General features: G+C 63.9%; 37 protein-coding genes, 1 pseudogene and 1 riboswitch. Of the genes and pseudogenes, 30 read left to right on the forward strand and 8 right to left on the reverse strand.

All coding sequences use genetic code 11. The features are described from left to right. The 6 genes from Q0K23_RS08200 to Q0K23_RS08225 all read left to right on the forward strand — a co-directional run. The coding region (locus tag Q0K23_RS08200) for an adenosylhomocysteinase (protein WP_294520522.1) at positions 1-727 on the forward strand (727 nt) is incomplete at its 5' end. A gap of 121 nt (positions 728-848) precedes the next feature. Continuing rightward, complete coding sequence (locus tag Q0K23_RS08205; protein WP_294520525.1) at positions 849-1,220, forward strand: PadR family transcriptional regulator; 372 nt, start codon at positions 849-851, stop codon at positions 1,218-1,220. Continuing rightward, positions 1,177-2,517, forward strand: a complete 1,341-nt coding sequence (locus Q0K23_RS08210; RefSeq protein WP_294520528.1) for a DUF2812 domain-containing protein — start codon at positions 1,177-1,179, stop codon at positions 2,515-2,517. The genes Q0K23_RS08205 and Q0K23_RS08210 overlap by 44 nt, the downstream gene beginning before the upstream one ends. Before the next feature lie 80 nt (positions 2,518-2,597). Beyond that, a riboswitch (SAM riboswitch) is annotated at positions 2,598-2,695 on the forward strand. A gap of 89 nt (positions 2,696-2,784) precedes the next feature. Beyond that, positions 2,785-3,966 (forward strand): methionine adenosyltransferase, encoded by a 1,182-nt coding sequence (gene metK, locus Q0K23_RS08215; protein WP_294520530.1) that lies wholly within the window; start codon positions 2,785-2,787, stop codon positions 3,964-3,966. Positions 3,967-4,080: 114 nt separating this feature from the next. Then, on the forward strand, positions 4,081-5,184 hold the full coding sequence (locus tag Q0K23_RS08220; protein WP_294520533.1) for a glycosyltransferase family 4 protein: 1,104 nt from the start codon (positions 4,081-4,083) through the stop codon (positions 5,182-5,184). Between the two features lie 47 nt (positions 5,185-5,231). Continuing rightward, complete coding sequence (locus tag Q0K23_RS08225; protein ID WP_294520536.1) at positions 5,232-6,806, forward strand: O-antigen ligase; 1,575 nt, start codon at positions 5,232-5,234, stop codon at positions 6,804-6,806. 121 nt (positions 6,807-6,927) lie between these two features. Here the strand turns inward: Q0K23_RS08225 and Q0K23_RS08230 are convergent, their stop codons facing one another. The 3 genes from Q0K23_RS08230 to Q0K23_RS08240 all read right to left on the reverse strand — a co-directional run bounded on the left by Q0K23_RS08230 (position 6,928) and on the right by Q0K23_RS08240 (position 11,263). Then, entirely contained in the window at positions 6,928-9,474 is a 2,547-nt protein-coding gene (locus Q0K23_RS08230; protein ID WP_294520538.1) for a heavy metal translocating P-type ATPase, read from the reverse strand. 48 nt (positions 9,475-9,522) lie between these two features. Then, positions 9,523-9,786: a metal-sensing transcriptional repressor gene (locus tag Q0K23_RS08235; protein ID WP_294520625.1), complete on the reverse strand. Its 264-nt coding sequence runs from the start codon at positions 9,784-9,786 to the stop codon at positions 9,523-9,525. A gap of 193 nt (positions 9,787-9,979) precedes the next feature. Then, positions 9,980-11,263 carry a glycosyltransferase family 2 protein gene (locus tag Q0K23_RS08240; RefSeq protein WP_294520542.1) on the reverse strand — a complete coding sequence of 428 codons (1,284 nt, stop codon included), beginning with the start codon at positions 11,261-11,263 and terminating at the stop codon, positions 9,980-9,982. Positions 11,264-11,665: 402 nt separating this feature from the next. Here Q0K23_RS08240 and Q0K23_RS08245 point away from each other — a divergent pair, with 402 nt between their 5' ends. The 11 genes from Q0K23_RS08245 to Q0K23_RS08295 all read left to right on the forward strand — a co-directional run bounded on the left by Q0K23_RS08245 (position 11,666) and on the right by Q0K23_RS08295 (position 21,762). Continuing rightward, complete coding sequence (locus Q0K23_RS08245) at positions 11,666-12,316, forward strand: MerR family transcriptional regulator (protein WP_294520545.1); 651 nt, start codon at positions 11,666-11,668, stop codon at positions 12,314-12,316. Further along, positions 12,297-12,608 carry a YbjQ family protein gene (locus Q0K23_RS08250; protein ID WP_294520548.1) on the forward strand — a complete coding sequence of 104 codons (312 nt, stop codon included), beginning with the start codon at positions 12,297-12,299 and terminating at the stop codon, positions 12,606-12,608. The genes Q0K23_RS08245 and Q0K23_RS08250 overlap by 20 nt, the downstream gene beginning before the upstream one ends. Before the next feature lie 21 nt (positions 12,609-12,629). Continuing rightward, positions 12,630-13,352 carry an ABC transporter ATP-binding protein gene (locus Q0K23_RS08255; protein ID WP_294520550.1) on the forward strand — a complete coding sequence of 241 codons (723 nt, stop codon included), beginning with the start codon at positions 12,630-12,632 and terminating at the stop codon, positions 13,350-13,352. Beyond that, positions 13,345-14,943, forward strand: coding sequence for a hypothetical protein (locus Q0K23_RS08260; protein WP_294520552.1), 1,599 nt, complete (start codon positions 13,345-13,347; stop codon positions 14,941-14,943). The genes Q0K23_RS08255 and Q0K23_RS08260 overlap by 8 nt, the downstream gene beginning before the upstream one ends. Before the next feature lie 84 nt (positions 14,944-15,027). Next, positions 15,028-16,128, forward strand: a complete 1,101-nt coding sequence (locus Q0K23_RS08265; RefSeq protein ID WP_294520555.1) for a stalk domain-containing protein — start codon at positions 15,028-15,030, stop codon at positions 16,126-16,128. Between the two features lie 142 nt (positions 16,129-16,270). Beyond that, positions 16,271-18,184, forward strand: a complete 1,914-nt coding sequence (locus Q0K23_RS08270) for a S41 family peptidase (RefSeq protein WP_294520558.1) — start codon at positions 16,271-16,273, stop codon at positions 18,182-18,184. Between the two features lie 72 nt (positions 18,185-18,256). Next, on the forward strand, positions 18,257-18,916 hold the full coding sequence (locus Q0K23_RS08275) for a DUF1638 domain-containing protein (RefSeq protein WP_294520561.1): 660 nt from the start codon (positions 18,257-18,259) through the stop codon (positions 18,914-18,916). A gap of 271 nt (positions 18,917-19,187) precedes the next feature. Next, a complete protein-coding gene (locus tag Q0K23_RS08280) occupies positions 19,188-19,910 on the forward strand; it encodes a WecB/TagA/CpsF family glycosyltransferase (RefSeq protein WP_294520564.1) in 723 nt (240 codons plus the stop codon). Between the two features lie 11 nt (positions 19,911-19,921). Then, complete coding sequence (locus Q0K23_RS08285; protein ID WP_294520567.1) at positions 19,922-20,596, forward strand: thymidylate kinase; 675 nt, start codon at positions 19,922-19,924, stop codon at positions 20,594-20,596. Positions 20,597-20,660: 64 nt separating this feature from the next. Beyond that, positions 20,661-21,209, forward strand: coding sequence for a DJ-1 family glyoxalase III (locus Q0K23_RS08290; protein ID WP_294520570.1), 549 nt, complete (start codon positions 20,661-20,663; stop codon positions 21,207-21,209). Then, complete coding sequence (locus tag Q0K23_RS08295; RefSeq protein ID WP_294520573.1) at positions 21,187-21,762, forward strand: 5-formyltetrahydrofolate cyclo-ligase; 576 nt, start codon at positions 21,187-21,189, stop codon at positions 21,760-21,762. Before Q0K23_RS08290 ends, Q0K23_RS08295 begins: the two co-directional genes overlap by 23 nt. A 60-nt stretch (positions 21,763-21,822) precedes the next feature. Here Q0K23_RS08295 and Q0K23_RS08300 read toward each other — a convergent pair whose 3' ends face one another. Next, positions 21,823-21,990 (reverse strand): hypothetical protein, encoded by a 168-nt coding sequence (locus Q0K23_RS08300; protein WP_294520576.1) that lies wholly within the window; start codon positions 21,988-21,990, stop codon positions 21,823-21,825. Between the two features lie 142 nt (positions 21,991-22,132). Here Q0K23_RS08300 and mltG point away from each other — a divergent pair, with 142 nt between their 5' ends. The 4 genes from mltG to Q0K23_RS08320 are packed head-to-tail and all read left to right on the forward strand — an operon-like array spanning position 22,133 to position 26,010. Then, complete coding sequence (gene mltG / locus Q0K23_RS08305) at positions 22,133-23,353, forward strand: endolytic transglycosylase MltG (RefSeq protein WP_294520579.1); 1,221 nt, start codon at positions 22,133-22,135, stop codon at positions 23,351-23,353. Beyond that, complete coding sequence (locus tag Q0K23_RS08310) at positions 23,346-24,563, forward strand: U32 family peptidase (protein WP_294520581.1); 1,218 nt, start codon at positions 23,346-23,348, stop codon at positions 24,561-24,563. The genes mltG and Q0K23_RS08310 overlap by 8 nt, the downstream gene beginning before the upstream one ends. 12 nt (positions 24,564-24,575) lie before the next feature. Further along, the gene (locus tag Q0K23_RS08315) at positions 24,576-24,827 is read left to right on the forward strand and encodes a kinase to dihydroxyacetone kinase (protein ID WP_294520584.1); all 252 of its coding nucleotides are present in this window, start codon (positions 24,576-24,578) and stop codon (positions 24,825-24,827) included. Positions 24,828-24,858: 31 nt separating this feature from the next. Continuing rightward, the gene (locus Q0K23_RS08320) at positions 24,859-26,010 is read left to right on the forward strand and encodes an acyltransferase (RefSeq protein WP_294520586.1); all 1,152 of its coding nucleotides are present in this window, start codon (positions 24,859-24,861) and stop codon (positions 26,008-26,010) included. 46 nt (positions 26,011-26,056) lie between these two features. Here the strand turns inward: Q0K23_RS08320 and Q0K23_RS08325 are convergent, their stop codons facing one another. From Q0K23_RS08325 to Q0K23_RS08340, 4 genes are all read right to left on the reverse strand, one after another. After that, positions 26,057-27,085 carry a LacI family DNA-binding transcriptional regulator gene (locus tag Q0K23_RS08325; protein ID WP_294520589.1) on the reverse strand — a complete coding sequence of 343 codons (1,029 nt, stop codon included), beginning with the start codon at positions 27,083-27,085 and terminating at the stop codon, positions 26,057-26,059. 25 nt (positions 27,086-27,110) lie between these two features. Continuing rightward, positions 27,111-27,689, reverse strand: a complete 579-nt coding sequence (locus tag Q0K23_RS08330; protein WP_294520592.1) for a hypothetical protein — start codon at positions 27,687-27,689, stop codon at positions 27,111-27,113. 1 nt (position 27,690) lies between these two features. After that, entirely contained in the window at positions 27,691-30,141 is a 2,451-nt protein-coding gene (locus Q0K23_RS08335) for a glycoside hydrolase family 3 C-terminal domain-containing protein (RefSeq protein ID WP_294520595.1), read from the reverse strand. Between the two features lie 224 nt (positions 30,142-30,365). Continuing rightward, complete coding sequence (locus Q0K23_RS08340) at positions 30,366-33,833, reverse strand: glycoside hydrolase family 3 protein (RefSeq protein WP_294520598.1); 3,468 nt, start codon at positions 33,831-33,833, stop codon at positions 30,366-30,368. A 212-nt stretch (positions 33,834-34,045) separates the two neighbouring features. Here Q0K23_RS08340 and Q0K23_RS08345 point away from each other — a divergent pair, with 212 nt between their 5' ends. From Q0K23_RS08345 to Q0K23_RS08385, 9 genes and pseudogenes are all read left to right on the forward strand, one after another. Continuing rightward, positions 34,046-34,645, forward strand: a complete 600-nt coding sequence (locus Q0K23_RS08345) for a TetR/AcrR family transcriptional regulator (RefSeq protein ID WP_294520601.1) — start codon at positions 34,046-34,048, stop codon at positions 34,643-34,645. Positions 34,646-34,702: 57 nt separating this feature from the next. Further along, a complete protein-coding gene (locus Q0K23_RS08350) occupies positions 34,703-35,041 on the forward strand; it encodes a histidine triad nucleotide-binding protein (protein ID WP_294520605.1) in 339 nt (112 codons plus the stop codon). A gap of 121 nt (positions 35,042-35,162) precedes the next feature. Then, positions 35,163-35,240: pseudogene (locus tag Q0K23_RS08355) on the forward strand (HIT domain-containing protein); the annotation flags it as partial. A gap of 181 nt (positions 35,241-35,421) precedes the next feature. Beyond that, positions 35,422-35,637, forward strand: a complete 216-nt coding sequence (locus Q0K23_RS08360; protein ID WP_148316972.1) for a helix-turn-helix domain-containing protein — start codon at positions 35,422-35,424, stop codon at positions 35,635-35,637. Further along, positions 35,630-37,936 carry a DNA internalization-related competence protein ComEC/Rec2 gene (locus tag Q0K23_RS08365; RefSeq protein WP_294520610.1) on the forward strand — a complete coding sequence of 769 codons (2,307 nt, stop codon included), beginning with the start codon at positions 35,630-35,632 and terminating at the stop codon, positions 37,934-37,936. The genes Q0K23_RS08360 and Q0K23_RS08365 overlap by 8 nt, the downstream gene beginning before the upstream one ends. Positions 37,937-37,961: 25 nt before the next feature. Continuing rightward, positions 37,962-39,005, forward strand: coding sequence for a DNA polymerase III subunit delta (gene holA / locus Q0K23_RS08370; RefSeq protein ID WP_294520613.1), 1,044 nt, complete (start codon positions 37,962-37,964; stop codon positions 39,003-39,005). A gap of 27 nt (positions 39,006-39,032) precedes the next feature. Continuing rightward, entirely contained in the window at positions 39,033-39,644 is a 612-nt protein-coding gene (locus Q0K23_RS08375; protein WP_294520616.1) for a toprim domain-containing protein, read from the forward strand. Between the two features lie 122 nt (positions 39,645-39,766). Next, complete coding sequence (locus Q0K23_RS08380; protein ID WP_294520619.1) at positions 39,767-40,171, forward strand: Fur family transcriptional regulator; 405 nt, start codon at positions 39,767-39,769, stop codon at positions 40,169-40,171. A 37-nt stretch (positions 40,172-40,208) separates the two neighbouring features. Then, on the forward strand, positions 40,209-40,537 hold a 329-nt coding region (locus Q0K23_RS08385), incomplete at its 3' end, for a rubredoxin-like domain-containing protein (protein WP_294520622.1).

Genomic DNA, 40,537 nt, shown 5'->3' on the forward strand with positions numbered 1-40,537 from the left:
CGACGCCAAGGCCAAGCACTACTATGACAACAAGTACGGCACCGGCCAGTCCGTGTGGGACGCCATCATGCACACCACCAACCTGATCGTGGCGGGCAAGACCGTGGTGGTGGCCGGGTACGGCTGGTGCGGTAAGGGCGTGGCCATGCGGGCCAAGGGCATGGGTGCCGACGTGGTGGTCTGCGAGGTGGACCCCTTCAAGGCCCTGGACGCCACCATGCAGGGCTTCCGGGTGATGAAGATGGACGAGGCCGCCAGGATCGGCGACGTGTTCGTCACCGTCACCGGCTGCAAGGATGTGATCACCCCCGCCCACTTCGCCGTGATGAAGAACAACGCCCTGCTCACCAACGCCGGCCACTTTGACTGCGAGGTGGACGTGGCGGGGCTGGCCAAGATGGCGGTGAAGCGTGAGCTGCGCCGGGAGAACATCGAGGGCTTCACCCTGCCCGACGGCCGGGTGCTCAATGTCATCGGCGAGGGCCGCCTGGTGAACCTGGCCGCCGGAAACGGCCACCCCGCCGAGATCATGGACATGTCCTTTGCCGTCCAGGCCCTGGCGCTGGAGTGGCTGGCCAAGCATCGGGACAACCTGGAGAAGAAGGTCTACAACGTGCCCGACGAGATCGACGACCAGATTGGCCGGGTGAAGCTGGCCGCCCTGGGGCTGTCCATCGACACCCTGACCCCCGAGCAGGTGGAGTACCTCAACGGCTGGAAGGCCTGAACATTTTGTCTCCCCGCCGCCGGTTTTCCGGCGGCGGGGATTTTCTACTTGACAATATCGAACATCGATAATACAATGAGAGCGGGAATAATAACGATATTCGGTATAAGGAGGTGAGACCATGGCACGGGAAAAATTCCGCACCCTGACAGAGCAGATGTTCTATATTCTCCTCAGCCTCCAGACCGAGTGCTGCGGCATGGATGTGATGGAGCGGGTGGCGGACATGACCCAGGGCCGGGTGGCGGTAGGGCCGGGCACCCTGTACAACCTGCTGGAGGAGTTCGCCAAGGCGGGCATGATTCGGGAGACCAAGGTGGAGGGACGCAGGCGGAGCTACCTGATCACCCCGGCGGGCCGGGCGGCGCTGGCGGCGGAATATGCGCGGCTGGAGCGCCAGGCGGCGGACTACCGGCAGTACCGGCTGAACGAGGGAGAGGAGGACGGCCATGGCGAGACGGAGATACTGGCCGGAGCAGTTCCTGTACTATGACGGCGAGGGCATTGCCCGGCATCTGGAGAAGATGGCGGCCAGGGGCTGGCGGCTGGAGAAGATCGGCGCTCTGTCCTGGCGCTATGGCCGGGCGGAGCCTGCCAAGGTGCACTGCGCCGTGACCTATTTCCCTGAAGCGTCGGAGTACAACCCCTATCCCACGGACAGCCAGGAGGAGTTTTACGACTACTGCCGGGAGGCGGGCTGGGAACTGGTGACCGAGTGGGACCAGATGCAGATTTTTTCCACCGAGCGGGTCCATCCCGTCCCCATCGAGACCGACGAGGCGGCCCGGGTACGGGTCATTCACAGGGCCATGCTGCGCAGGTTCCTGCCCGCCAACCTGCTGCTGTTTGCGCTGCTCGTGATTCAGTTGGGGATTTTCATCACAGGTGTTCTCCAAAATCCCGCCGCGAATCTGTCCAAACCATCCGTTCTGCTGATCACCCTGGCCCTGGCGCTGATGGGGCTGAGCGTGTTTCTGACTCTGACAGGCTACCTGGCGTGGTACCTTCGGGCCAGGAAGGCGGCCGAAACAGGGAAACGTCTGGCAGGTACGGAGCAGAGGTTCCGCACACTGACCGTGGCGGTGGCGGCTCTGGGCGTGCTGTCCGTCGTATTTGCGGCGTTGAGCACAGCGGGCTCCAGGGGCGGCCCGTGGTATGCCCTTCTGGTGACCGGGGAGGCGGCCGCCTTCGTCGCGCTGGTGGCCGGTGTGAGAGCGTATATGAGGCGGCGGGGCGTGGAGCGCAAACAAAACCGGAATATCACCCTGGCTGTGGCCGCTGCGCTGAGCCTGCTGATGATCAACGTCATTCCAGGGGCGGTCATCGGGCCCCGGGCTGCGGAGCTGCACATCGTTGACCGGACCGTCCTTCCTCTGGCGCTGGAGGACCTGGGCATCCCGGAGGAGGGGCTGGTCAGCACCTGGGAGAGCAGAAGCTCTCCGCTGGTGGCGTTCAGGGCGGGAGAACAGAGCGGCCCATATGACAGCGGTCTGCCCTGGCTGCGATATGAGGTATCCGACGTGAAGCTGCCCATGCTTTTCGATCTGTGCCTGGACGGCTATCTGGACCGCTACGACAATGAGTACGGCCGCCTTACAGGGGGCCGTTTCCGCCCCCTCAACGACCCGGCCTGGGACGCCGAGGTGTGGCAGGTGTGGGATGACGAGGGCCCCTGGCCCTACTATCTGGCGTGTAAAGACGGCCGGATTGTGTGGCTCATGACGGACGACTTCCTGACGCCGGAGCAGACAAAAACCGCCTCGGAAAAGCTCTTTGGTAGGACAATTTAGGGAAAGTGTGAATTTGGAGGCAAAAAAGCCGTTGACAAACGGGGGAAATCTGCTACAATACATTTCGCAAAAGTGAATACGCCTTATCAAGAGCGGTGGAGGGAACGGCCCGATGAAGCCCGGCAACCTGCGCATGTCGCAAGGTGCCAAATCCGGCGAGAGAATCGAAAGATGAGGATGGACTGACTCCATGCGCTCCGCCGGACAGCGGAGCGCTTTTTTGTCCCCGCCATCCCCGCGGCAAACACAGAAAGGAAGAATGTTACTATGGCACACCGTCTTTTCACCTCCGAGTCTGTTACGGAGGGGCATCCCGATAAGATCTGCGACCAGATCTCCGATGCGGTTCTGGACGCTATCCTGGAGAAGGACCCCCAGGCCCGCGTGGCCTGTGAGACCACCGTCACCACCGGCATGGTCCACGTGATGGGCGAGATCTCCACCCACTGCTATGTGGACATCCCTCACATTGCCCGCCAGGTCATCCGGGAGATCGGCTATGACCGGGCCAAGTACGGCTTTGACTGCGACACCTGCGCGGTCCTCACCTCCATCGACGAGCAGTCCCCCGACATCGCCATGGGCGTTGACAAGTCCCTGGAGGCCAAAGAGGGCGGCGCCGACGCCGAGCTGGAGAACGGCGCCGGCGACCAGGGCATGATGTTCGGCTACGCCTGCGACGAGACCCCCGAGCTGATGCCTCTGGCCATCTCTCTGGCCCACAAGCTGGCCTACCGCCTGGCTCAGGTCCGCAAGCAGGGCCTGGTGAACTACCTGCGGCCCGACGGCAAGAGCCAGGTCACCGTGGAGTACGACGAGAACGGCGTGCCCGTCCGGGTTGACACCGTGGTCATCTCCACCCAGCACAGCGCCGACGCCACCCTGGAGCAGATCCGCAAGGACATGGTGGAGCTGGTCATCAAGCCCACCATTCCCGCCAATCTGCTGGACGAGAACACCAAGTACTTCGTCAACCCCACCGGCCGCTTCGTGGTGGGCGGTCCCCAGGGTGACTCCGGCCTGACCGGCCGTAAGATCATCGTGGACACCTACGGCGGCAGCGCCCCCCACGGCGGCGGCGCCTTCTCCGGCAAGGACCCCACCAAGGTGGACCGCTCCGCCGCCTACATGGCCCGCTACGTGGCCAAGAACATCGTGGCCGCCGGCCTGGCCAAGAAGTGCCAGATCGAGCTGGCCTACGCCATCGGCGTGGCGCACCCGGTGTCCGTCCTCATCGACACCTTCGGCACTGGCACCGTCTCCGACGAGGCCCTGTCTGCCGCTGTCAGCAAGGTCTTTGACCTGCGGCCCACCGCCATCATCCGCAAGCTGGACCTGCGCCGGCCCATCTACCGCCAGACCGCGGCCTACGGCCACTTCGGCCGCACCGACGTGGATCTGCCCTGGGAGCGCACCGACATGACCGAGGCCCTGAAGGCCGCGCTGTAAAACCCCCGGAACGGGAAGAAAAGCGTAGACAAAGGCAGAACTTTACGGTAAACTATAGGGGCAGACGCCATGCGTCTGCCCCTATCTCATGCTGAAAACAGGAGGCCGATTGACGTGCTGAATGTCCTCTATCTCCTCAACTTCGCCGGCAAGGCCGGGACGGAGCGGTACGTGGAGACCCTGGTGAAGTACCTCAACCACAAGCATATCCGGGCCTTTTTCGCCTATAATCAGGGGGGATTGCTGGTGGAGCGGATGGAGGAGGCGGGCGTCCCCATCCGGCAGATCGACATGAACAGCCGCTTTGACTTCAAGGCGGCCAAGCGCCTGGCCAGCCTGTGCCAGGAGTGGAACATCGACGTGATCCACTGCCACTACCTGCGGGAGCACTATATTGCCCTGCTGGCCAAGCGGTACAACAAGCACATCCGGGTGGTGTACACCAACCACTTTGTCCTGGCCAATAACGCTATTACCCGTCTGTCCAACAAGTGGATGGACAGGCGGCAGGACCAGATGATCGCCGTGTGCAACCTGGGCAAGCAGCAGCTCATCCGCAACGGCTGGAGCGGTGACCGGATTTCCGTCATCTTCAACGCCGTGGACCCCGCCGCCTGGGCGGGAGACCGGAGCGAGTCCACCCTGCGGCAGGAGCTGGGCATCCCGGAGGACCGGTTTGTCATGCTGTGCGCCTCCCGGTTTGCCGACGACAAGGGCCACCACTACCTGCTGGAGTCGGTGAAGCGGCTCAAGGAGATCTCCGACGTGCCCTTCACCCTGGTTCTGGCGGGAGACGGCCCCCTGCTGGAGGAGCGGAAGGCCCAGGCCAGGGAGCTGGGGCTGGAGGACTGCGTCAAGTTCATCGGCTTCCGCAAGGACATCAAGAACCTGTACAAGGCCAGCGACCTGTATGTCAACTCCTCCCGGCACGAGGCCCTGTCCTTCCTCATCATCGAGGCCATGGCCGCCGGACTGCCCGTTGTGGTCACCGACATTGCCGGCAACCCGGACATCGTAAACGACCAGACCAACTGCGGCTTGCTGGCGGAGTACGACAACCCCGACTCCATGGCCGGCGCCCTCAAGCGGATGATGGAGGAGCCGGAGTTGCTGGCGCGCTGCCGTGCCAACGCCCTCAAGGCGGTGGACGACCGCTTTGAGGTCCACAAGATGGCGGAGGCCACCTTCCGCATCTACGAGAAGGCGGCCAAGGGGTAATCCCGCCGCCCTGTCACAACTTTTCCACAAGATTGGAGCCTATGTCTATGTCTGTCGCACAAAACAGTGCCCTGGTCCGCTTTTTTGCCGCCCTGTGGGCCGTCCTCAGTGACGGCTGGGCGGACAGCGTGCCGGGGAAGATCCTCCGGCGGATCGAGATTGCCGTCCGCCATGGCGTGGAGGGCAGCGCCCTGTGCCAGTTCGTCTGGCGGGACGGCCGCATCCCCGGCGGCTGGCCGGAGAGCCTGACCTGCCGCATCGTTACCTTTATTATCAACATCCCCTGCATGATCCTCCAGTGGCTGTACAAGATCTGGAAGAACGTGTGGGACGGCAGCATTGCCTTCCGCATCGCCTCCGCCCTGGGCGGGGCCACCTTCGTGTTCCTGGGGCTGTCCATGCTGCTCATGCTGGTGGTGGACCACGACAACTGGAACAACGCCTACACCCTGCTTTGCATGTACGGCGTGATGATGCTCTTCCTGGCCGGTTGCATGGCCCGGCCCAAGCACCGGCTGGACCTGAACAAGATCGGTCCCTACTACACCCTGTTCATGGCCTTCGTGTGCTACGCCTTCCTCACCAGCCTGGGCACCGACTTCTCCTCCGGCCTGGTCAGCGGCGTTACCGGCAGCCTGTCCTGGCGCTTCTTCGTCTTCCACGCCATCGCCTTCCTCATCACCGTTCTGACCGTGAGCTCGGTCCAGAAGGTGGAGCAGCTCCAGCTGGTGCTGGTGGTGTCCCTCTTCGGCCTGACCGTTGCCTCGATTTACGGCTGCTATCAGGGCTATATCGGCGTGGAGGTGGTGGCCTCCCAGCAGGACCTGATCCTCAACGCGGGCATGCCCGGCCGGGTCTACTCCTTCTTCGACAATCCCAATAACTACGCGGAAATTCTGGTCATGCTCATGCCCTTCCTGCTGGCCCTGTTCCTCAATGCCAGGGGCTGGCGGGGGAGAGTGCTGGCCGTGGTGGCGCTGGCCATCTGTGCGGCGGCCATCGGTCTGACCTACTCCCGCTCCGGCTGGATCGGTCTGGTCCTGGCTGTGGCGGTGTTCCTGGTGCTCCTGAACTGGCGCTTCCTGCCCCTCTTCATCGTGCTGGGCCTGCTGGCCCTGCCCTTCCTGCCCGAGAGCATCATGAACCGCATCCTCACCATCGGCAACATGAAGGACAGCTCCACCCGCTACCGCTTTGCCATCTATCAGGATGCGGCCTACCTCATTGAGGACTACGGCCTGCGGGGCGTGGGCCTGGGCACCGACGTGATGCGGCAGGTGTTCAAGGTGTACCCCACCATGTACGACGGCAACTACCCCATCCACACCCACAACAACTACCTCCAGATGTGGGGCGAGCTGGGCTTCTTCGGCGCCCTGACCTATGTGGCCATGGTGCTCCACCAGCTGAAGGTGGGCGTCAAGACCTACTACACCTGCACCGACCGCCGGATCAAGAACATCCTCTCCGCCGCTGTGGGCGCCTTCTTCGGCATCTCGGTCATCAGCGTGGCCGAGTACACCTGGTTCTATCCCCGCAATATGTTCGTCTACTTCTTCCTCTTCGGCGTCATCGCGGCCTGTGTCAAGCTCGCCCGCGCCAGACAGAGCGCCGAGGCATAAGGCATCATGACAAAACAAGCGCCCGGACGGCATCGTCCGGGCGCTTGTTTTGTCTCGGGACCGGCGGTCCATGGACAGAAAAATCCCCCGGGGACCCCGGGGGATTTTTTGCGGGCAGCGTTCAGGACACGGAGGTGACCTGGTAGCCGGCCTCTTCCACGGCCTTCTTCAGCGCCTCGTCGGCCACGTCGTGGGACAGGGTGACCACGGCGCACTTGTTCTCCACGTCGGCCACGGCGGAGGTGACTCCGTCCAGGGCGGAGAGGGCCTTCTCCACGTGGGCCTTGCAGTGGGCGCACATCATGCCTTCAATTCCGAGCTTCTTTTCCATGGTGATCGTTCCTTTCTCAATGGTTTCTTTGGGCTGCGTATGCTGAGGGACAGCGGTGTCCCGGGGGGTGGGCTTGAAGAACTTGAGCCGCAGGGCGTTGGTCACCACGCACACCGAGCTGAGGCTCATGGCTGCCGCGGCGAACATGGGGCTGAGCTGGAGGTGGAACAGGGGATAGAAGGCCCCGGCGGCCAGGGGGATGCAGATGATGTTGTAGAAGAAGGCCCAGAACAGGTTCTCTTTGATGTTGCGGATGGTGGCCTTGGACAGCCGCACCGCGTCCACCGCATCCATCAGGTCGCTCTTCATCAGCACGATGTCCGCCGACTCGATGGCCACGTCGGTGCCCGCGCCGATGGCCAGGCCCACATCCGCCCGGGCCAGGGCGGGGGCGTCGTTGATGCCGTCGCCCACCATGGCCACCTTCCGGCCCTGGGCCTGGAGGGCGGACACGGTCTTCTCCTTGTCCTGGGGCAGCACCTCGGCCACGATCTCGTCCACGCCCAGGGCCTGCCCCACCGCCTGAGCGGTGCGGCGGTTGTCGCCGGTAAGCATGACCACCCGGATGCCCAGGGCCTTGAAGCCCGCAACAGCGGCGGCGCTGGTGGGTTTGGCGGTGTCGGCCACGGCCACCACGCCCAGGAGCTTGCCGTTTTCCGCGAAGTAGAGGGGGGTCTTGCCCTGCTCGGCCAGGGCTCCGGCGGAGGCCTCAAAGCCGGACAGGTCCACGCCCGCCTCCTCCATCATGGCCCGGTTGCCCGTCAGCACGGGGGCGCCGTGGAGCAGGGCGGTGACGCCCCGGCCGTGGACGGCCTGGAAGCCCTCCACAGCCACCAGGGGGATGTTCCGGTCCCCGGCCTCGGCCACGATGGCCTGAGCCAGAGGGTGCTCCGAGGGCTGCTCCAGGGAGGCGGCCACGCACAGCAGCTCTTCCTCGGTGACGTCGTCAGCGGTGAGGCAGTCGGTGACCACCGGCTTGCCGCTGGTAAGGGTGCCTGTCTTGTCCAGCACCACCGTGTCGATGGTGTGGAGGGTCTCCAGGGCCTCGGCGGACTTGATGAGGATGCCGTTCTCCGCGCCCTTGCCGGTGCCCACCATGATGGCCACCGGAGTGGCCAGGCCCAGGGCGCAGGGGCAGGAGATGACCAGCACGGCCACACCGGCGGTGAGGGCGGAGGTGATGTTGCCGCCGGTGGCGATGAGCCAGATGACAGCGGTCACCAGGGCAATGGTGATGACAGCAGGCACAAAGACGCCCGCCACCTTGTCGGCCAGCTTGGCGATGGGGGCCTTGGAGGAGGATGCCTCGTCCACCAGGCGGATCATCTGGGCCAGGGTGGTGTCCTCGCCCACTCGGAGGGCCTTGAAGGTGAAGGAGCCGGACTTGTTGATGGACGCGGCGGCCACCTTGTCCCCGGGGCCCTTGTCCACCGGCAGGCTCTCGCCGGTGAGGGCGGACTCGTCCACAGCGGAGAAGCCGTCGGTGATGACGCCGTCCACCGGGATGCGTCCGCCGGGCCGCACCACGATCAGGTCGCCCACCACCACCTCCTCCACCGGCACCTCGGTCTCCACCCCGTCCCGCAGGACGGAGGCGGTCTTGGGGGCCAGGTCCATCAGGCGGGTGATGGCCTCGCTGGTCTTGCCCTTGGAGCGGGTCTCCAGGTACTTGCCCAGGGTGATGAGGGTGAGGATCATGCCCGCCGACTCAAAGTACAGGTCCATGGACCACTTGTCCGCCAGGGCCGTGTCCCCGTGGCCCAGGCCCCAGCCGATGGCGAACAGGGCGGCCACGCCGTAGATCAGGGCGGCGGCGGAGCCCATGGCGATGAGGGAGTCCATGTTGGGCGCGCCCTTGAACAGGGTCTTGAAGCCCACCTTGTAGTACTTGTCGTTGACATACAGGATGGGCAGCAGCAGCAGAAACTGGACCAGCGCAAAGACCATGGCGTTCTCCGTGCCGTGGAACACCTCCGGCAGGGGCCAGCCCATCATGTGGCCCATGGCGATGTAGAACAGGGGGATGAGGAAGACAAAGGACACGATGAGACGGCGCTTCATGTGCTTGAGCTCCGCCTCCATGGGAGAGGGGCCCTGCTGGGCGGCGGGGGCCTGCTTCCCGGCGGGCAGGGGGCAGGAGGCGCCGTATCCGGCGGCGGCCACCGCTTCCTCAATGGCTTGGGGAGAGGTCTTGCCCGGGTCGTACTCCACGGTCATGGAGTTGGACAGCAGGTTCACGTTGACCTCCGTGACGCCGTCCAGCTTGCGCACCGCTTTATCCACATGGGCCGAACAGGCGGAACAGGTCATGCCGGTGACGTCAAATTTCTGTTTCAAGGAAAACACCACACTTTCCGGTACAAAAAGAGATAGAATACAGAGCTGTCACTTGAGGATACGGCCCAGGGTCTGGGTGAACTCGTCGATCTTGGCGGCCCGCTCCTCGTCGCTGGCGGCCTCCTGGACGCAGTGCTTCAGATGGGCGGCCAGGATCTCCTTGTTGGCCCGGTTGAGAATGGCCTCGGTGGCCATGATCTGCTGGGAGATGTCGATGCAGTAGCGGTTCTCTTCCACCATCTTCAGGATACCGTCCAGCTGTCCCCGGGCGGTCTTCAGCAGGCGGGTCACGGTCTTGGGGTCGGCCATCATATCCGCCACCTCCGTTTCTCTGAGTAACACCCCCCTGGGGGGGAGTGTTCTTACGGCGTAATCATACTCGGATAGTGGGGAATTGTCAAGCGGAAAAATCAAAAAACAGCGGGCCGCCCATAGGGGCGTTTTGAACGCGTGGGAAGGCGGACGATAAAAAAATCCGGGCCGGCATGTGCCGGCCCGGAGGCTGTCAGCGGGCAGTGCTGAGCTGCTTTGCGCTGGAGTGATAGATGGGCTTCCACTCCACCCGGCGCACCAGGGCGGCCAGGGAGATGGGGATGTAGGTAAACATGAAGATGGGGAACAGGAAGACATAGAAGATCTTCTTTACAGCCGGGGCATTGATCTTCTTCCACTCGCTGAGCACGGTAATGATGCCGTAGGCCAGCAGGCCCATGTAGAAGGTGAACAGGGAGGAGCCGATGAACTCCAGGCACAGGGACACCACATAGCGGGCGATGTAGGGGGGCTCCACCAGGCAGGCGGCGCAGACAATGGCGTTGAAGAGGAACGCGGCCAGGGTGAGCAGCATGCCGGGGGCCACGGTCATCAGCATGTCGTAGCAGGACCAGCTTCTCCGATCCAGCCGGGCGCAGCCCTTCAGCAGGGGGAGGGTGTACTTCAGGTCCACCTGGTAGAAGCCCTTGGACCACCGCAGCCGCTGATCCCAGGACTGGCGGAAGGTGGTGGGCTGCTCGTCGTAGACCACGGCGGCGTCGCAGTAGCCGATGCGGAAGCCCTTGACCGCAGAGCTGACCGAGAACTCGATGTCCTCGGTGAGCAGGTGGTAGGGCCAGCCGCCGTTCTCCCGGATGACCCGGGAGGACACCAGGAAGCCGGTGCCGGACACGTGGCAGTTGCTGCCCAGCAGCATCCGGGGATAGCTGAGGAAGCGGGCCTCCCGCAGGAACCAGATGGAATAGCCGGCGGAGATCCAGTTGGCGCCGAAGTTCTTGGAATTGCGGTAGCAGGTGAGGGCGTCATACTTGCCGGTGTCAAAGACCCGGTTCATCTCCCGCACGAACTCCTTATCCACCAGGTTATCGGCGTCAAAGATGAGGTATGCGTCGTACACGTCACGGTTTTCCGCCGCCAGATGGTGGAAGAGCCAGTCCAGGGCGTAGCCCTTGCCCTTGAGGCGCTGGTCGTGTCGCTCGTAGACGATGGCGCCCGCGGCGCGGGCCGCGCGGGCCGTGTCGTCGGTGCAGTTGTCGGCCACCACATAGACATCCAGCAGCTCAGATGGGTAATTCTGCTGTTTCAAGCATTGTATAAGCTCTGCTATGACGCCCTCTTCGTTGCGGGCGGAGATCACAGCGGCGTAGCGGTGGAGCTTGCAGTTTTCCGGCAGGCGGGGCGGATGCTTCCGGCGCACCAGACCCACGCCCAGATAGATGAGCTGGTAGAAATAGAGTACCGTAAAGAGCACGGCGATAAAGAGATTCAGATGCTGTATCAAATGGATCATATTCATACACATTTCACCTGATAGCAGTTTTTATAGAAAGATAAAACCTTCTCTACCCATTTGCGATATCTTAGCACAATTTTTAAATGTTACAAGTTCTTTTCATAGATATTAATAAAAAGTTAAAAAAATTTTGTAGAAGTGACCAAAACCACAATTGAAAAAGGCAAAGTACAGGACATCTTGACAAGGGAATTGGGTGCCCCGTAATATATGTAAAGCAGAGGGGAGAGAAGACGTATTATAAGACGGGATAAAAAGAAAAAAATTCCATCTGGATTCTTTTGCTGGCGGAGTGAGGCGGGTCATGCTATACTGAATTATTCCAAATGCGAAAAATTTTCCTGACCCTCTTGACTTTCCACCCGGTGGAAGGTGTATGGTCTGGCTGTGGAGAGGTGAACGGCGATGAAGATCAATGAAGTGGAGGAGCGGGTGGGCATCACCAAGCGCAACATCCGCTACTATGAAAAGGAGGGCCTGCTCACGCCGGGGCGGAACAGCGACAACGGCTACCGGGACTACACCGAGGACGACGTGGCGGAGCTGAAGAAGATCAAGCTCCTGCGCAAGCTGGATATGCCCCTGGAGGAGATCCGCCGGATACAGGGGGGCGTGCTCACCCTGGAGGATGCCGTCCGCCGCCATATGATCGTGCTGGAGCGGGAGCGGAGCAACCTGGGCACCATGCAGGCCCTGTGCACCAAGGTGCTGGAGGAGGGCGCCCAGCTCTCCGAACTGGACGCCGACCGCTATCTGGCGGAGATGGAGCAGATGGAACAGGAGGGGACCCGGTTTGTGAACATCAAAAAGAAGGACACCGTCACCCGCTATCTGGGTCCGCTGGGGGCGGCGCTGATCTTTGTCGCCCTTATGGCGGGCATCATCGCATTTCTGGTGTGGGCCTTTACGCTGGACCCGGAGGAGGCGCCGCCCCTGCCGCTGGTCATCGCGTTCATTGCCATCCCGGCGGTATTCATCATCGGCGTCCTGGTGGCGCTGGTCCAGAGATTCAAACAGATCAAAGGAGGAGAAGAGGATGCTGCTTCTCAATATTGACTACATCCCCGACAAGAAGGTAGAGGCCCTGGGACTGGTAAAGGGCAGCGTGGTTCAGGCCAAAAGCTTCGGCAAGGACTTCATGTCCGGCATGAAGAACCTGGTGGGCGGCGAGGTGGAGGCCTATACCGACCTGCTCATCCAGGCCCGGCAGATCGCCACCAAGCGCATGGTGGACGAGGCCCAGTCCATGGGGGCCGACGCGGTGCTCAACATCCGGTACACCAGCTCCTCCATCATGCAGGGAGCTGCCGAGGTGACGGTGTACGGCACGGCGGTGCGTATCGTGTAACATATTAAGGAGGAAGCGGACGTGCTGAAGATCGAACATTTTTCCAAGACCTATCCCGGGGGAAAACGGGCAGTGGACGACCTGAATCTGAACGTTGCACCGGGTGAAATCTTTGGTTTCATCGGCCACAACGGCGCGGGAAAGACCACCACCCTCCGTGCGGTGGCGGGTGTGATGGACTTCACGGAGGGCACCATCACCATCGGCGGCCACGACGTGCGGCGGGATTCCACGGCGGCCAAGAAGATCACCGCCTTTCTGCCCGACAATCCGGATCTGTACGACTTCCTCACCGGCGTGCAGTACCTGAACTTTATCGCCGACCTGTACGACATTCCCCGCAGGGAGCGGCAGGAGCGGGTCCAGAAGTACAGCGACGCCTTTGAGCTCACCGGCAGCCTGGGCAGCCCCATCGGCAGCTACTCCCACGGCATGAAGCAGAAGCTGGCCATCATCTCCGCCCTCATCCGCCAGCCCAAGCTGCTCATTCTGGACGAGCCCTTTGTGGGCCTGGACCCGGTGGCCTCCCATCTGCTCAAGGGCTACCTGCGGGAGGTGTGCGACAACGGCGGCGCGGTGTTCTTCTCCACCCACGTGCTGGAGGTGGCGGAGAAGCTGTGCGACCGCATCGCCATCATCAAGCAGGGCAAGCTGGTGGAGGTGGGCGCCACCGAGGACATTGTGGGCAATTCCACCCTGGAGGACGTGTTCCTGGAGCTGGAAGGGGAGAAGGACCGTGACTAAATTCCTGGCTCTGGTGTCCGTCAACCTGCGGGCCACCCTGAACGCCATGCGCTTCGGCTCCAGGCGGAAGGGAAACAAGGCCGAGCGGCTCTCCGGCTTCGGGGCCCTGGTGCTGCTGGCCGCCCTGGGGCTCTATATCTCCGGCGTGTACAGCTTTACCTTCGGCAGCCAGCTGGCCCCTCTGGGCATGATCAACCTGATCATCCTCATCATGCCGGTGATCGCCGTGTCCTTTGGCCTGATGTTCACCATCTTTGCCGCCCAGGGCGTGGTGTTCGGCGGCAAGGACAACGACCTGATGCTGTCCATGCCCGTGTCCCCCTTCTCCCTCATGCTCTCCCGCACCCTGGCCCTGTACGTGGAGAACCTGGTGTTCACCGTCTTTGTTCTGGGCCCCGCCGGCGTGGCCTACCTGGTCTTCGGCGGAGCAGGCGGCGCGGGCTTCTTTGTGGTGTTGATGCTCGGCGCGGTGCTCCTCTCCGCCCTGCCCACCCTGTTCTCCCTGCTGGTGGGCTACGTGCTGGCCTGGGTGTCCTCCAAGTTCCTCCGCCGGGGCGTGCTGTCCACTCTGCTGTACCTGGTGTTCTTCCTGCTGCTCATGGCCGTGATCATGCGGCTGAGCTTTGCCATGGGCGACCTGAGCCGGTATGCCGCCGGGCTCCAGGACGCCTTCACCGGCTGGGGACTGCCCTTCCTGCTGCTGGAGCAGGCGGCCTGCGAGGGGAATCTGCTCTCCCTGCTGGCCCTCGCCGGGCTGTGCCTTGTGCCCTTCTTCCTGGTGGTGTGGCTCTTTGCCGGTCGGTATAAGAAGATCGTCACCAGTATGGGCGCCCGCAAGGCCCGCAGCGACTACAAGCTGGAGCGGCTCTCCGCCTCCGGCCACCGCGCCGCCCTGCTCAAGAAGGAACTCAAGCGATTCTTCGGCTCTCCGGCTTACTTCATCAACTCCGGCTTCGGCCTGATCCTCCTGGCCGCGGGCGGCGTGGCCTGCCTGGTGTTCCGGGGGCAGGTGGAGGAATTCCTGGCCCTCGTCCAGGGATTGGTGCCCGTGGTGCCCGTGCTGGCGCTGATGATGGGCTTTTTCCTGTCCACGGTCCTGCTTACCGCCCCCTCCATCAGCCTGGAGGGCAGACAGCTGTGGATTTTAAAGGAGGCGCCCGTGTCCTGCGGGGAGATCTTCCTGGTCAAGGCCGGGGTGCAGATGCTGGTCACCCTGCCCTGCCTGCTGGTGGGGGTGATCTGCGCCGCCGTGGCTGTGGGTGTGGACCCCGGTTCCACTGTGGTGCTTCTGGTGCTGGGCGCGCTGTTCAGCGGCGTGATGGCACAGGGCGGCCTGCTGGCCAACCTGTTTCTGCCCAAACTGGACGCCCCCAACGACACGGTGGTGGTCAAGCAGTCCGCCTCGGTGCTGGTCACCATGTTCGGCTCCTGGGTGCTGCTGGCCATCTTCGGCTTCGGGTATGTCTTTGTCCTCTCCCGGCTGGGGGAGACGGCGGGTCTGCTGATCGTGGCGGCGGTGTGCGCCCTGCTGGACCTGGTGCTGTGGCGTCTGCTGGCCACTGTGGGCGTGAAGCTGTTCCGGGGACTGTAAAATGTGTAAAACTGCCGGTGGAGAGGGAACTTTTCCACCGGCAGTTCGTCTAAAGTGCGAAACCAACCGGGAAGGAGCTTTACGATGAGAGGAAACAAGATCCGCTTCGCAGTTGTATCCCTGACCCTGGCCGCCGCACTCTGCCTGTCCGGCTGTACCTCCGCCGCCGCTGAGGACAGCAATGCGTCCTCCGGTGTGGCGCCTTCCGTGCCTCCCGCGGAGGAGGCGGTCAGCGCCCCCGCCCAGACCACCGTACGCCCCGAAGAGGAGGGGCCGGCCTATACCATCGCCCAGCAGCACCAGCCCGACCTGGTGCGGGTCCAGGGCACCGTCTCCGTGGACGGGGACCGGATTTTGGTGACCAACCACAACGAGTGGGCCCAGTACCCTGAAATTGTCCTCAACGTGGACGAGGACACCCTGATTTTGAACGCGGTGGACGGCAGCCCCATGGCGATGGCGGACCTGCGGGGAGGGGAATATGTCTATGCCTATGCCGGTCCCGACATGACGGACAGCCTGCCGCCCATTGCCACGGCGGCGGTGATCCTGGCCGCCATCCCCGCAGACTACAGCGTGCCCGCCTACTCCATCGTGGAGCAGGTGAACGTGTGGGAGGGGCGCACTTCCGCACTCATGAGCGATGATATCGACTACGCCTTGACGGATGCGGAGCTGTTGGCCGGCCCCGGTTTTGACGGCGATGCGGTCACCCTGGCTGACATTACCCCGGGCTGCGGACTGCTGGCCTGGTACGACATGGTGGCCGAGTCCTTCCCGGGCCAGGCCTGGCCCAGCAAGGTGATGGTCATCCCGTCCCCCTACGCCGCATGGGCGGAGCTGGAGCCGGGGCGGCTGGCCGTCAACGGTACGGAAGTGGAGCTGACGGCGGCGGAGCAGCCCTATGTGGAGGGGGAGACATTGATGGTCCCCGTCCGGGCCTTTGCCGAGGCCCTGGGCTGCCAGGTCATCTGGAACGCCGACCGGCCCGAGCAGGTGAGCGTCCAGGGTGAAGGGGCAGAGTATGTCCTCACGCTGGGCAGCGACCGGGCCGCCACAGGGGACGGCGGCAGCGGGACGGCGCTCACCGGGGCCCTTGCGGCCCGGAACGGGGTGTCCTTCCTGCCCGCCGACGACCTGCTGGACCTCCACAATGTGAGGGCCGAGGGGCTCTGGCCGGTATAAGGGCAAAAAAGAAGAAAAAGCGCGGGCAGGCCTTGAGCCTGCCCGCGCTTTGTAGTAAAATGATTACATTATGTAAAGCAATACGGGCTTTGCGCCGCTGAGGCCCACGGCCCGATCCGATATCAGTAAGGGAGTTCTGCCCATGAAAGCGAAAAAGAAACTGCTGCGCCGCGCCCTGTCCGCCCTGCTGTCCCTGATGCTGCTGGCCGCTCCGGCGCTTGCTCTGGATACCGCCCAGGCCGGCGAACTGCTCCAGAAATATTACATCGACAGCGTCTCCCAGGAAGTACTCTCCCAGCCCACGGTGGAGCGCATGCTCTCCGCCCTGGGGGACCCCTATACCCAGTATTTTGACGGCCGGGAGTACGCCGAGTTTCTGGCCTCCATGTCCGACACCCGGACCGGCGGCGTGGGCGTGACCAGCACCATGACGGACCGGGGCCTGGTGGTGGAGGCGGTGACGGAGGGCATGCCTGCCCAGCGAGCGGGCCTCCGGCCGGGGGACATCATCACCGCGCTGGACGGCGTCACGGTCATCGGCCAGAGCGCCGAGGCTGCGGCGGAGCGGCTGCGGGGCGAGCCGGGCACCCAGGTGACCCTCACCGTGCTCCGGGGCGGGGAGAGCAGGGACTATGTCCTCACCCGTGAGGAGCTGGTGATCCCCGCCACCACCACCACGCTGACGGACGGCCACATCGGTTACATCCGCTGTACCACCTTCGGCGAAGAGACGGAGGGCCACTTTGCCGAGGGCATCCGGGCCAACGACACTGCCGCGGACCTCTGGATCGTGGACCTGCGGAGCAACGGCGGCGGCAGCGTCAGCGCGGCCACCCAGGCGGCGGGCGAGTTTGTGGGCCAGGGGAACCTGGTCTACCTGCGGGACAAGGCGGGCAGCTACGCCGTGGAGTCCCGGGAAGAGGACAAACTGACCATGGACCCGGTGATCGTGCTGGTGGACGGCGGCACCGCCAGCGCCTCTGAGATCTTCGCCTCTGTCGTGCGGGACGAGAACCGGGGGATCGTCATCGGCAGCCGGACCTACGGCAAGGGCGTGGCCCAGATCCTGCTGGACGAGACCGTGTACCCCGGCAGCTTCACAGAGGGAGATGCGCTGAAGGTGACGGCCTACCGCTACTTCTCCCCCAACGGCACCACCACCGACCGGGTGGGGGTCATCCCCGACCTGCTGGTGGACGACGCCTATACCGCCGACGTGGCCTATCTCCTCTCTGCCCCCGCTCCCACCGGGGATACCTCCGGCCTGCTGCGGGTGGATATGAAGTGGCGGTGGTATGTGGACCTGGACGCGGCGGTCTCCGAGACAGGCAGGCCGGCCTTTGCCGCGCTGCTGGAGGCCCTCCCCGCCCAGACGCCCCTCTGGCTGGGCACCGGAGGCGCCGACGGCTGGAAGAGGACCACTGCCGGCGAACTGGCGGAGCAGTACGGCCTGACGGACTATGCGCCCAGAGCCTTTACCGATCTGGAGGGCTCTCCCTACGCCGCCGCCATCAACACCCTGGCCACCTATGAGATCGTCTCCGGCCCGGGCGACGGGACCTTCCGGCCCCAGGGCACCCTGACCCGGGCGGAGTTCTGCGCCCTGCTGGCCCAGGCCCTCCACGACGGCAGAGCGGGGGACACCGGCTTTGCCGACATCCCTGCCGACGCCTGGTATGCCCCCTCTCTCAACGCGCTCACCGCCATGGGGCTCGTCAGCGGGTACGGCGACGGCCTCTTCCACCCCGAGGACCCCATGGACCACCAGCAGTTCCTGACCATCATGGGCCGGCTGGCGGAGTACCTCTCCATGAACTTCTATGGGGCGTCTCAGACCGAGCACTCCGCCGCCCTGGGGGACTACTGGGCCTGGGCGGACTGGTCCGTGGAGTCGGTGTGGCTGCTGGACGGCAGCCAAAGGAATATCATGGGCCAGCGGCTCTCCATCCTCTGGGACGATCTGCGTGACATCGACCCCACCGCCCTCACCACCCGGGAGGAGGCCGCCGCCATGGTGTACAATCTCTGCGTGGTCACCGGCCTGCTGACGGTGTGACCGGTCAGAAGCAGGCGCGGAAGGGCAGACTGCCGTCCTCTGCGGACAGGAGCGGTAGCGGGAGGCGGATGAATGGAGAAGATCATTTTGGCGTGCGACTCCCTGCGGCTGCATGTGGAGGCGGCGCAGGCAAAGATGGGCACCCAGTATGAGGTGCGCCTGCTGGACAGCAGCCTCCACGCCCGGCCGGAGAAGATGAACGAGGCGGTATTTGAGGCCATAGCGGGGATGCCCGAACAGGTGGACACGGTGCTGCTGGCCATGGGCCTGTGCGGCGGCTCGGTGTCGGGCCGGGCCTTTCCCCGGCGGACGGTGATCCCCAAGGTGGACGACTGCATCACGCTGCTGCTCCACAGGGATCAGACCTGGCACTCGGACCTAAAGGAGTGTGGGCACTTCTACCTGACAGACACCCTGGACAGTCGGCTGTCCATCGAGAACATGTACCAACGCCTGAGAGAGGACTACGGCGAGACAGACGGCACGGAGATCTTCAACATGTGGTTTGCCAACTACGAGAGCGTGGATATCATCGACACCGGGGCCTATCCCTGCCGCTCGGTGGACTATGTGGAGAAGGCCAGGCGTCAGGCGGCTCTGGTGAGATGCCCCCTCACCTATGTGGGCGGCAGCAATCTGCTGCTGGAAAAGCTGGTCTCCGGGCAGTGGGACCACCAGTTCATTGTGGCGGAGCGGGGCCAGGTGCTGGATCAGACGGATTTCTCCTGCTAGCGTACAATCACAGATGGAAAATCTCCCCATCTCATGGATGGGGAGATTTTTTGTGCACGGAGGCGGCAGGGGGCGTTTTCTTCACCGGCGGAGGGGGGGCCTATGGGGGAAAGGCCTTCCGGCTGCGGGGTCATTCACTCCGGCGAGGCGCCGGAGAAATTGTCAATCCTTAATTTTTGGAAAGCGGCGGGTTGTTCACGGCTTTTTCATGGACTTTTTCAGCCGTATGTGATATTATCTAACGGAATCTATCTCGTGTGGAGGCATTGCATTGAGAATTGATGTACTGGGCGTCGGGTTTGACAACCTGACGCTGGACGAGGCCATCGAGCGGGGCGCCGGGCTGGCCGCCGGGGAGAAGTTCTCCTACGCGGTGACACCCAACCCGGAGTTCCTGCAGCAGGCCAAGAAGAATGAGAAATTCCGCGCCGTGCTCAACGGGGCGGACCTGGTGCTGGCCGACGGCATCGGTGTGGTAAAGGCGGCGTCCATCCTGGGCCGGCCCCTGAAGGGCAGAGTGCCCGGCATCGACTTTGCCGCCGGGCTGCTGGGGCGGATGGCCCGGTCCGGGGAGCGGCTGTTCCTGCTGGGGGCCAAGCCCGGCATCGCCGAGACCGCCGCCGCCAATCTGCAGAAGCAGTACCCCGGACTGATGGTGTGCGGCACCCATGACGGCTATTTCCAGGACCCCAGGCCGGTGATCCGGGCCATTCAGGACGCCCACGCCGACGTGGTGTTCGTCTGTCTGGGGGCCCCCAAGCAGGAGCTGTGGATGGCGGAGTACGGCCCGTCCACCGGCGCCCGGCTCATGGTGGGCCTGGGCGGCGCGCTGGACGTGTTCGCCGGCGCGGTGGAGCGGGCCCCGGAGAAGTGGCAGAAGATGGGCATGGAGTGGCTCTACCGGCTGCTCAAGGAGCCTCAGCGCATCGGCCGCATGGCCAAGCTGCCCCTGGTGCTGGTGGACGCCGCCGGCGCCCGGCTGCGCGGAAAGTGAGGGCGCGGCAGATGTCCGGCAGGTTGATCGTACTTGAGGGGACCGACGGGTCGGGCAAGTCCACCCAGTTCGCCAAGCTGTGTGAGCGGCTGGAGGCGGGCGGCACGGCGTTCCGGCGGCTCATCTTTCCCCAGTATCAGGAGCCCTCGTCCGCCCTGCTGCGGATGTATCTGAACGGGGAGTTCGGCACCCACCCCGACGACGTGAACCCCTACGCGGCGTCCACCTTTTACGCGGTGGACCGGTACGCCACATGGAAAAAGGACTGGGGCGGCTATTATCAGGCGGGCGGGCTGGTCCTGTCCGACCGGTATACCACCTCCAACGCGGTGCACCAGACCTGCAAGCTGCCCGAAGCGGAGTGGGAGGGCTTCATCCGCTGGCTCTTCGACTTTGAGTGCGGCAAGCTGGGGCTGCCCCTGCCCGACCTGGTGATCTACCTGGATATGCCCACCGACAAGGCGGTGGAGATGCTCCGCTCCCGGGAGAAGGCCACCCACACCAAGGGGGATATCCACGAGGTGGACACGGAGTATCTGGCCAAGTGCCGCCGCACCGCCCATGCCGCCGCCAGGCTGCTGGGCTGGCAGAGGGTCTCCTGCGTGGACGGCAGCGGCGCCGTCCGGTCCATTGAGGACATCCACCGGGAGATCTGGGATATCATAACCGCGCAGAATCTGCTCTGACCCCAAGAACAATGGAAAATTCACCGGGGCGGCTGAGCTCCGGAAAAAACAGGAGGAAATGAACATGATTTATATTCTGCTGGGCAATGGCTTTGAAGAGTCTGAGGCGCTGGTCCCCCTGGACCTGCTCCGCCGGGCCGGCGCCAAGGTGACGCTGGTGGGACTGGACGGCCTGGAGATCACCAGCAGCCACGGCGTCACCGTGAAGGCGGACGTCACCATGGACGAGGCCCACGACCCCGAGGATATGGAGATGCTGGTGCTGCCCGGCGGCCTGGGCGGCGTGGAGTCCATCCAGAAGAACCTGTTTGCCCTGGCTCTGATCCAGAAGGCCTATGACCGGGGCTGCTGGCTGTGCGCCATCTGCGCCGCGCCCACCGTTCTGGCCCGGGCGGGCTGCCTGGACCGCCGGAAGGCGGTGTGCTACCCCGGCATGGAGGACGAGATGGGCTCCGCCGTGGTGCAGAAGGGTAGCCAGGTGGTGACCGACGGTCGCATCATCACCGGCGAGGCTGCCGGCTCCTCCTTTGAGTTCGGTCTGCGCCTGGTGGAGGTCACCTGCGGCCGGGAGGCCATGGAGCGGGTGCGCAATGCCGTCCACTTCCATCACTGAGCAGAAAACGGCCCTGCGCCGGGCGGTGCGCGCCCGGCTGTCCGCCATGTCCCCGGAGGAGCGGGAGGAGAGCGACGGAATACTATTCCGCCGCTTTCTGGCGTTGCCCCCATTGGAGACGGCGGACAGGGTCCTGCTGTTTTACGGCATGGGCACCGAGCCGGACACGGCCCGGCTGATCCCTGCTTTGCTGGACCGGGGGAAGGAGGTCCTGCTGCCCCGCTGCCTGCCCGGCCGGGCCATGGAGGCCCGGCGAGTGACCGGGGAGAGCGTCCTGATCCGGCACCGGTACGGCATGCTGGAGCCGGGGGAGGACTGCCCGCTGGTGGAGCGGGAGAAGATCGGCCTGATCCTGGTGCCCGGGCTGTGTTTTGATGGGCGGGGTTATCGGCTGGGCCAGGGCGGGGGATACTATGACCGTTACCTGGCCGGCTATACCGGGGTCACGGTGGGCCTGTGCCGCCGAGCAGTGCTGCAGGAGGCGGTCCCCCGGGAGCCCCACGACCATCCGGTGGACCTGGTGGTGACCGACGGAGAGCCTGTCCCGGTGTGAGACGGGAAAAGCGGGCCCCGGAGGGCCCGCCCATACCGCCGTCCGGCGGGAGGAGACGGCTCAGCAGCAGCCGCAGCCGTCGTTGCAGCCGCAGTTGTTGCCGCAGTTGTTGCCACAGCCGCAATTGCAGCCGCAGGAGCTGCCGCCGCAGCAGCAGCACAGAAGGATGATGATCAGGATGATCCAGAGGCAGCTGCCGCCGCCCATACCGTTGTTACCACAGCACATGTAGATATTCACCTCACATTATTCTGAGGAACCGGGGGCCCGGGCCGCCGTTCCCTTCACGACCCATACTATGTCTGCCTCTGATCTGTGGTGACAGGAGGACATTTGATTTTTTCTTTTGCAATGGATAGGAGTTGAAGCAATGTCTCACTACGAAGGAAAGCGTGAGGTGCCCCGCCGCCAGACCCATCAGGAGAGCGGCAGCGCCGCGCCGCGGAGAGAGAGCGGCCAGCAGCCCCGCCGCCGCCGTCGCCGCCGGCTGGGCGCCCTGGGCGCGCTGCTCTATGTGGTGCTGGTCATCGGCGTTTCGGCCCTGCTGGCGGGCCTGGGCTGGATCTGGGCTGGGGATGTGCTGGCCCTGAACAAGGCCGAGGTCACCGCCACCATCACCCTGCCCGACGATATCTTTACCTACACCGAGGAGACCAACCAGGAGGGAGAGACGGTCACCGTCTCAAAAGCCGACGTGGGCTATGTGGCCGACCAGCTCAAGCAAAACGGCATCATTGAGTACAAGTGGCTGTTCCAGCTCTTCTGCGGGTTCACCGGCGGCAAGGAGAAGATGACGCCGGGCACCTATACCCTCAGCACCAGCATGGACTACAGCGCCATCATCCGCAACCTGAGCGCCAAGTCCTCGGCCCGGACGGAGGTGACGGTGGTCATCCCCGAGGGCTCCACAGAGGCCCAGATCTTTGCCATCCTGGAGGAGAACGGCGTGGCCACAGTGGAGGAGCTCAACGACGCCGCCGCCAACCACGACTTCAACTTCTCCTTCCTCAAGGGCGTGCTGCCTCTGGGGGACCCCACCCGGCTGGAGGGCTACCTGTTCCCGGATACCTATATCTTCTATCAGAATATGGACCCGGTGCAGGCGCTGAACAAGATGATACTCCGCTTTGACGAGGTCTTTACCGACGAGATGCGGGAGAAGGCGGCGGCCAACGGCCAGACCGTCCACGACATTGTGATCATCGCCTCCATGATCGAGAAGGAGACCACCGGCAACGACCAGACCGACATCGCCGACGTCATCTACAACCGCCTCTACAACCCCACCTCGGAGACGGCGGGCTACCTGAACATCGACGCCACCATCCAGTATATCCTGCCCGAGCGGAAGGAAAAGCTGACGGCGGAGGATCTGGCCATCGACAGCCCGTACAACACCTACAAATATACCGGCCTGCCTGCCGGGCCCATCGCCAGCCCCGGCCAGGCCTCCCTGCGGGCCGCCATGAACCCCTCGGGCAACGGCTACTACTTCTACGCCCTGGGCGACGACGGCGAGCACCACTTCTTCAAGACCTACCAGCAGCAGGAGAACTTCAAGGCGACGCAGGAGCTGTATCAGAATGGATAAAAAGAGACCGGAGCTGCTCTGCCCCGCCGGGGACATGGAGCGGCTGAAGATGGCGGTGGCCTATGGGGCGGACGCCGTCTATCTGGCGGGAACCATGTTCGGCATGCGCTCCTTTGCGGGCAATTTCACCCCCGAGGAGCTGAAGGACGCCGTGGGCCTGTGCAAGGCCCACGGCGTGGCCGTGCATATCACCTGCAACACCATGCCCCGCAACGACGAGGTGGCCAGGCTGCCCGAGTGGCTGGAGTACCTGGATCAGACCGGCGTGGACGCCGTCATCGTGGCCGACGTGGGCACCCTGGCCCTGGTGAAGCGCTACGCGCCCCATGTCCGGGCCCATATCTCCACCCAGGCCAGCATCGTCAACTACCAGTCCGCCTCCACCTGGTACGACCTGGGGGCCAGCCGGGTCATCCTGGCCCGGGAGCTGACCCTGGATGAGATCCGGGAGATCCGGGCCAAGACCCCCAAAGAGCTGGAGATCGAGTGCTTTGTCCACGGGGCCATGTGCGTGTCCTATTCCGGGCGCTGCCTGCTGTCCAACTACATGACGGGCCGGGACTCCAACCGGGGCGCGTGCGCCCAGCCCTGCCGGTACAAGTACGCCCTGATGGAGGAGAAGCGGCCCGGGGAGTACTTCCCAGTCTATGAGGACGAGAAGGGCACCTACATCATGAACTCCCGGGACATGTGCATGATCGACCACATCCCCGAGCTGGTGGAGGCGGGGGTGGACAGCTTCAAGATCGAGGGCCGGGCCAAGAGCGCCTACTACGCCGCCATTGTGACCGGGGCCTACCGTCACGCGGTGGACGCCGCCCTGGCGGGGGAGCCCCTGGACCCGGTGTGGCGGGATGAGGTGGAGCACATCAGCCACCGGCACTACTCCACCGGCTTCTTCTACGGCCAGCCCGGCCAGTTCACCGAGGACTCCCGGTACATCCGGGACTGGCAGGTGTGCGCGCTGGTGGAGTCCTGCCAGAGCGACGGCACTGCGGTCCTGTCCCTGCGCAACAAGTTCGCCGTGGGGGACGAGCTGGAGCTGGTGGGGCCGGACGTGCGCCCGGAGCGGTTCACCGTGTCCGCCATGACCGACGGCGACGGGCTGCCCCTCACCGAGGCCAGAAAGCCCCAGATGAAGCTGATCATGAAGCTGCCCCGGGCCGTGCCGCCCCTGTCCCTGTTGCGGCGGCAGGTGTCGGGAGAATAAGGAGGAATTTGTATGTTGGAGTACAAGTTTGACACCCAGCTTCTCATCGCAGGAGAGAACCTCTCCGAGGACGAGATCCACGATTACATCGCCCAGAACATCGAGGGCGACTGCCTGCTGGCCTTTGGCGACGAGGACCTGATCAAGATCCACTTCCACACCAACACGCCCTGGAAGGTGCTGGAATACTGCGCTTCCAAGGGCGACATCCACGACATCGTGGTGGAGAACATGGAGCGGCAGGAGAACGGCCTGAAGGGCTGACCCCATTGGGGGGAAGGAGGCTGAACGCCCCTTGAGCAAAGCGAAACGCGTCCGGCGGCTGGACTTCGACCTGCTCCGGGTGGCCTCCATGGCCGCCGTGGTCTACCTCCACACCGCCGCGGACGGGCTGCGCCAGTCGGAGCACATGGCCCTGTGGCACCTGTCCAACCTGCTCTCCGCGCTGGCGGTGGCGGCGGTGCCCCTGTTCTTCATGCTCTCCGGCGCACTGCTGCTGGGCTCGGACAAGACCGACGACCCGGCCTACCTGCTCCGCCGCCGACTGCCCCGGGTGGCTGTGCCCGGGCTGTGCTGGTCGCTGCTGGTGGTGGTTGGGGTCTGGCTGACCCAGGGCGGGGAGGCGGCGCTGCTGAAGTTTGTAAACCTGCCCGCCATCTCCGTCCTCACGCCCTACTGGTTCCTCTACGCCCTCATCCCCATGTACCTGCTCTCGCCCCTGCTCAAGCGGATGACCGACCATCTGGAGGAGCGGCACTGGCGGTACCTGCTGGGGCTGTGGGTGGTGGTCACCCTGGCAATCAACCAGCTCAGCGGATTTCTGCCCGACCCCTGGTACGCCCTGCTGCGGGAGAACGCCACATTGAACGTGAGCGTGCTGGAGGGATATCTGGGGTATTTCCTGCTGGGAGCCTGGCTGGAGCGGCTGGAGAAGCCGCCTGAGCGCCGGATTCTGCTGGCGGTTGCCCTGGGTAGCTGGGCGGTGATCGCCCTGGGCACCTGGATCGTCTTCCTGGCCACCGGCACCTACGGCGAGCAGTTCGCCACCTACCGGGGCGTCTGCACCATGGCCCTTTCCGCCTCCCTGTTCCTGCTGTTCAAGGACCTGTTCCGGGGCAGGAGGAGCGGCCGGGTGGTGGTACTGCTGTCGGCCTGCTCCTTCGGCGTGTACCTGGCCCACCCCATGGCCATCGCGGCCATCAGAGGGCTGCTGGGGGGCGCGCTGAGTATACCCGCCCAGCTGGCGGTGTGGCTGCTGTCCCTGATTGGCTGTGTTCTGGGCACTGTGCTGGTGTCCAGCGTGCCGGGGCTGTGCTTCCTGGCGACGGGGCAGCGCTTCCGGGACGCCTGCCGGGAGAGCAATGTGTTCGCCCTGCTGCGGCTGCGGCGGGGAAAGCCGGGCGGAAAGCGGCTGGCGGGAAAACCGCCGGAATCGCAACATAAATAGCGCAAAAAAACAGCGCCGGATGAAAATCCGGCGCTGTTTTTTGCGTTTACACGTTCTGGCTGATGCAGATGTGCAGATCGGTGAAGAACTTGCTCTTGGCGGGGAGGGTGCCGAAGGCCAGGTACTCATAGAGCAGCTGGAGGGGGAGGGAGCCCTGGATGTCGGGCTGCTGGACGATGGTGGCGGAGATAAGGCCGTTTTTCAGCAGCTCCTGCTGGGCAGGAGCCAGATCGTGGGTGATGACCGCCAGATTGCGGCCCCGTGCGGCCCGGTGGATCTCCTGGCACACGCCGTAGTCCCCCATGTTGACGATATAGATGGCCTTCATGTCGGGATTTTGCTCCACCAGATCCACCACCTCGGTGAAATCTCCGTTGTGGAACAGGGCGGGCATGCCGCCGTCCACCATGGACAGCCCCGGATGGTTGGCGGAGAGCTCCTGGGAGAAGCCGCCCATCCGCCCGGCAAAGCTGGGGGAGTTGGGGCCGTCCGCCGCGGCGATGCCCACCTGCCCCCGGCCCTCGGTGCACAGGGACACCAGGCCGGCGGCCACCCGGCCGGACTGGACATAGTCGCAGCCCACATAGGCCAGGTGGGGGGCAAAGTCCTCGTCCAGATTAAAGAACACGGTGGGGACGCCCTTGGCGTTCATCCGCTGGATAAAGGACATGAAAGCGGCGGTGCGCAGGGGCAGCGCGGCGATGCCGTCGGGCTGGTTGTCCTCCACCTCCCGGAACAGCCGCTCCAGATAGGGGGTGTCCAGCTGGCGGACCAGGTAGAAGTCCACCGTCACGCCGAACTCCCGCAGCTCAGCGGCCTTGTCCCGGGCGGCGTGGAGGATGTCCAGGTGAAAGACGAACTCGGGCCCGTGGAAGATGAGAAAGGCCAGATGGAGCCGGCGCTTCTTGACGGCCAGAATCTGGCCGGCCATGTTGGGGCGGTAGCCCATCTCCTCGATGAGGGCCCGCACCTTGGCCTCCGTCTCCGGATTGACGCCGGGCCGGTTATTGAGCACCCGGTCCACGGTGCCGCGGGAGACGCCCGCCCGCTTGGCAATGTCCTTTATGGTGACCATAACCGTTGACCTCCCCGCAATCTTCTCAGGCCTGCTTGGCCTCAGGGAAGATGACCTTGTTGACAAAGAAGAAAATAACCATGGAGATACCGCCGTTGAGGACCACGGTACCGATGTTGTAGATAAAGTCAGGCACGAACATGCCGGCCACCGCCACCCACACGCAGTTGATGGAGTTGACGATGCAGTTGATGATGATGAAGGCCACCACATACCAGGCGATCTGCCAGGCCAGGTTCCCCTTGCTGCGGAAGACGAAGTTGCGCTGGATGGGGAAGTTGATGATCTCGCCGATGGCCATGGCGATCATGTAGGCGCAGAAGTAGCCCAGGCCGCCGTGGGCGGTGTCGTAGCCGAAGATGTTCCACTGGAAGGTCTCGCCGAAGAGGGTCACCGGGATGCCGGGCCAGCCGAAGTCCACGTTGGACAGGCTCTGGAAGGCCAGGGGCAGGAACTGGAGGATGAAGTACTTGAGCACGGTCACCAGGTTGCTGACGATGACGAACAGTCCGCCCTCCCGGATCCACTTGGAAGCCTTGGGGTGCTTCTCGGCGAAGCTGTTCCACCAGCCGGCCAGGCCGGTCTTGCTTTTATTGTCGGTCATATCAGTTTTCTCCTTTCGCATTGCCCGCCTGGGCCAGAGCCTGGGCGGTCTCTTTCTTTGCCTTGTTCATCCGGAAGTTCGCGGAGATGAGGTGTCCCAGGCCCTTGAAGAAGTGGCCGTTGAAGATCTCCACCAGAGCGGCAGACATGTCCATATCAAAGGCGCCGCCCATCATCTTGGCCACGCCGCGGAAGGGCATGTTGTAGATGAAGAGGATGTTCAGGTCGGGGGTGCCCTTGGCGTCGGCCTTGTTCTTCATATGCGTGAGGATGGAGTAGACCAGCCGTCCGATCCAGCTCTTGGCGTAGAACAGCTGGGAGAAGGTGTCGTTCATGCCCAGGGGGACGGAACGGTCCCACTTGGCGGGGGGGATGGGACGGCCCAGCAGGTACTCGAACTCGGCGTCGCCCACGTCGCTCACCTTGCCGGAGCAGTAGCTGGGCAGCTTGCTGAGATCGTAGGGGGCGGGGGCGTCGGTGCCCTTCACCGCCACGGTGGCGGTGAGACGGATATCGGCGCAGGAGGCGCCCACACGGAGCTCGTAGTCGCCGCTCTCCACCTCGAACTTGCCGGTCTTCACGTTGAAGTACCGGAAAGCCTTGTCGTCCAGCTCCACGGTGACGGTCTTGCACTCGCCGGGGTTGAGGAACACCTTCACAAAGCCCTTGAGCTCCTGCTCGGGGCGGAACACCACGCCGCCCTTGCGGGAGACGTACACCTGGGCGATCTCCGCGCCGGCCACGCTGCCGGTGTTGGTGACGGTGAAGGTGACGGACTTGTCGGTGGCCCGCAGGTCGGCATAGGCGAAGGTAGTGTAGCTCAGGCCAAAGCCGAAGGGGAAGCGGACGGGCACCTGGGCGGTCTGGTAGTAGCGGTAGCCGATGTACATGCCCTCACGGTACTCGGAGGTGGCCTCAGTGCCGGGGAAGTGGCGGTAGGCGGGGGTGTCCTCGTACCGCATGGCCCAGGTCTCGGCCAGCTTGCCGGAGGGGTTGACCTTGCCGGTGAGCACGTCCACCACGGCGCCGGCGCCGGCCTGGCCGCCCAGATAGCCGTGGACCACGGCCTTGCAGCTGTCCAGCCAGGGGGTCTCGATGGGGGAGCCGCCGGAGAGGACTACCACCACGTTGGAGTTGACCTTGGCCACGGCCTCCAGCACATCGACCTGGTTCTGGTGGATCTTCATGTGCTTCCGGTCCAGGCCCTCGGACTCGCTGATCTCGTCCAGGCCCATGTACAGCAGCACCACATCGGCGTTCTTGGCCAGCTCCACGGCGGCGTTCTTCTTGGCCTCATCGGCCCCGCCGTGGCGGATGAAGCCGGGCTCAAAGCCCACCAGCTTCAGGCCGCTGCCCGACTTGATGACGGAGAGGGCACAGTCCAGCTTGGTGGGGTTGACCATGCTGGAGCCGGCGCCCTGGTAGCGGGGAGTCTGGGCGAAGTCGCCGATGACGGCCACGGAGGTGCCCGCCTTCAGGGGCAGGATGCCGTCCTCGTTCTTGAGCAGCACGATGGTGCTCTCGGCGGCCCTGCGGGCGGTGGCGTGATGCGCCTCCACGTCGAACTCCTTGGGGGCGTCGGCGGGGATGACGGTGGCGAAGAGCACGCTCAGGTACTCGTCCAGCCGCTGGTCGATCACGTCCTCGGAGAGGGTGCCGGCCTTGACCGCGGCCACCAGTTCCCGGTCGCTGTTGCCGCCGGTGGCGGGCATCTCCAGGGCGTTGCCGCAGCGGAGGCCCTCGGCCCGGTCGTTGCTGCCGCCCCAGTCGGTGACCACGAAGCCGTCAAAGCCCCACTGGTCCACCAGGATGTCCCGCAGCAGCTCCTTGTCCTCGTTGGCGTACTTGCCGTTGATGCGGTTGTAGGCCGACATGATGGACTTGGGGTGGCCCTCCTTCACCGCGATCTCAAACCCGGTCAGGTAGATCTCACGGAAGGTCCGCTGGTCCACCACGCTGTCCGAGTGCATGCGCAGGGTCTCCTGGCTGTTGGCGGCGAAGTGCTTGGGGCAGGCCGACACGCCCTGGCTCTGGATACCGCGGATGTAGGCGGCCGCCATCTTGCCTGCCAGATAGGGGTCCTCGGAGAAATACTCAAAGTTGCGCCCGCACAGGGGGGAGCGCTTCATGTTCAGGCCGGGGCCCAGCAGCACGCTGACGCCCTGGGCCTTGGCCTCTTCGCCCAGCATTTTGCCCAGCTCCTCGCCAAGCTCCGGGTCCCAGGAGTTGGCCATGGTGGCCGCCGTGGGGCAGCAGGTGGCGGGCAGCGAGGCGTTCAGGCCCAGGTGATCCGCAGCGCCTGCCTGCTTCCGCAGCCCGTGAGGGCCGTCCGACAGAAACATCCCCGGGATGTTCAGCCGCTTTACGCTCTTGGTAGTGAAGTTGCCCTCGCCGCTCAGCAGGCTGCACTTCTCTTCAAGGGTCATCTTCTTGATTAAGTCCGCGTATTTCAATCCCTTACACTCCTTTTCTGGAACATTATGTCCCCTGCCGCCGGTGTTCTGTGCTCGAACACGGCCTTTGCACATAGTATAGCAGAAAGAATTGAGAATGGGGTACCTTTGACGTAATCGGTACGTTTATGTGCGTAAATTGCAATTCGGAACAGACACGGAAGAAAATTCAGGCCTTAGATACCGCCCGACCGCCTGCCGGAAAGGCAGGCGGTCGGGGGGAATCAGGTATTTGCAGTGCCGGAGACAGTGCAGGTGATGCCGGTCTGGAGGTTCTCCACATCCATGGTGTAGTTAGAGCCGTCAGACGTGGTGGCAGTGAAGGAGCGGGAGTCGCCGGTAAGGGAGATGGAGCCGTCGTCGTTGAGGACCCAGGTGCCGGAGTCGGTCTGAATGCCTGCATTCTCGGCGTTGTAGTCGAAGGCGACGGTGAAGGTGTTGTCGCCCATGAGGACCACGTTGCATACCAGCCAGCCGTCGCCGGTGCCGGTGAGGGTGAGATAGGAGCCGTCGCTGGGGGCGGAGCTGCCGCCGCCCTGGACGGAGCCGGAGACGGTGCAGATGACGCCGGTCTCCACGTTCTCCACGTCCATGGTGTAGGTGGAGCCGTCGGAGGTGGTGGCGGTAAAACTGCGGGAGTCGCCGGTAAGGGAGATGGAGCCGTCGTCGTTGAGGACCCAGGTGCCGGAGTCGGTCTGAATGCCTGCATTCTCGGCGTTGTAGTCGAAGGCGACGGTGAAGGTGTTGTCGCCCATGAGGACCACGTTGCAGACCAGCCAGCCGTCGCCGGTGCCGGTGAGGGTCAGGTAGGCATCGGCACTGGGCGCAGAGGACTCGGTGGGCTGGATGGTCTCGGAGGCGGTGGGGGCGGGGGACTGCTGGTCGCCGTCGGCCGCGGCCACGCCGCCGGTGCGGAAGAAGGCGGCCCAGAAAATGAGGGCCAGCACCAGGGCGATGACCACCACAATGCCGATTCTGGCGGGAACCTTCACACTGTTCTTCCACTTGCTGCGGTTGAGGAACACGAAGAGGGCGGCGGAGAGGACGGCGGTGTCCAGCACCACCAGGAGCACCAGCCAGTAGGGGGAGGTGTCGGCGGCGGCGGACACGGCGGCGCTGTTGGCCTGGGTGTAGAGGATGTTGTGGCAGGCGGTGCGCATGGCCTGCTGGGCGGTGTTGCCGGAGCTGTCCAGGGTGACGCCCATGAGGCAGAGCATCATGTCGCCGCCGGCCCGGATGGCCAGGTTTACGTCCATCCAGGAGGTGTTGCCCATGGCGGAGTCAGTGACCACCATGCCCTGGAAGCCCCACTCCTCCCGGAGCACGCCGGTGAGCAGGGCGGGGTTGGTCCCGGCCCAGGTGGCGCCCAGGTAGCTGTAGCTGCTCATGACCGCGGTGGCGCCGCCCTCTTTGACGGCGATCTCAAAGGCCCGGAGGTAGATTTCACGCATGGCCTGTTCGTTGGCCCACACAGAGAGGGAGAGGCGGTTGCTCTCCTGGTCGTTGAGGGCGAAGTGCTTGACGTAGCAGTACACGCCCTGGCTGGCGGCGCCCCGGATGGTGGCGGCGGCCAGCTTGCCGGAGAGAAGGCTGTCCTCGGAGTAGTACTCAAAGTTGCGGCCGGAGAGGGGCGTGCGGTGGATGTTGGCGCCGGGGGCGTAGAGGCCCACCACGTGGTTGGCCACGGCCTCCGCGCCGAAGGTGCGTCCGAACTCCTCCACCAGGGCCTGGTTCCAGGTGGAGCCGATGACCACCTGGCTGGGGAAGGACACGCCCCGCAGGTTGCTCACCAGGCTGTTGATGCCGGCAGGGCCGTCCAGGTCGTTGGTGGCGGGCTTGCCCACGCTGGTGACCTCGGGGGTGGACCAGCCGCCGTTGGAGATCATGTTGGTCATGTCCTCCACACTCAGCTGCTCCAGGAGCTGCTCCCACATGGGGTCGTCGTAGTCCTTGCCGGACAGGTCCTCCAGGGTGAGGCCGTGGTTGGCGAAGGTGATGGGCTGGTCGTCCGGGTCATTCTCGTACACCGGCGCGTTGGTGAAGGCCTCCACCACCTCGTCGGAGGCGGCTTTGCCGTCGGTGCGGGCGGTGGGCAGGGTGCCCTCCCAGTCGGCCCGGGAGACATACTGGGTGATCTGGCCGTTGGTCACGTCGTCAAAGCGGTTGACAGCGGCGGTCACATCGGTGGAGCGGGGGTTGCTCTCGTCATAGACAATGGTGGAGGTCACAGTGTACTCCCGCTGGTCGATGACGTCGTGGGCGTTGTTCATTAGCTTGATCTGATAGGTGCCGGACTCCAGCACATAGCAGCCGTTGGTCTGGTAGTCGTAGGAGGCCATGTCCTCGGCGGCAAAGGTGATGGTGACCGACTGGCTGTCGCCGGGCTGGAGCAGCTCGGTCTTGTTGAAGCCGGCCAGCACCACGTGGGCCTTCTCAATGCCGCCCACGGTGTAGGGGGCGGTGTAGTAGACCTGGACCACGTCCTTGCCGGGGACGCTGCCGGTGTTGGTCACCTTCACGGTCATGGAGATGGAGCCGTCGGCGTCGGAGTAGTCCTCAATTTCCTGGGTAAAGGTGGTGTAGCTCAGGCCGTAGCCGAAGGGGTACTGGACGGCAGCCTGGTAGGCATCCTCGTCGCACACGCCGGTCTCGTTGTCGATCCAGCGGGTCTCGTAGAACCGGTAGCCCACATAGATGCCCTCGGCGTACTCCACATAGTTGCGCTCCAGGTTGCTGTATGTAAAGTCGCCCGCGTTCCAGTAGGCGGGGGAGGAGGAGATGTCGTAGGCGTAGGTGTCGGTCAGGCGGCCGGAGGGGTTCACCACGCCGGACAGGGCCTCGCCCACGGCGTTCATGCCTGTGCTGCCGGGGCCGCCGATCCACAGGGCGGCGTCGATGCCCTCGTCCTCCAGAAAGCCCAGCTCCATGGCGTGGGAGGAGTTGATGAGCACCACCACAGTCTCATAGCCCTGGGACTTGACCAGCTCCAGCAGGTCCTCCTCGTCCTGGGTGAGGGAGAGGTAGCTGCGGCCGTCGTCGGTGTCGCTGTACCCGGCCGCGTACATATCGGCGGGCAGGTCGCCGCCCTCGCCGCCGATGCGGGAGAGCATGACCACGGCCACGTCGGAGAAGTCCCGGGCCTGCTGGAGCACCTGGTCGGTGTACTGGGACACAGGCACCTCGGCGGGGGTGAAGTTGGAGCCGGTGTAACCGCCCTGCTCGGGACGGCTGACGCCGGAATTGCGGTAGAAGTCGGCCAGCTCCTCATTGACGGTGAAACCGGCATTGGTCAGGCCCTGGATCAGGTCCACGTTGGAGGACGTGTCGCTGGAGCCGCTGCCGGTGCCGCCGTAGAGGGGGGAGACGGTGGCGTAGCCGAACAGGTTGACCTTGGCGCCCTGCTCCAGGGGGAGCGCGCCGTCCTTGTTCTCCAGCAGCACCAGACCCTCGGACTCCAGCTCCTGGGCCATCAGCAGGCTGGCCTCCTTGGCCTGGTCGGGGGTGAGCTGCTCGGCGGTGACGCTGCCGCCGGTGAGGCGGCTGTTCAGGTTGGCCGCCATAAAGGCGTTGATGGCGGGATACAGCCGGATACATACCACGTTGACGATCAGCGCGACGACCAGCAGCACGCTGACCAGGATGACGGGCAGCTTTCCCGCCGGACGGGGTGATGCCGTGTTCTTTTCTCTCATGTCCATACTCCTCTTCCTTTCGTTTTGCTCGTACACGGATGAAAATAGCAAAAATCTATTGCTTTTCCATTGCTCATGATGTATTGTATTCAACACAGTGTTGTTTTTCAATCATTAGATTTTTTAAAAACGCCGTGTTCAAGACACAAGTTGAAAAAGTGTTGGAATTAAATCATAAACGGTGAAAAAAGACGGGAAACAGGAGGAGCACCATGGAGAAAGAGGAGCGGAAGGAGAACCAGCGGACCCGTCTGACCAAGCGTCTGCTGCGGGAGAGTCTGCTGGGGCTGCTGGAGGAGAAGCCGGTGGAGCGGATCACGGTAAAGGAGCTGTGCGAGCGGGCGGAGCTCAACCGCTCCACCTTTTACGCCTATTATCAGGATGTGGTCCAGCTGTACTATGAGATGGGCAACGAGCTGGTGGACGCCCTGCTGGACTATGTCCGGGACATGGGGGCGGACAGGGTACAGACGGAGCCCATGCTGGCCTATATCAAGGAGCGGCGGGAGATGTTCGCCTTGCTGATCTACAACGGCCAGTTTATGGATATGAACGCTCCGCTTCAGCGTCGGGTATTTGAGGAGACCATCCGGTACATTTGGCCTGCGGGAGCGGAAATGTCTGTGGCGGGGCCGGAGTGGAAGTACATCCTCCAGTACATGTTCATGGGCGGCAGCGGCCTGATCCACCGGTGGGTGCGGGACGGCTGTGATATGGAGCCGGCGGAGCTGGCGGCGCTGCTGGGCGGCCTGACGGAGACTTTGCTGCGGGCGGCGCTTGGACTGGCCCGTCAGAAAGGCAAAAAAGCATGACAATTTGGCGAGGGTGTGGTATACTGAAGAAAATGTTTCCCGGAAGGAGGCTGTTCCATGAGCGACTGTCTGTTCTGTAAGATTGCGGCGGGCGAGATTCCGTCCAAGAAGGTCTACGAGGACGACCAGGTCTATGCCTTTTACGACATCGATCCCCAGGCGCCCACCCATTTTCTCGTGATTCCCAAGGAGCACATCGGCTCCTGCGGCGAGATCAACGCCGAGAACTCCGGCGTGGTGGCCCACGCCTTTGAGGTCATCTCCAAGGTGACCAAGGACCTGGGCATCACCGATTTCCGCGTGGTGTCCAACTGCGGCGAGCAGGCCGGCCAGAGCGTGCACCATCTGCACTTCCACGTGCTGGCGGGCCGGGATATGACCTGGCCTCCGGGCTAAGGGCCTGCGAGCCGCGCCAAGCGTTTTGGGCCGCAGGACCAAAACCTTGATGCCGGGCGGATTCACTCCGCCCGAGCAGATAAAATAAACGGGGCACCCCAGGCGGTTTCCGCCTGGGGAAGAGCAGGCCGGCCAGAGCGTGCACCATCTGCATTTCCATGTGCTGGCCGGTCGGGATATGACCTGGCCTCCGGGCTGATAGCAGCATCTAGGGTTGGCCCCTCATCCGTCTGGCCTGCGGCCAGCCACCTTCCCCCTCGGGGGAAGGCAAAAAAGGCGGTCTTTGACCGCCTTTTTTCATTGAAATAAATTGAAGCCGTATGGGTGAAACTAGCGCGGAAGAATGTTGCCGTTTGGTAGCATTTTTCTGAGGTGATCCCATGCACTTTCAGAGAATTGAGGACCTGCGGGTTGACCACGACAAGAGCCAGATTGAGATAGCGGCTTATCTCAACCTGAACCGGAACGTCTACTGGCGGTATGAAAAAGGAATTCGGGAAATTCCTGCCTGGGCTGTGATTAAACTTGCAGACCTGTATCAGACCACCACCGACTATATTCTGGGACGCACAGACGACCCCTCTCCCCGTGCGTAAGCTGGCCTCCTTTGCGCTGCCCTTTGGGGCGGGCGTATACCTGTCGGTGTACCTGCTTCCCTGGCCGGTCCGGCTGGCCGGGGCGGTGGTGTGCGCCCTGATTTGGGCGGTATGCCTGCTCCGCTGGCGCAGACAGCGGGAGGACAGGCGGCTGCGTCTGGTGCTGTGTGCCGCGGGTCTGGCCCTGGGCCTGTTGTGGAGCTGGGGCTATGACATGCGCACGGTGTACCTGGCGGAACAGCTGGCGGGGACGGAGGGGACCGTCACCGCCCAGGCGGCGGACTGGCCCGAAGCAGGGACGTCCAGCGTCTCAGTGGAGGTGCGGTTACTGGACCCGGACGGGCCGGATCTGGGGGTGATCCTCTATTTTTACCCCGGAGACGAGGCCGTCCCGGACATAAAGCCCGGCGACACCCTGACCTGTACCGCCCGGCTGAGGCTGGCGGACGCCATCGGCGGGGAGAAGAGCGGCTACTACTATTCCAAGGGGATTTTTCTCACCGCCAACGCCGGAGAGCTCCCGGCCGTCACACCGGCGGAGTCCGTGCCCCTGCAATACTGGCCCGCATTGTGGCGCAGGGCCATGGGGGAGCACATTGCCGAACTGTTTTCCGACGAGACCGGCGGTCTCGCCCTGGCCCTGACCACCGGGGACAAGTCCGGTCTCACCGGCGGGTTCTATACCGCCCTCAAGCGCTGCGGCCTGGCCCATGTGGTGGCTGTGTCCGGCATGCACATGAGCATGGTGGTGATGCTGCCCGCCATGCTGGTGCGCAGGCGGCGGAGAAAGATGATGGCCATGGTGTCCATCCCGCTGGTGCTGGCCTTTATGGCCCTCACCGGCTTCGCGCCCTCGGTGGTGCGGGCCGGTGTGATGCAGATTCTCCTGCTGCTGGGCCCAGCCCTGAGCCGGGAGGGGGACACGGTGACCTCCCTGTCCTTCGCCCTCCTGCTGCTCCTGCTCCAGAACCCCAACGCCGCCATGGATGTGGGCCTTCAGCTCTCCTTCCTGTCGGTGGCGGGCATTCTCACCATTACAGGGCGGCTTAACGAGAAGTTTTTCCACCGCTTCCCCCTGAAAAAGGGGAAAACACGCCCCCGGCGGCTGTACAACAGCGCCGTCCGCTTCCTGGTGGGCTGCGTCACCATGAGCATCGGGGCCATCGCCTTCACTACGCCCCTCACGGTTTATTATTTCGGCACTGTCTCCCTGGCCTCGCCCCTGGCCAACCTGTTAACGCTGTGGGCCGTGACGGTGCTCTTTCTCCTATGCCTGCCCGCCGCCGCCCTGGGCGGGGTGCTGCCTCTTTCGGGTACGGTGCTGGCCGCTCTGGCGGAGCCGGTGAGCTGGGTTTTCCACCGTATCGTGTACGGCCTGAGCGGCCTGCCCTTTGCTTCGGTCAGCCTGGAGGCGGGCCGGTATCTCCTGTTCTGGCTCCTCTTCGTCTACGGGGTCATCGGGGCCTGTATCCTGTTCCGCAGGGAGAAGCCCCGGCCCCTTGCCCCGGTGTGCTGCTGCGCCGTGACCCTGGCGGTGGCCCTCATGTTCAATATGATCTCCCTGCGGGGCAGCGGCCTGACCGTCACCGTGCTGGACGTGGGCCAGGGGCAGAGCATACTGCTGACCAGCCAGGGGAACACGGCCCTGGTGGACTGCGGCGGCAGCGGCGCCGACGACCCGGGGGACATTGCCGCCGACTACGTGCAGACCATGGGCAAGAGCACTCTGGACCTGCTGGTGCTGACCCACTTCCACGATGACCACGCCTGCGGCGTGCCCGAGCTGATGGAGCGGCTGACAGTGTCCGCCCTGGCGGTGCCGGACGTGGAGCCGGACAACCCCCTCCGGGCGGAGATCCTGGCCCTGGCGGAGGAGAGGGGGACCGAGGTCGTCTTCATCGAGGAGGACGCAACGGTGGAGCTGGGCGGCGCGTCCCTCACCCTCTACGCGCCCCTGGGCACCGGCGGCGGCAACGAGGAGGGGCTCTCCGTGCTGGCCACTCTGGGGGACTTTGACGCCCTCATCACCGGAGACATGAACGCCGCCGTGGAGCGGCGGCTCATCAAATACGGGAATCTGCCCGACATCGAGCTGCTGGTGGCGGGACACCACGGCTCCAAGTCCTCCACCTCGGAGGAGCTGCTGGCGGCGGTGATGCCGGAGTACGCCGTCATCTCCGTGGGCTACAATTCCTACGGACACCCTGCCGACTCCACCCTGGACCGGCTGGAGCAGGCGGGCTGCGCCGTCTGGCGCACCGACCTCCAGGGTACCATTACCGTCCGGGCGGCGGACTGAATCCACCCACAAGGGGGAATGACCCATGGCAAAAAAGGAAAAGGCGGACAGCGCCGCCTATCAGAAGCTGAAAAAGGACATTGCCGACGGCACCATCGGCCGGCTCTACGTGTTCTACGGGGAGGAGGCCTACCTGCGGGACTTCTACCTGGGGCAGATGAAGAAAAAGCTCCTGCCCGCGGGCATGGAGGAGTTCAACCTCCACACCATGTCGGGCAAGGAGTTTGACATCAAGCGCCTGGCCCAGATGGTGGACTGCCTGCCCATGATGAGTGAGCGCACCCTGATTGTGGTCAGCGACTACGACCTCTACAAGGGGGACAAGGAGGGCCTCACCGCCCTCTTTGCAGACCTGCCCGACTATGTGTGCCTGGTCTTTGTCTACGACCTCATTGAGTACAAGGCGGACGCCCGCACCAAGCTGGCCGCCGCCCTGAAGGAGCACGGCAGCGTGGTCAACTTCGCCCGGCAGGAGCAGGGGGACCTGGTGGACTGGGTCCGCCGCCGCTTCCGTGCCACCGACCACGACATCGGCTCCGAGGAGGCCAAGTACCTCATCTTCCTCTGCGGCGACCTGATGAACGGCCTCATCTCGGAGATCGGCAAGATCGGCTCCTATGCCAAGAACCACCGCATCACCCGCCAGGACATCGACGCCGTGGCCACGCCCCAGCTGGACGCGGTGGTGTTCCAGATGACCGACGCCATCGCCGCCGGCAACTTCGAGCGGGCTGCCGCCGTCCTGGGGGACCTGTACCACATGCAGGAGGCCCCCATCAAGATCCTGGCCGTTCTGGGGAGGCAGCTCCGGCAGCTCTACTCCGCCCGGCTGGCCATTGAGAACCGGAAGGGCACCTCTTATCTGATGGAGCTGTGGGGCATGCGCTCGGCCTACCCGGCGGAGAAGCTGATGCAGTCGGCCCGCCGGTTCTCTCTGCCCTGGTGCCGCCGGGCGGTGATCCGCTGCGGGGAGATGGACCTGGCCATGAAGTCCACCGGCGCCGACGGGGAAGAGCTGCTCACCCAGTTTCTGCTGGAGCTGGCGGGGGCCTCGTCCCGAAAGCGCTGAAAACGCCGGACAGGAGAGATACCAACTATGCTGAAAATCAAGGAAGCCGTGGTGGTGGAGGGGCGTTACGACAAGAACACCCTCTCCCAGCTGGTGGATACCATTATTATTGAGACGAAGGGCTTCGGCATCTTCAAGGACAGCGAGCGGCTCTCCCTGCTCCGCCGTCTGGCCAGGGAGCGGGGACTGGTGGTGCTCACCGACTCGGACGGCGCGGGCTTTGTGATCCGCAACTTTCTCAAGGGGGCTATCCCGCCCGGGCAGGTGAAGCACGCCTATATCCCCGACCTCTTCGGCAAGGAGCGCCGCAAGCGCCAGCCAGGGAAGGAGGGCAAGCTGGGGGTGGAGGGCATGCGCCCCCAGGTGCTGGAGGAGGCGCTGCGCCGTGCGGGGGTCACCTTCCTGGATCAAGAGTCGGGGGAGAACATATCCCGCCGCCCCATCACCAAGGCGGACCTGTTTGCCGCCGGGCTGTCCGGCGGACCGGACTCCGCCCAGCGCCGCCAGGCCCTGCTGCGCCGTCTGAATCTGCCAGAGCACATGACGGCCAACGCCATGCTGGAGGCGCTGAACGTGTTTTGTACCTATGAGGAGTTTCAGAGCGCCCTTTCTGCCTCTGAGGAGGCGCAGGAACCGTAAAATTCATTCCGGGCATCTCCCAAAAATTATTTTCGAAAAAGCGAAAAAAACCCTTTACAAACTCCGACCAGTATGCTATGATAATCCTGCAAACAAGAATTACTACTGATAAGGAGGCGAGTATGGAACGCACCATCCGGTACAGCAAAAAGCGTGAGGCCATTCTGGAGGCCATCTGCTCCACCGATATCCACCCCTCGGCTGACTGGATCTATCAGCGGCTCAAGCCCGCCCATCCGGATCTGTCGCTGGGCACGGTCTACCGGAACCTGAACTTTTTCCGGGAGCAGGGGACGGTACAGTGTGTGGCAGTGGTCAACGGACAGGAGCGCTTTGATGCAAACGTCCGCCCGCACAACCACTTTATCTGTGACTGCTGCGGCGCTGTGATCGATCTGCATCAGATTCCGGTGGACGCCGGGCTGGACCGGCAGGTCAGCGAGACGTACGGACTCCAGGTTCACCACCACGACCTTGTTTTCCACGGCACCTGCGCAGAATGCAGGGAGAAAAGCCAGATCAGTTGAATAAAACAAAAAATCAAAAAATTAGGAGGAAATCAACATGAAGAAGTTTGTGTGCACCGTCTGTGGTTATGTCTACGAGGGCGAGACCGCTCCCGAGTTCTGCCCCATCTGCAAGGCTCCCAAGGAGAAGTTCAAGGAGCAGACCGGCGAGAAGAGCTGGGCCGCCGAGCACGTGGTCGGCGTGGCCAAGGGTGTGGACGAGAGCATCCTGCAGGGCCTGCGTGAGAACTTCCAGGGCGAGTGCTCCGAGGTCGGTATGTACCTGGCCATGGCCCGTGTGGCTCACCGCGAGGGCTATCCCGAGATCGGCCTGTACTGGGAGAAGGCCGCCTATGAGGAGGCCGAGCACGCCGCCAAGTTCGCCGA

This window comes from uncultured Pseudoflavonifractor sp. (assembly GCF_944387275.1).
Classification (GTDB): domain Bacteria; phylum Bacillota; class Clostridia; order Oscillospirales; family Oscillospiraceae; genus Pseudoflavonifractor; species Pseudoflavonifractor intestinihominis.

Bases quoted from the DNA above. Each gene is read 5' to 3' on its own strand.
- Q0K23_RS08300 (WP_294520576.1), bottom strand. From the start codon at position 21,990: ATGTGCTGTGGTAACAACGGTATGGGCGGCGGCAGCTGCCTCTGGATC.
- Q0K23_RS08315 (WP_294520584.1), top strand. From the start codon at position 24,576: ATGTTGGAGTACAAGTTTGACACCCAGCTTCTCATCGCAGGAGAGAAC.
- Q0K23_RS08330 (WP_294520592.1), bottom strand. From the start codon at position 27,689: ATGACCGACAATAAAAGCAAGACCGGCCTGGCCGGCTGGTGGAACAGC.
- Q0K23_RS08360 (WP_148316972.1), top strand. From the start codon at position 35,422: ATGCACTTTCAGAGAATTGAGGACCTGCGGGTTGACCACGACAAGAGC.
- Q0K23_RS08340 (WP_294520598.1), bottom strand. From the start codon at position 33,833: ATGAGAGAAAAGAACACGGCATCACCCCGTCCGGCGGGAAAGCTGCCC.
- Q0K23_RS08245 (WP_294520545.1), top strand. From the start codon at position 11,666: ATGAAGATCAATGAAGTGGAGGAGCGGGTGGGCATCACCAAGCGCAAC.
- Q0K23_RS08240 (WP_294520542.1), bottom strand. From the start codon at position 11,263: ATGAATATGATCCATTTGATACAGCATCTGAATCTCTTTATCGCCGTG.
- Q0K23_RS08325 (WP_294520589.1), bottom strand. From the start codon at position 27,085: ATGGTCACCATAAAGGACATTGCCAAGCGGGCGGGCGTCTCCCGCGGC.
- Q0K23_RS08380 (WP_294520619.1), top strand. From the start codon at position 39,767: ATGGAACGCACCATCCGGTACAGCAAAAAGCGTGAGGCCATTCTGGAG.
- Q0K23_RS08210 (WP_294520528.1), top strand. From the start codon at position 1,177: ATGGCGAGACGGAGATACTGGCCGGAGCAGTTCCTGTACTATGACGGC.
- mltG (WP_294520579.1), top strand. From the start codon at position 22,133: ATGTCTCACTACGAAGGAAAGCGTGAGGTGCCCCGCCGCCAGACCCAT.
- Q0K23_RS08275 (WP_294520561.1), top strand. From the start codon at position 18,257: ATGGAGAAGATCATTTTGGCGTGCGACTCCCTGCGGCTGCATGTGGAG.
- Q0K23_RS08295 (WP_294520573.1), top strand. From the start codon at position 21,187: ATGCCGTCCACTTCCATCACTGAGCAGAAAACGGCCCTGCGCCGGGCG.
- Q0K23_RS08250 (WP_294520548.1), top strand. From the start codon at position 12,297: ATGCTGCTTCTCAATATTGACTACATCCCCGACAAGAAGGTAGAGGCC.
- holA (WP_294520613.1), top strand. From the start codon at position 37,962: ATGGCAAAAAAGGAAAAGGCGGACAGCGCCGCCTATCAGAAGCTGAAA.
- Q0K23_RS08235 (WP_294520625.1), bottom strand. From the start codon at position 9,786: ATGATGGCCGACCCCAAGACCGTGACCCGCCTGCTGAAGACCGCCCGG.
- Q0K23_RS08310 (WP_294520581.1), top strand. From the start codon at position 23,346: ATGGATAAAAAGAGACCGGAGCTGCTCTGCCCCGCCGGGGACATGGAG.
- Q0K23_RS08375 (WP_294520616.1), top strand. From the start codon at position 39,033: ATGCTGAAAATCAAGGAAGCCGTGGTGGTGGAGGGGCGTTACGACAAG.
- Q0K23_RS08265 (WP_294520555.1), top strand. From the start codon at position 15,028: ATGAGAGGAAACAAGATCCGCTTCGCAGTTGTATCCCTGACCCTGGCC.
- Q0K23_RS08205 (WP_294520525.1), top strand. From the start codon at position 849: ATGGCACGGGAAAAATTCCGCACCCTGACAGAGCAGATGTTCTATATT.
- Q0K23_RS08290 (WP_294520570.1), top strand. From the start codon at position 20,661: ATGATTTATATTCTGCTGGGCAATGGCTTTGAAGAGTCTGAGGCGCTG.
- Q0K23_RS08285 (WP_294520567.1), top strand. From the start codon at position 19,922: ATGTCCGGCAGGTTGATCGTACTTGAGGGGACCGACGGGTCGGGCAAG.
- Q0K23_RS08225 (WP_294520536.1), top strand. From the start codon at position 5,232: ATGTCTGTCGCACAAAACAGTGCCCTGGTCCGCTTTTTTGCCGCCCTG.
- Q0K23_RS08270 (WP_294520558.1), top strand. From the start codon at position 16,271: ATGAAAGCGAAAAAGAAACTGCTGCGCCGCGCCCTGTCCGCCCTGCTG.
- Q0K23_RS08345 (WP_294520601.1), top strand. From the start codon at position 34,046: ATGGAGAAAGAGGAGCGGAAGGAGAACCAGCGGACCCGTCTGACCAAG.
- metK (WP_294520530.1), top strand. From the start codon at position 2,785: ATGGCACACCGTCTTTTCACCTCCGAGTCTGTTACGGAGGGGCATCCC.
- Q0K23_RS08350 (WP_294520605.1), top strand. From the start codon at position 34,703: ATGAGCGACTGTCTGTTCTGTAAGATTGCGGCGGGCGAGATTCCGTCC.